The following is a 57,671-nucleotide window of genomic DNA, read 5'->3' on the forward strand; positions in this document are numbered from 1 at the left end:
TCCCGAAACGTTAACAATTGATCCAGCAATTCCTGTTGCTTGATTGGCGTGACATTAGTATTGAACTTGAATACAACGAGATGTTCGTACATCGCTAAATTGCTCCTTTTTTAAGCTTTATGTTGTGGTGCTATAGTAACCCGTTAGAGTTTAATAGTGGGTTAACCAGACCCCCGATATACTTAATTTATTTTACCTAGAATCTTGTACGCAAAAACTCTTGTCCGCGATATGGGCGCCAAAGTTTTTGCTTTCGGCAGTTGCGGGTTACCAGGCGTAAACACCCTTCTCATCCAAGAATTCGCCGTTATGACGTTTGCCATCTGTCGCATAACCCACTATAATCGCAGCGGCGGCTTCTTTCGATTTACCGCCTGCGGCATTGCCGTTAAGATCTGTTGAGGTGAATCCAGGCGTTACCGCGAATACTTGAGCGCTGCTGTTTTTGACTTCATAAGCCATTGAAAGTGTCATGGCATTGTTGGCCGTTTTAGATGAGTTATAATCGAATGCGTTTAAAGTAAATTCAGCATTTTGCATATGGTCCAGAGAAGCCATGTCGGTCGATACATTGACGATTGTGCCTTCGTTATCTTTGATTAACGGGAACAAACGCTGGTTCAAACGGAAGGTCCCGAAAAAGTTAACTTCGAAGGCATTTCGCAGATCTTCCTCTTTGGTATCCGTAAAAGAACGGGAGAAAGCGCCAGGCATACCAGCGTTATTGATCAGAAGCTTAAAGTCTGGATAATTCTTGTTGATCGTATCGGCTGCCTGTTCGATGGTTTTCAAGTCACCCATGTCGATTTGTACAAATTCTACGTCTAACCCCTTGGAAGTTAACTCGGAAACGGCTACTTCACCCCGTTCGGCACTGCGTGCGCCAAGGATGACTTTCCAGCCTGCTTCTCCTAACTGCTTAACGATTTCAATTCCGATTCCTTTATTTGCTCCGGTTACAAAGGCGGTCTTTTTCATGCGAATCCTTCTTTCCCTAATTTGATTTTTCTTTAACTATTTATAAGTTACTATGCTACACTAAGTGTAGGTCAATAATTAATTTTTTATAAAAGAGGGTTAGTATGTTAACGATTGGAGAAGTGGCGAAGGAAGTCGGGATCAATATTGGAGCGATCCGCTTTTACGAAAGAAAGGGACTGTTGAAACCTGCTGCCCGAAGCGAGCAGAATAACCGTCTTTATACGGATGATGATCTGAGATGGCTGGTTTTTATCAAATGTCTTCGCGAAACCGGGATGAGTGTGGAAGACATCAAAAAGTATTATGATAAGGTGAACGAAGGAACCTCAACCCTGCCGGAGAGAATCAAACTGATTGAAGATCAAAAGCAAAAGCTGATGAAAGATATTGAGGAGAAGGAGGCGCAGCTCGTTCATTTGGAAGAAAAACTGAAGCGCTATTATCGCGGGGAAAATTATTAATATAAGCTAGGTCATATAGACAAATTTTGAATCTCATGTAAGAGCAAATACCCTATTAATGTTATCCGCATAGGAATGCCGAAACGTTATCTTCCGAAACCCATCCGTTCGCCGCCAACAGCGTTGCATCGATTTCTTCGTCCGTATGCGCAGTGGGACAGAAACCATGGATAGGCGATTGAAAAGATGCTGTCACTCAGTCGATTCACCGCAGCGTTCACGACTCGAACGGGATTTTAATCGATGCCTTCTTCCTCAAAGTCCATTGGTAAGTTTTTATTATTTTAGTATGAAATTTATACCAGTGATTGTAATCGAAATCAATATCTGATTATGGTTCATTGACGTAATCTGCCGTTGTATTGTGTTGAACTATAGTTCTTCGCTTTAGCTTAACAATGCAAGTGAGTAATATTAGCAAAATCAACAAATTTAAATCCCTCTGCACCACATCTTATTTTAGTTATAGAGCATTCTGGAACCAAATTGCTTTGTTCAATTATAAAATTAGGGTGTCTATAATTAAGCTCTTCTTGTGGAAATTCATTTAACAAAAAGTCGGTAATTAATCCACCATGAGTCACTATTACAGTACTTTCCTGAGGATATTGAACTGATATTTCTAATAAGAATGAAGATAATCGCTCACCTGCTCTTCTTGCAATCTCCGATGGGAGGCGAATAATCTCTTTCCTTTGTGCATCGATTCCACATTTGAACAAATTCCTGAAAGGGTTGTCCTGGTAGGTCTCCCCAATTAGCACGCTCTCGTAATCGAATGTCCTCAAGAATCGGTATTCTTGTTGCATTCCCGATAATCTGAGCGGTCTGTTTTGCTCTTTTAAGTGGACTGCTGAATATTCTAGATATGGGCATTTGTTTAAAATGGCTTGCTGTCGCATGCGCTTGCTCTAAACCATCGGCTGTAATGGAGACATCACCAACATTTCTTTCTTTTATAGCATGTCTAACAAGGTAAAAATCTGCACTCATTTTCACCACTCCGCTTATGAAATTTTACATCAGACTAATTAGATATACATCTAATTAAATGATACAATAATATTAAGTATTTAGAAATACGATTTTAAATATGTTCCTGTTACTTCAACAAAGAAAGGCAGCCGATCGCGGCTGCCTTCATGTCGTGATTAAACTATAGTTCTGCGTTAGCTTAACACGGGGTGGGCGCTACTTCCCCGAAGCAATAGCAGTAATAATTCGAATAACTTGGTATATCATAAATGAGGCGAATACAAGGACAGAAATAGTAGCAAATATTCTCTGAGGATTTTTATACCACTTTGGAAAATGGTCAATCCTTTTGGGTACTTGGAAACCCGAAACAATATCGACATGTTTGATTACATCGTTAAAGGGAGCCCTATCTTCAAGGGAACTCGTTTCGGTTTTATTCTCAGTAAGATGAAGCGTCTTGTCATTAAATGGATTATAGGAAGTATTTTTCATTTTAGACCTCCTCAAATTTCACTATCCATATTATAACATTTTTTATATGTGACAGGAAGGAACTAATAAACTAATCTGCCCGTTAGGAAAGCGAAAGGCTGCCGATCGTGCTGGCAGCCTCCCGTTACAGTGTATTGAACAAACGTTCTGCGTTAGCGTAATGATTCACTGTGATACTGTTCACCGCAACAGGGCTATCAGTTGATACTGGTTAATCGGTTTTGACATTCAAACTCTTTGTGTAGCCTTATAAAATACGTCACCATGCATATGTTGAATTCTGTCCCAATTGACGGGATTGGTTGTATCTGGGGTGCGGTGCTCTAGTATGGCTTGATATAGGACTGTTTTCTCTTCCAAATGAGCAACGTGCAGTTTGGCCTCTTCGAGCTTAGCGAGCGCCGCTTCCTTATGTTCCATCATGAGTGTGTAACGTTGCGGAATGGTGGAATCCCCCTCGAGACATAAATCGATATACATTTTAATGACCCCAATTGGCATCCCGGATTGCTTGAGGCATTTGATGCCATGCAGCCAGTTGATCGATTCTTCGTCGAATAATCGAATATTATTCTCATTGCGCTGTACGCTTGGCACCAGACCTTTATCCGTGTAAAAGCGCACAGCGTGCTCGGTGAGTCCCGTGACTTGTGCGACTTCTTTGACTGTATACATGAGGAATCCTCCTTTGAAAAATAAAATAACAACCTCTTGCCTTCGTGTAACACGAAGGTACTAAGCTTATTGTAATGCAACTGAGCCGTAATCGGAATCCCCTCTCCAGTCCCCGATTTCTGGATACGCACCGGTTGCTGTTATACATTTGATTCATAGGAGGAATTTCGATGCAAACTGTAACTTTGAACAACGGTGTGAAAATGCCGATCCTAGGTTTCGGCGTCTACCAGATTCCCGATGCTGTAGAGTGCGAGTACGCGGTGTACGAAGCACTGTCGGCCGGTTACCGCTTGATCGACACCGCCGCCGGTTACCTTAACGAGGAAGCGGTCGGACACGCGATCAAGCGTAGTGGTGTACCGCGTGAAGAGCTGTTCATTACGACCAAGATTTGGGTTCAGGATGCCGGCTACGAGAGTGCCAAGCTTGCGTTTGCAAAGTCCCTGAAGAAGCTGCAGCTCGACTATCTCGATCTGTACCTGATTCACCAGCCGTTCGGTGATTACTACGGCACTTGGCGCGCGATGGAAGAGCTTTACCGTGAAGGCAAAATCAAGGCCATCGGGGTCAGCAACTTCATGCCGGATCGTCTGATGGACCTCATTGTGCATAACGAAATCGTGCCCGCTGTCAATCAAATTGAAACGCACCCGTTTTACCAGCAGACAGAGAGCGGTGCTTTCTTGAAAGAGCATGGCGTACAACACCAGTCGTGGGCACCGTTCGCTGAAGGACGCAATAACCTGTTTAGCAACGAAGTTCTGACCTCGATCGCGGAAAAACACAACAAATCCGTCGCCCAGATCGTATTGCGCTGGCTTGTTCAGCGAGAAGTTGTTGTCATTCCAAAATCGATACACAAAGAGAGAATCGTCGAAAACTTCGACATTTTCGATTTTACGTTGAGCGCAGATGATATGGAACACATTTCCGCCCTCGATACACGGCAGAGTCTATTCTTATCGTACCGAGATCCGGGAGTCGCCAAGATGATGGGCAACTGGAGAGTCGAACTGTAAACCTTTTGGCCTGGTTTCACCAACAAGAAAGGACAGGGCGGGTGCCTCTGTCCTTTCTTGTTGTCTCATACTTATGGGCAGAAGTTTCGGCCCTCCGCCTTACCACTATTCGCTTCCCCATAACGGGTTTAGCGGCCAGAGCCGGATGTATTGAACAATATTTCCCCCTTAGCATTTTAACGGTGGGTATTTTACCCATGTTGCTATTAAACTATGCTGCCCGTTACTTAAATGGGCAAAAAGAGGAGCTGCAGGCTCCTCTTTTATAATTTCTTGTTTGTTCTATGCTGAGAATTTAGAGACAACACGAACAATATAAGTCCAGCGATACAGAGAATTATACTTATGATAAGTGTGTAGTTCACTAAGTTCCAAATATTAGGGGGAGTAGTATACTTCAATTGATTCATATCTGCAGACTTAAATGAAATAGCTCCAGCAACGTAGATCAATACTTTTTCTAATCCACTTATACCAAACAGGAAAATCCCACAAATAAACAAGGTAACTCCACCAATCCTCATGAATTTCAATCCTCCGTTCCTCACTGTTGTCGTAAACTTAATCCAACAATACCATAAAAAGGGTATTGTTTCTTGATAAATTATCGATACCTTCATTAAACAAATCTGCCCGTTAGCGTAACGAGCACTCCTCGATTAATACTTTTTTCCTCAGTCCGGAAAATAAAAGGATCTACATATTAGTTATGCATAATATATAAATCCCTTTATTTTATTGAATTTTCTCGACCAAGGTCTTGATAATTTTCAGTCCAACACTTTATTTTGTTTGGACACCTCAATCAATGAGATTCTCCTTCCTTAATCTCGAAAACTCCGTTGCATAATATGCCATGGCGATGGCCGGTAAGGCGATTCCGATCAGCAGTGCAGCCTCCCAGCCCCCCGTTGCGTAAGCCCATCCCCCTGCCGCTGAGCCGATAGCGCCCCCTAAAAAGAAAATGGCCATATACAAACCGTTAAGCCTACTGCGAAATTCCGCTCCTAAAGAGAAAATCACCCGCTGCCCGAGAACCATGTTGGCGGAAACCCCCATGTCAAGTAAAATCGCCGCAACTACGAGGATGGGGACTGCGAGTGCAGAACTTGATGGAACCAGCAAGGGAAGCAGCCCGGAAAAGATGACGATGGCCAACGCCCATCCCGTAGCCGGGCGAACCCATCCACGGTCTGCCATACGGCCCGCCGCTGGCGCCACAATTGCCCCCATTACCCCGACTAATGCGAACAGAGCGACCTCCTTCTGAGTGAAATGGAACGGCGGACTTATCAATACCAACGGAACTGTAGTCCAAAACAAACTGAACGTTCCGAATACACAAGCATGATAAATTGCCCTCCGGCGCAATGCCGGTGTCGCCTTCAGCAGATGCAGCATGGAGTGCAGCAGCGCCGGGTAAGCTGTAGCGGTCGAAGGCTTCCTTGAGGGTAGTGTCTTTGCCAATACAAGAGCCAGCGCGAAAATCAATGCTGCGGAGATGAAATATATGGCGCGCCAGCCCATATACTCCGCCACCAAGCTTGAAATGGGACGCGCGAGCATAATCCCCAGAAGTAGCCCGCTCATGACGTTGCCCACATTGCGACCGCGCACGGCTTCAGGCGAAAGATGAGCCGCATACGGTACAAGGATTTGTGCTGCTACGGAACCTACTCCGATCACGAGTGAAGCGGTGAGGAACAGGATGGCGCTTTTGATTACAGCGGCAATTGTCAAAACGGCTGCTGTAAGGATCAATGATGAAAGGATCAACTTACGATTTTCCAGGATGTCTCCCAACGGTACGATAAATAACAAGCCAATCCCGTAGCCGACTTGAGTCAACGTAACGATGAGTGCAGCCCCGGAGGAGAGCCCGATCGTCGAACCGATCGAGCCTATCAATGGTTGAGCATAATAAAGATTTGCCGCTATGATACCGCAAGCGGCCGCCAGGATAAAAATCAGCGATGGCGAAACCGATTTTTCCGTTGGAATGGAAGCTGAATGCATAGAAAGTCCCCTTTGCTCACCAGAAATTTTCTGGAACAATCGTTCCGAAATGTGCAAAAAAAATTGTTTATAGCATTTCCATCACCATGTCTATCATCTGCTGCATCTTGCTTCGGTCACCCTGCACCTTCGCAACGATATTTATACTATGATTCAGGTTTGAGAGCAGATAAGTTAAAGTCTTGATATCTTTCTCAGGCATGATTTCTCCCGTCTCCTGACCTTTGCGGAGCAGCTCGTAGAAGGATTTCTCCAACTCGTCAAACCTCTCCCTGATCAACGCATTCAGTTGCTCATCTGGCGAATCCATGCCGACTGCTGCATTAGTAATGAGACAGCCCTTCGGCGACTCGCCGCCCAAGGCGGAATCGATGTGTATCTCGAAGTACTGCCGGATTCCCGATTTTGCGGATGTCGCATTGACGAGGATGTCCCGTTTGGCTTGCTTCCACTTCTTGTACCAGTTGATCGCCTCGATATAAATCGTTTGTTTGTCCCCGAACGTTTCGTAAAGACTTGATCTGCTAAGATCCATAGCTTCCAGCAAATCGGGAATGCTTGCCGCTTCGTAGCCTTTCTTCCAAAAAACGAGCATCGCTTTATGAAGCACCGCTTCTTTATCAAACTCCTTATAGCGTCCCATGGTTCTCCCTCCGTTTCCGTAGGTACAGTATATATTTTTTCGGAACGATAAGTCCAGTATTTTCAGCTGATATGAAAGTTAGCACAGGCTGGGATAAGATGGATTACAGACTTTTAAGTGAAATTAGTGGACATCTGCTTTTCGATCGCCACTTTCTAAAGAATAACATTTGCTAGGTATTAGAGTAATCTGCCCGTTACTTGAATGAACTAAAAAGAGCTATCGCGAGGCAGCAAGCTCCTCAACTGTCGCTCGCCGTAAGTTCAACTTTTTTGCATTATTACAACGTAGATTTAAGGGAATTAATGGAAGGTCTCGTCTTATTGAACAGCATACTTTGTGATAAAATTGAAATAGTTCGTTTTTTTTCAAAAGATGATAGCAATTACACGTCCTTTGGCATCAAACATTGTAGAGGGATTAGGAAAGGATGGCAAGTCTTTGGAAAAGGTTCCGTTAAGAAGTCAAGAACCCTTACTCTTTATCGAATCTCAGAAGTCAATAAGCTTGCATAAGGAGACAAATATTAGGTTAGATGAGCAACAGGAACTCGTACATCGTGCACGCTCTGGTGATCGAGAGGCATTTGGTGAATTAGTACGTTATCATCGAAGTAAAGCTCTCGGATGGGCGAATACAATAACGCAAGACAAATATATTGCCGAGGATATCGTGCAGGAAGCACTCATAAGGGCATTTATACACATTGGTACCTTAATGAACGCGGAGCGCTTTGTACCCTGGCTGCAACGTATCGTAAGAAATCAGGCATATATGAAAATGCGGCGCGGTGGACCTTACAGTAAGGAACGCCCGTTCTCCCACTTCAGTCAAAAATCAGGAGACACGTCGGTTGTCGATACCGATTGGACCGACGTCGGTGAAATCATATTACGCCTATCTCGCTCTGCTACTGATGAAGCGCAGTTTCGTGATGATCCGGCGGTTTCATTAGTAAGAGCGGATATGTTGCAGTGTTTACGAGATTTGCTTTCATGCCTTGGCAAGCGTGAAAGAGCTATGTTTGAAGCTCATTTTTTCGACGAACTGACGCCCGCTGAGATCGCCTCACTGTTCCAAACAACTACTGCCAACGTTTACAACACCTTGTCCAGATCCAAATCCAAGGTCTATAGAGAGCGGATCCGTATTTCCCTTAATGGATATGTGCAGAAGCGAGCAAAACTTGGTCTCCCGAAACGTGTCATCTTGGCCTCTCCCCCAATCTAATATTACCATGAAGGTGGTTATCTGATTATGATCTCTGATCAACTTATCAATCGTGATTGGACAAAGACAATGACTTCTGCTGCTAGTGCCATTTATGGTTCAGTCAGTTACACCGACAAAAAAAATCTCTCACTTATAGACGTTATGGGGCTCACCGGACATGCCTTCCGACTTAATATCGATCCAACCGAAGTTAACGTAGCAGGTCCAACCTCTTTTCCCGGCGGTTATATTCTTCGCAGGAATTTATGCAACTTAGGTTATACCAGCAATATGGGAGAAGCCTCTACTCCTGTTTCTCCTGATAAGTTGGAGCAAACGATTGCACTTATCCAGCGATCTGTTGAAAAAGGCTTTCCAGCTATTGCTTTTGATCTATTTATTCCGGAATTCGGACTGATTTACGGTTACGACGACGAGACGCAAATGTTAAATGCAAAGGATGTCTCCCAGGAAGGTACAATTTCATACGCAGATTTCGGTCGACCCAAAATTCCAGTATTATTCTTAGTCACAATCGAAGATAGCCTTCCCCACTCCAAGTACGAGATGCTCCGAATGGCATTGGATATGATTGTGGATCACGCTCGAGGGCGGGAGTGGACATATAATTTCAAAGATCGTTATGCTCAGGGTCTAAAAGGGTACGATGCATGGATCCAAGTCATGGAGAATCGAACCGCAGACGAGTTCGGTAATGCTTACAACATAGCGGTTGCAGCCGATGCGAGAGAATTTGCAGTTCAGTTCCTTCGGGAAATGAGCATCAAATGGGACGGCAGCAATGTCGTTGAACGGACTGTACGAAGCAAAGCAGCAGAAGCAGCCACTCATTATGAATCAGTGGCGGAAGCTTTAAGCGGTTTACGCGAAATGTTCCCTTTCCCAGAAGGTGGTAAACCAAAGGATACAATTATTGCAAATACGGCCATTGAACTATTAATAAGTGCCAGAGAAGCGGAGACTAAAGGTGTAGAGGTGTTAGAAAAGCTTCTACATTTTATGAAGGCATATCACTCCGATATTTGGATTAAACCGACGTCTAATTGATTATGAAGGAATGGTTGATATGGAAATTACAGAGAAGAAAGTAATAGATTCTAAGAATGGATTAGAATTACAAGATTTAAGAGATCAGAGAATACATATGGCTACATTTAAGGGATCAGTTTTCAATGGCATAGATATGAGGGAAACTACATTTGCTGAAACTAACTTCGTAAGTTCTAAATGGGAACATATTTATTTTTCAAATTTGCATATAAACATGATTCAGATGGGTGGAACGATATTTGAGAATATTATTCGGCCAAAAGATCAAATAAGTCGATTGGATGGAGAATATGGAACAGATGGATGGGTCAATGTAGAGCCAGTGAGGTTTAAGAACAGTGACTTATCTACAGCGGTTTTTGAGTCATGTAAGCTTCAAAACGTTGAAATTAATAATTGTGATATAGAAGGACTAAGAATTAATGGAATTTTGATTAAAGACCTGTTAGAACAGTACGAGAATAAGAAGTAATTGAAGTGCGAGACATACGTAAACCTCCCATTAGTTGAGAAAACGGCAGCCGATCAGTTCATGTGCCGGCTGCCTTCATGTCGATATTGAACTATAGTTCGTCGTTAGCGCAATGATCTACTCGCGTATAAATCGACGTAAGCAAATCATTGTATGCGAGCTTTTCAGACGGTAAAGTTATCGCTTTCGATTCGATAGAAACTCTTAGTTTGATCATCGTCTTCTTTCATAAAAATAGGTCATTCCAATCTTCTCCATGACTCTGCTTGATGCCTTATGTTTCGATTTGGCGAAACCCATAAAAGCAGGAAAGTTTTCTTGAATACCATATATAAGCATCGCACGCCCAATTTTAGTAGCGTATCCTTTTCCCCAGTAGTTCGGGGTCAATCTGGAGACGTCCAATGGAACACACCGAGCATTCACACCCGATTTGATTAAAACTAGCAAAGCCCATAACCACGGAAGCAATCGAGCTCGCTTGTTTGCCTTCTGCGGTGATTTTCGCAGCATCCTCCAATGTAGTTACCACAATCATTCTCGCGCCTATAACCGTGACGACGCAAGCTGCAACAAACAGTAAATAGCCAGGAAAAACGAATGACAGTACATTCTCAATTTCCCCGAAGACTGGAATACTCACTGTATCTGTGATCTTAGACGAATACGTTCAGGTTAAGGACGGCTGCGTCCAGCCAGCAGCAGCGCCAACGGCAGCATGACTGCGGCGGCAGCGGCCAGCACAAGCAAGGATAGGCTGTAAGCACCGGAATAAGCGGTGTGCATGCCTGCACGGGATTGCAGGGCGTTCAGCCAGACGATGCCGATGAGGGCGATGCCGATCGCGTTGGCGACCTGCGTGCTGGTCGTCAGGATACCGGAAGCCGAACCGATGTCAGCCTTGCGGATCTTGGCCAGCACGATGTGGGTCAGCGGCGCCGCCACGAAGCCTTGCCCGATCCCGAGGATCGCCAACCCCGGGAACCAGACCTCGATGTCGGAGGACATGCCGGTCGAGCGGACCGCCCAAGCGAGCAGCAGGTAGCCCGCGATCGACAGGATGGAACCAACGGTCAGGATATGGGGGCCGAGCCTCGCGGCAATGCGGGAAGAAAACAGCGACCCGAGGAAGTAACCGACGCCCATCAAGCTGATCACCAGTCCCGATAGTAAGGCAGAGAACTGAAGCCCGATCTGCAGCATATACGCGGTGACAAGGAAGAAGGCGGCCATCGATGACATGAGCACCAAGATGATGAAGATGCCGAACGTGAATACCGGCTGCCCGAATAGGGTCACGTTCATGAACGGGATTCGGCCGCGGCGAAGCAGGCGCCGTTCATACCAAGCGAATAAGATCAGCAAGGGGGCGGCTAGGATCAAGCTTGCCACGAGACTGACCGGCCATCCGTCACGCTGCCCTTGCACCAGCGGATACACGAGCATCAACAAGCCGGCTGCGACGAGCAGAGCGCCGACCCAATCCAGCTTGGTGCGATCCGGAGAGCTGGATTCGGGAATGAACGGAATCATGATGAGAATCAGCACCCCGATCAGCACGCTGAGGAAGAACACCGCCCTCCACTCCAGCCCCCCTGGATTCAAGCGGAGAAGCAGTCCGCCGATGACCTGCCCCAACGCAGCTGCGATCCCCTGTGTAGCCCCGTACATGCCGAAGATCGCACCCCGGCGTTCCGGAAGATAATTAGCCTGAATGAGAGACAACACCTGCGGAGTGAACAAGGCGGCGCTCATCCCTTGCAGCACGCGCGCCGTGATCAGGAAGCCGACCCCGGTCGACAGTCCGCATAACAGCGAAGCCAGCGTGAAGCCGGCCACGCCGACGAACAGGATTCTTCGACGTCCGAATCGATCGCCCAAGCGGCCGCCGATAATCAGCAGCACAGCGTAGGTTAAGGTGTAGGCGGTAAGCACGAACTGAACGTCGGCGAAGCTGGCCGAGAGCCCCTTCTGGATGGAGGGCGTGGCGACATTCACAATGAATACGTTAGCGACGGCCATGAACACGGGCAGCAGCAAGGCTGCTAGCATTAGGAGCGGCCTGCGTCCGCCTTCCGCAGGGACAGAGTGCTGCGGCAAGTCGGTAACGTTCGGTACAGCGTTGGACATGGGAGATTCCCCTTTCGTATTGTTCCCCCTTCATTTGACAAGAGGCGGGGGAATTTTATATAATAAGAGACAGATCTGTCTCACTAATGATAAATGATACAGACAGATCTGTATCATGTCAACAGCTATTTTCCAAAAACTCGTCAAATGGGTGGGTTGTTATGAAGAAGGAAACGGTGAAGGAGCGGATCTTGCGTGTCGCCTCCGACTTGTTCTACAGGGAAGGGATTCGGTCGGTCGGCATCGACCGCATCATCGAGGAGTCCGGCGCGGCCAAGGCAAGCTTCTATCGCAGCTTCAAGACGAAGGACGATCTGATCGTTGCCTACTTGGAGGCAAGACAGGAGCTCAAGCTGGAGCTGCTGGAGAAGGTTCGGCGCTTACATCCTCATTCGCTCAAGGATCAACTGGGCGAGGTCGTTCAAGAGGTGGTCAATCGCATGAGGAACTCGGATTGCCGGGGATGCCCGTTCTTGAATGCAGTGGTGGAGTTCCCCGACCCGGAGCATCCCTCGCATGTCAAAGCATTGAACGTTCATCAGAACTACTGGTCCAAGGTTCAAGAGCTGGCGAAGGAGGGCGGAGCACGGAATCCCGAAGAGCTGGCCGTCCAGCTGCAGATGCTGTATTGCGGTTTTGCGATGAAGGGAGCCATGGACAAGTCGATCGACCCGGACGCTTTCCGAAACGCCGCCGTCGCGCTCATCGACTATCATACCCAGTAACTCGGGCACGCTTTAGAGACACCTCCAAGATCAGCAGTCTCTTCGCAGTTGGAAGGACTGCTCTTCTTGTTTTGTGGGGACAATAGGCGAATAGACCGGTATCATAGAGACAGGCGATTTTTAATAGAGAGCAGGATTGAAATCATAGCGATGGATATCCATTTGTTTAAGATTTTACTACTTTTGTTGAAGTAAAAGAATTTTTATATATTTATAGACTTTTTCAACAAAAAGAATGAGGAGACTATGATATTAGATCTTAAGTTTCCTCAGCTTGCCGAGAATACCGTACATTTTTCAAGTGGTTCTTCATCTTCAGCTGCTCCAATTTCTTCTCTTATTAATGTAATTACTTCACCTTAATACAATTAAAGCTACAACCTTATCGGCAGCTTCAATTATCATTTTTTTGAACAACTAATTTTTGTGACTATCGAATTATCCTGGAACCAGGGAGCATATCACCCCCTTATACAACGCTTTTCGGCGTATCCTCCGTAATTGGGTAAAGAGTTAAATTGTAGAGGTTTTTTAGTGGCCAAGTATCCCTCTTGAAAACTCCAACGGTGCGCCTTTGACCAGTAAGTGACAGGCATATGCATATTGCGCAAATCTGCCCGTTAGTTGAGCAACAGGCTCGATTTCTTCTTAACTAAGTACGCCATATCCTCATTAATTAACCCCCTAAAAAAGTGATTGTTCACAAAAGTGAACAACCACTAACGAACTCTATTTTCCACTAACACACTTTATTTTCCACTAACGATCTTTATTTTCCTTGATCACCACCACTAACGAACTTTATTTTCCTTGACCACTTATATCACTCGGTTTTCCCCTGATTTCTTTGCAAGATACATATTTCCATTATTGCACTTATACTAAGTTCGTTATCAACCCACTCTCTATTCTATCTAGGTAATTCTAGGCTACTGTCACAAATGAAGATTTCTTATTCGAACTAAGTCATCCTATCCTTCTCACCAATATAAAGCTTCCCTCACTGAATAGTGAAAGAATAACACCAGTTTTCCGGCAAAAAAAGAACCCCACATATTCCCATGGAGTCCTGGTCTTAACCATCTTATTCTAAACACTCTCCAACAACCGACCATCTCGAAACTTCACAACCCGCTTCGCCTGCTGCGCAATCTGATGGTCATGCGTAATCACTATTATCGTCCTACCCTGATCATTCAGCCTCGTGAATATATCCATAATCTCAATGCCCGTCTTCGAATCAAGTGCTCCAGTAGGCTCATCTGCCAAAATAATTGCCGGACCCCCAGCCAGTGTTCGCGCGATCGCAACCCGCTGCTGCTGCCCTCCGGACAATTCCGAAGGCAGATGCTTTCTGCGATCTACCAAATCCACGGCTTCCAAAGCTTTCAATACAAGCGGCTCTCGTTCCTTTCGTGCCATCCCCCGATAAATCAAAGGCAATTCTACATTCTCATATGCACTCAATCGGGGGAGCAGGTTAAAGCTCTGAAAGACGAATCCGATCTTCCGATTGCGAATTTCAGCCAGCTGCCAATCCTTCATCAGATTTATCGCCTTGCCATCTAGAACGTATGTTCCCGTGTCAGACATATCCAAACACCCGATGATGTTCATCAGTGTAGACTTCCCTGACCCAGACGGTCCCATGATCGCGACAAATTCCCCTTGCTCAATCTCCAAAGACACATCATCCAACGCGCGAATGGTTTCCCCACCCATCACATATTGCTTACAGACACGCTCAATCTGAATTAAGCTCATACTGTTCGCCTCCATTTTGCGATCCCAAGATCCCTAACAATGAAGAATGCGACTATACAAAATGTGTTGAAAATGGTACTCCTAACTTATCTATGTTACCGCTTCGCCTTATAAAACTCATGATATAGCTTCATGAGTGCCCGCTTCTCAATCCGCGATACATACGAACGTGAAATCCCCAGCTCCTTCGCAATCTCCCGCTGCGTCCGCTCTTCGCCACCTAGTTCCAACCCGAACCTTCCGACTACGACCTCTTTCTCACGGTCGTCCAATATCTCCAGATTGCGATATATCTTACTCTTCTCNCCGCTCTTCGCCACCTAGTTCCAACCCGAACCTTCCGACTACGACCTCTTTCTCACGGTCGTCCAATATCTCCAGATTGCGATATATCTTACTCTTCTCGATCTTCAGCTGCACCGCATCCACCACATCGTCTGCCTCGCTGCCGAGGATGTCGATAAGCGTAATTTCATTCCCCTCTTTATCCGTTCCGATCGGGTCATGCAAGGATACATCTTTCCGCGTTTTCTTCAATGAGCGCAGATGCATCAGAATCTCATTTTCAATACAACGCGCCGCAAAAGTCGCCAACTTCGTGCCCTTATTCGGNATAAAGCACACAGAACATGAGCGTTGACACGAGTGTCATCACGGGTCATGCAAGGATACATCTTTCCGCGTTTTCTTCAATGAGCGCAGATGCATCAGAATCTCATTTTCAATACAACGCGCCGCAAAAGTCGCCAACTTCGTGCCCTTATTCGGCGAGAAAGATTCGATAGCTTTGATCAATCCGATCGTCCCGATAGAGATCAAATCCTCCAAATCTTCCCCCGTATTGTCGAATTTTTTGAGGTTGTGTACACGAAGCAACGTAATCATACGTATAAAACATTGACTATGATAATTCCCCAGGAATAAGAATCAAGTAGATTTAACGAATGGTCTCTTTTATGGCTCTACGTCTTTCGCTGAGAGTTGCTTTCTGATGTGGTAAGAAAAAGTCCTATGTGACTTTTTCTTTTTTATTGATATACATTCGATGATCCGCTTGGATAATTAATTCGCCTAAAGTTACGGGTATAGCCGGATTGTAATGAAATAATCCAAGACTAATCGAAAGGCGATAGATTCGGCCAGCGCTCAAATTAAAACTGTGTAACCTTTGATGGATTTTCAAGATGATTTCCTGTTCAAATGCATCTAAACTCCATGAATGTCCCTGAGTCTCCGGTAAAACCACGGTGAATTCATCTCCACCCATACGAGATATAATATCGGAATCGCGGAAAACTTCTTTCAAAATATTCGCCGTATCCATTAAGGCCAAGTCCCCCATATGATGACCATAGGAATCATTGATTTGTTTCATACCATCCAGATCGGCAACAACCACATAAAAGCCTTTGCCTTCCTGAGCATTCGCATTCATAAACTGCTGAGCTTGATTAAAAAATCCTCGACGATTATAGAGACTCGTCAGCTCATCGATAATCGATAAGTTATAAAGCTCATCCTGAAGACGATGACGTTCTATAGCATAACGCATTGAACGCATAATCACCGAACTGTTGACTTGACCTTTAATTAAATAATCCTGAGCCCCATGTTGTACGGCGTTTAACGCAACCTCCTCATCGTCAAGTCCGGTCAGTACGACGATTGGGATTGCGGGCGCTTGTTCCCGAAAGTCGATGATAGTTTCCATACCATGACTATCTGGAAGTGAGAGATCGAGCAAAACAACATCAAATGCATCTTTAGTAATTAGTTCAATACCTGTTTCCAACTGATCGACCCACTTCAACTCAACATTCAAATGATCGGTATCCGACAAAACTTCTCGAATCAATCGTGCATCTCCAGGATTATCTTCAATTAATAAAACCTTAATCAATCGTTTTACCTCCTAGGTAGCTTCACAATCGTTAGCCAAAAATTTTCAATTGATCGCACAACTGTTAGAAACTGCTCTAGGTTGACAGGCTTGGTGATATAACAATTCGCATGTAGATCATATGCTCTTAAGATGTCTTGTTCGGCTTCGGAAGTTGTTAAAATAATGACTGGAATATATTTCAACAATGGATCCTTTTTGATTTCGGCAAGAACTTCGGTGCCATTGATTTTAGGAAGATTTAAATCTAATAATATAATGTCCGGCACAATCGCATCTCGATAGCTGCCTTCGCGCCTGAGATAAGCCAAAGCCTCCTCGCCATCTTCAACAACACTTAAATTATTGTGTATTTTCCCTTCCTTCAACACTTCGACAATCAAACGAATATCTCCGGGGTTATCTTCCACTAATAAAATTTCTACATTTTGACTCATCTTATTATCGATCATGTTACATATTCTCCCTGTCTTGTAGCTTGAAGTAGAAGGTTGTTGATTGACCCGCTTCCGACTCAACCCATATTTTCCCACCATGGCGTTCAACAATTTTTTTACAAATAGATAACCCTATACCCGTGCCCTGGTATTTTGTTTTATTATGGAGCCTTTGAAAAATGAGGAAAATGCGGTCCCGATACTTCAGGTCAAAACCAATCCCGTTATCACGAACTGAAAATAACCGCTCTTTGCCCTGTTGTTTAATTCCGATATGAATGACGGGCGAGCGATTGGCATCACGAAACTTAATGGCATTACCAATTAAGTTTTGCAATAATTGCACCATTTGTGTAGAATCCGCAAGCAAAGTAGGCATAGGATCATGAGTGACCAACGCATCACTTTCTTGAATCGCGTGCTGTAGATTCGTCAATACATGTTGCAGCACCACTTCAAAATCAACAGACTTAAGCTCCTTCCCCTTCGTACCTACTCTGGAAAAAGCCAATAAATCGTTGATCAAATTCTGCATGCGCTGCGCACCATCCACTGCGTAATGAATAAAATCATCCGCATCCTGATCTAATTTACCTTGGTAACGCTTCGCCAATAACTGCACATAACTGGCTACCATTCGTAAAGGCTCTTGTAAATCATGCGAAGCGACATAAGCAAATTGCTCCAATTCCGCATTGGAACCCGCCAAGTCTTCCTTTTGCTGCTTTAGCTCAATCTCATTGTCTTGAATATTTTGCGACATTTGGTTAAATGCCTCACATAACTGCAACAACTCGACGGGTGCGGACTTCATACTGGTGTAATCGATTTTATACTTATAATCTCCTTGCTTCAGTCGCTGAACCCCTTTCAATAAATGCTGAACGGGATGTTCAATGTGATGTGATATTCGCAACATCGCGATAAATCCAAATGTAAGCACGATACAAATGATTATAATCATAACAATTAATTGCCTGTTAAAGGTTCGATACACTTCATTCCGCTCAATTTCGTTAACAGCAATCCATTTTCCGTTATTCACCAATTGATACGTACCAAAAACTTGCATGTCACGGTAATTCTCATAAGTCGAGGTTGCTTCTATCCCCTGCTTCGCGCGTTCCAGAATATCGCTATTCAACTGAAACTCCAATGGTTTCCAATTCCCCTGGAACCGCGATTCAGTGATTAAATAGCCGTTTCGATCAATTAAATACGATTCACCGCTGTCTCCATAGCGAAATTGCGCCATAAGCTGCTCGATTGTCTTTAGCGTAACCGTTCCATAGATGACTCCCTCAAATTGGTTCTTAATATTCATAACAGGAGCAGAAAATAAAATCATAGGTTGGTTGGTAACCTTACCCAAAAGCACATTAGAGATATATTCGTGCCCTTTTGCGGCTTCTTCCAAATAGGTTCGTTCGGTGATATAGACACCAATTTGGTTCATTGTGCTAAATTCCACAATACCTTCTTTATTGGCAAAAGAAACCGCTTCAAACTCCTGTTGATGAGAAGCAAAAAATTTAAGGTTATTTTGAATATTATCGAGATCAAGCTCTGTGGTCGATTGCAAATTTGCTAGATTTCGAATTTCAGAAGCTCTGGTAGCTACCCAGCTATCTATGGCTGTTTGCTGGATCGCACTATCCTTTCGCATTGAACTCATCTGATTGTTCTCAGTTTGGCGATACTGTAGAAAGGAATAAGATGAAATCGTTAACAGTCCAACCATAAGCACCAAGGATATTCCAAAAAAACGCAATCGTGTTTTTAAGCTTTGGAGTCGAAGTAATCGCAATAAGGAGTTCATTGATCCTTCACCATCAATCTAGAATAAGGGTCGCCTTATCCTTTATATAATTCACATCGGCCTCTTTCAATTCATTTTGCAGCTCTTTCCCCGATAAAATATGAGTTAAAGCTGCATTAATAGCATTATTCGCTGAATCTGTAAATAAATGTCCCGGGTTGATTGACGTTGGATAAAGCTGCAGTGCTTTCTGAACATCCTTCATCGCTGGATTTGAGTAATCGGCAATCACATCTTTAAAAGCAGATAAAGCAACATTTTTGCTGTAAATCGCCAGCATGTCTTTATCGAGCAGAAGGGACAATAGATATTTAGCTTTTACAGGGTATACTGTCTTCGCATTAATGGATACTTGCTTGTCCGGCGCCGCTGGCATAACTGTTTTTCCATTCTGATCCGGCAAGGCGAAAAAACCCATTTTGAAATCAGTCGTCTTACTATCTACTACCCCGGGCGTCCAACTCCCCATCAACTGCATGGCGCCTTTTCCATCAATAAATTGCTGAGTAGATTCCTCATAGCCTATATGTAAAGCATCCGGATTAAAAAAGCCTTTGTGTGCAAGATCAGAAAATTTCTGCATAGCGTTATTGACTTCAGGACCGTCAATTTTGACTTTCCCCGCATATAAATCCAATTCAAAATTAGGGTTTTGGAGAAACTCTGACGTTGCGGCAATGGGCAGGTAAACGCCCTGAATCGTCCATACATCTTTAAACCCGCCTATGATTGGCGATAACCCAGCCTGCTTAATCTTGCCGTTCAACGCCATAAATTGATCCCATGTTTTTGGCGGCTCCAATTGCAGACGTTCAAAAATTGTTTTATTGTAATACACGCCGAAGGTACTTACATCCAGCGCTGCGCCGTAGGTTTTCCCTTTGTAGGCTACAGTTTGCTTCGCAGAATCAATCATACGCTGGACCCATGGTTGATCCGATAAATCCAACAGGTAGCCGGCTTTGGCATAATCTTTAATTTTTTGATTAAATAGGATATCAGCGGCTTGATCTGTTTTTAACTCGTTATCCGTAACCTCTGCAAACGTTTTTGGATCCAATCTATCCCACTTGATTGTAGCGTTCGGATATTTCGCTTTGAACTTCTTTTCTACCTCATCAAAGTATCCGTTTTTATCTTCCGCCCAATAGGATACGCGCAGCGTAAACACTTCATCTGTCCGATCATTCTGTATCTGATCTTGTTCTTTGGATAGACTTGTTTGCTTCGGTGCTTTGCTGCATCCTGCTGTTGTTATAACAGCGCATACTACGGTCAAAACAATGATCCATTTACGCATCCGCTCACTCCTAATTAGTTATAAACTTCAAACTCATAAATTCTGGCGTAGCCGTCAAACCCTGTCTGAGTGCCTTGTGTTATGTACAATCTGACGTATCTTCCGGTTGCGTTTACATTACGATCCGTTGAATTGGCTGTGTTCCCCGTCACGGTATCGACATCGGTGAAATTAGTACCATCATTGCTCACCTGCAATTTGTAATCCTTCGTATTCAAATTAGCAGACTCTCCATTCACTGCAGCATGTTTGACGACCCAGCGGCTAATGTTAGTCATATATCCAAGATCAATCTTTAACCAATTTGGCGATGCCGCGATCGATGCCCATTTAGTTCCAGTTGAACCGTCCACAGCATATTGCGGCGCTTCATTCGACAAATTATACGCGTTTGATGTAGCCGTCATGTTCAGCGCGGCATTTCCGCTGGCTGTACCATATACTTCAATTTCTTGAATTCTTGCATATCCATCATAACCAAGTTGTGTGCCTTGTGTTATATATAGTCTAACATATCTTGCGTTTGTATTGATGACACGATCTGTTATATTTGTCGAATTTCCTGTTACCGTGTCGACATCTGTAAAATTGATGCCATCATTGCTTACCTGCAGCTTAAAATCCCTTGTGTTATAAATCGTAGATTCTCCACTTGCTCCTGCGTGTTTAACGACCCAACGTTTCAAATGGTAGGATTGACCTAAATCGATTTTCAGCCAGTTGGGTGAAGCCGCAACAGACGCCCATTTCGTATTCAACGCGCCATCGTTTACATATTGCGGGGCTTCATTCGCTAAATTATAGGCATTCGCTGTAGCTGTTCGATTCATAGCAACGTTAGTCAAGCCATAGACTTCAAAATCAACAATTCGTGTTGTGCTAGCCCCATCCTGCTGACCCGCTGTTACATAAAGGCGAACATATCTGCCGTTCGTGGATACATTGCGATCCGTGAGATTGGTCGTATTGCCTGCTACCCAGTCAACATCGTTAAAATTCGTACCGTCGCTGCTAATTTGCAGCTTATAATCTTTTGTATTATAAGAACTGGATTCTCCGTTATAACCTGCATGTTTGACGACCCAACGGCTTATATCATAGGAGGCTCCCAAATCAACTTGCAGCCAATTAGGCGCTGCCGCAGTCGAAACCCATTTCGATGTGCCCATGCCATCTACAGCGTGATTAGGCGTATCTCCACCCAAAGAGCTATTGCTGGTTGCCGTTTTATTTTGCGAAATTGGGAGGGAGTATACGCTCATGTCCTTGTCGTACACGTTGATAGTGCCGCCGCCAATACTAACGCTTTTGACAATATTCCCCCAAAGTAAAGAATCATAGATGTTTAAAGTACCGCTAAAAGATGATGTCGTTCGCACATAGTTTTGCGTTGTACTGCTTCCGGCCTGAAGCCCAATCATCTGGATTGTTCCCCCACCTTCAACGGAAACATTCGGGCCGGAAGAAGTGTCGACAGAAGGTAAATAAAATGTTGCATTTTGCGGTCCTGCGCCCGCACCTTCTTTGATGGTGCGAATGCCAGATTTCACACCGAAGGAATCAACAGCGAATGTTTCGAGGTCATTGCCATTGCCGATCGTCAGTGTATCCGTGTTAGCCAGTGTGTAGTTCATTGCATGTGTAAAGCCATATGTATGCGGACTATTATTATGTTTCGATTGAAAATGAATGCCGAACGTGGATACTGTCTGCTCCACCCAGCCGCGCTGTGTTCCGCCGCCCACATAAACTGCTTTTTTGGCAGCATTAATCCAATTGCCGGAAACGACAAAATCATTCGATGCCGTCGTGGCGAAATCAGCACCGTTATAGCTATTTTCAAGCTCGACATATTTCATCCAGGAGCCTGAGCCTGCACTGCGAACAGCATACGGATATGTATGAATCGGATATAGTGTTCTCAAATCGGAAGGAACATTCGTGTCACTGCCATTCACAAAGCCTTGCTCAGGATGAAAGATTGTTAAACCGCGAACACCCGCGTTCGCATTCAACGTAATGAAAGCTGTCGCCGTATCAGGCGTAGCTGTATCCTTGCCGTCATATGCAAGAAGTACAGTTGTATCTAAATTTTCATGTGCATGCAAGAAGTCGTAGCTGCCTCGCAGTTCAACACCGCTTGGAACATTCAATGTTGTTGAGATTTTGTACGAACCGGGAGGCAGAAATACGGTTCCTCCTCCGGCACTTCCTGCGTCGGTTAGTGCAGTCTGGATTGCTGTGCGGTCATCGGTAATCCCGTTCCCCGCAGCATTGTACGGCGCATTTTTTACATTATAAAAATTCGTATCGCTTGTGGGCTTTTTTGCGGGAGCAAACGTATAATACTGTCCGCGAGCTTGCCACACCTGGTCGAGATTAAGAAATTCACCAACTTCTGGACGCAAATAATCCTGTTGCACAGACGCATTTATTTTCGACATTGCTCCATAAGAACCGTTAGAGGTTGGTGGACCCTGCTCCATCAAAATCCCCATTTTGGCATCGTTAACGCTAATATCGTACATCGTTAAACCATCGTTTTTCCACAGCTTCATCCCATACAAGTATGAATTTGTGTACGTTTTAATATACCCGGTTTGTGAGCTGTCCGGTTTATTTGTTATCGCTGAAGGCGCATTTTTCCATATTCCCGTATCCATAAACACATTCGTCACATACGAATATTCATAATTGCCATCCAACGTAATGCCTTGAAACAAAAAGGTTCCGTAGACATTACTAATATTCGTGCCGCTAGCTGATGAAAAATTGATGCCTTTAAAAGAATTATAGAACGTCACATTCGCCACATTCGCCGCAAAAGAATTCGAATCAATAGTGTACGGATAAGTGGTAGGCGTAAACACGCCGCCCGTATAGCTGCCTTGATTCGGATACCAAATACTAAGATTGCGAACGGTCGTATTCGGCGCGTTCAAAGAAATCGCCGATGTCGTCGTGCTGTAAGCAGCCAGTACCGTACCTGCTGCAGGCGTGCCATCGAGAGGACTTTTCCAATCCCCGCGCAATGTTACATTGGTTGGAATCGACAAGCCGCCGTTCAATCGATAAGTCCCGGCTGGCAGGAAAACGACACCTCCGCCCATTTCCCGCGCTTGGTTAAGAGCCGTCTGAATCGTTGCTGTTGCATCATTCGTCCCTGTTGTATCTGCGCTTACCGTCACATTGGCTACAACCACCTCGTCTGAGGTCAGTAAGCCGGTTTTAATCGTTGGAGAAGGATACGTAGGTGCAGTCCCTCTCTTCGTAAACGTAATACTGTCCAAGTACGTCGCCGGATCCGGACCGCTAAATTCAATGGTCAACACATGTGTCCCCGTGCTCAAATTAACGGGCATCGGCACTGTATAGTCTTGGAAAGTTGTGCCTGTTATCGCAGGCGTCGAGCCTAGCTGAATCCCGTCTATAAGAGCAGTAATCGTCGATTTCGTTGTCGTACTGCCCATTTTGGCACGGAATTTGATATCATGCCAGCCGGCATTCGCGCTGCTGACATTCACCGTATATTTCAGATATTCGCTTACGTACCCCGCTGTTGGCGATCCGCTGACCTGATCATTGGAACTTACTATGTAGCGATAGGTTACCGAATTAATCACTTCTTTAAAGATATCAAGATTCTGCACATCCCGATAAGTCGTATCGCGAGAAATTTGCGAGGACGGATGCGCATAATAAACATCATTTATTGCGCCACTATTAAAATCCTCCGCCTCGAACGTCCCAGGTACATTGATCGTCGACAAAGGTGTTCCATCCGAAGCATACGCGACTTGCGGCATCATCCATGGAAACAAACTCGAAACCAAAAAGAAACTCAAAACAACAAGACAAACTTTATATTTCTGACTAAACATGTTATCAATTCCTTTCGACATTTTATGGTTCAGTATTCATGTATTAAGTTGCAGCAAGAAGAGCCGAGTTAACCCCAAGATAAATTTAGGTCTAATTACCTATGAATATATTACCACAAACAAACTGGATGTTTAATAAAAAACAACAAATTTCGCATTGCTCCACTGATTTTTGCCATCTTAACTATTAAGGAAGCCTTTCATTTAGAGTACGTAGCAAGAATTAAAATATATGGAATATCCTTCCACACTATATAGGACGGTTCCCATGCATTTATTAAGTATACCACCTCATGAATCCGCCATTATTAATTAAAATATTGACAAGCTATTAGCTGGAATAGCGGGGAAGGTTGCCAAATTCAGGATAAGCCATTTGAGAACTTTAATAACCCTACGATTTCTCGTAGGGCTCTGTATCAATTTTCGTTTACTTAAAATCTCATTTTAATGAACCAACCTACCATCCCTAAACCGCACAACCCGCTTCGCCTGCTCCGCAACGTTGCCGGTCATGCGTAATCACAATAATCGTGCGACCCTGCTCATTCAACTGCCTGAAAATATCCATGATCTCCGCGCCCGTCTTCGAATCCAGCGCCCCCGTTGGCTCATCCGCCAGAATGATCGGCGGATCGCCTGCCAACGTGCGTGCAATCGCAACGCGCTGCTGCTGTCCTCCGGATAGCTCCGAAGGATAGTGCTTTCTGCGATCTAACAAATCGACGGCTTCCAGCGCTTGTAAAACTAACAGCTCTCGTTGTTTTCTCGATAATCCCCGATAAATCAAAGGTAACTCCACATTCTCATAAGCACTCAACCTCGGAAGTAAGTTGAAGTTCTGGAAAACGAACCCTATTTTTCGATTCCTGATTTCTGCCAGCTGCGAATCCTTCATGGCGTGAATTTGCTTCACATCGAGGGTGTAGATACCTTCTTCAGAGAAGTCCAAGCAGCCGATAATATTCATCAGCGTGGACTTCCCGTACCCCGACGGCCCTATAACGGCAACAAACTCGCCTTGCATGATGTCTAACATTATGTCATCCAATGCTCGAATCGTCTCGCCGCCCATATGATAAAATTTACTAACATGCTCAATTTGGATTAAGGCTGTGCTCCTTCGCAATCTCCCGCTGTGTCCGCTCTTCGCCACCTAGTTCCAACCCGAACCTTCCGACTACGACCTCTTTCTCACGGTCGTCCAATATCTCCAGATTGCGATATATCTTACTCTTCGCATCCACGACATCGTCTGCCTCGCTGCCGAGGATGTCAATCAGCGTAATCTCGTTCCCCTCTTTATCCGTTCCGATTGGGTCATGCAGAGATACATCTTTCCGTGTTTTCTTCAATGAGCGCAGATGCATCAAGATCTCATTCTCGATACAACGTGCAGCAAAAGTCGCCAGCTTTGTCCCTTTGTTTGGGGAGAAAGATTCGATAGCTTTGATCAATCCAATCGTCCCAATCGAGATCAAATCCTCCAAATCTTCCCCCGTATTGTCGAATTTTTTAAGGTTGTGAACACGAAGCAACGTAAATTTCCGCACTAATCACATCAATTATAAAAAAAATCGCCCCTCAGTGAAGTTACACTAGGAGCGAATCTTAATTCACCACTAAAACGATCAACAATTATTCAAATTCGATCGTTTTACCTGTTCTAGCCGATTCATAGATAGCTTCCAAAATCTGGGTAACAACAAAAGCTTGCTCAGGTTTGACAAGAGGCTCTGTGTCATTGAGAATGCTTTCCAGCCATTGTCTAGCCTCTTTCACGCCTGGATCTTCGGCACCTGCGTCAAAATAAGCGATGCCTCCGCCTGTCGTAGCCTTGGTTTCGACTAGCTTTCCATACTTTGCGCTGTTGAAAACCAATTCACCTTTACCGATAGCAGGACTGCCTTTCATTTCCGCTCCACCCTCTGTTCCGCACAGGGTCGTCATGGCTTCTCTTGTATCCGTTATATTCAGCGCCCAAGCACATTCCAGGAATATCGTTGCACCATTTTCCATCTTAATAAATCCGAAGGCAGAATCTTCTACTTCATAGGCTTTAGGATCCCATGGACCGAACATGTTGCCTTCAAACTTATCAGCTAATTTATGGAATACAGATCCTGTCACTGATTTCGGCTTGTAGTTGTCCATGAACCAAAGAGATAAATCTAGCGCATGCGTGCCAATGTCGATCAACGGTCCGCCTCCTTGCTGCTCTTTGTCTGTAAATACACCCCAGGTTGGAACTCCGCGTCTACGAAGGGCATGGGCTTTGGCAAGATAAATATCGCCGAACTCACCTTGGCGGCATGCTGTGTACAATACCTGTGAATCGTCTCTGAACCTATTTTGGTAACCGATAGTCAATTTTCTTCCTGTCTTCTTGCTTGCCTCTAACATCTTTTTAGCTTCAACAGAATTGATGGCCATAGGCTTCTCACACATGACATGCTTACCTGCCTCCAGCGCAGCCACCGTTATGAAGGAATGCTGAAGATTGGGGGTCAACACATGAATAACGTCAATAGACTCATCTTGCAATAATTCCCAATAGTCAACATAAACTCTCGCCTGCTCCGTTCCAAATTCCTTTGCTGCTTTCACAGCCCGCTCTTCCACGATGTCACAGAAAGCTACCATTTCGCCCAGATGGGTAAGCTTCGCTAATGAAGGCAGATGCTTCTGGTTGGCAATACCGCCGCAGCCTATAATTCCGATTTTCAATTTAGCTGTTGACATGATCGAACCACACTCCTTAAAAGCTAATTTGTCATTTGGTGGCTCTAAACAACCTTTTGCAAAATTTTTAAATCATTCGCTATACTTCTAAATTTATCATCGCTAATACCTTCATTTTCTATAAAGGTGTACTTGATGGTACCCATTTCTTTTAATTTATCGTAGGTGCCTTTAAAATCGATTACACCGGTTCCAAGATCCACAAAGTCACCTGCTTGTATGTATCCCTTTCCGCGATATAGCTGCATCATATCCAAATCTTCATCACCTGGCTGAAGCGCGTCAAATACGTTTAAATGAAGGACCTCTTTATTTAAATCTTTCTGATGGACGAAATCGCATCGGCTGCCTAAATTCTCAAGAACAGCCATAGGATCAAGACCCGCACGCATAACCCAGACCAGATCCAACTCAAATTTGACATATGCTGGGTCCGTATTCTCAACTAATATGTCGTATAAGGTCGTGTCCCCCCATCTTTTGAATTCATGGAAGTGATTATGAAAGTAAAATTGCAAACCGCTTTCCTTGCATTTTTTCCCGATTGCATTCAACTGTTCTGCGGTTTTCATTGTATCTTCACGATTTTTGATCCAAGCAGATGGTAATACAATCGCTTTACATCCAAGTTCAGCATTTTCTTGAATCAACTGATTCCAATTCTCCGCATCTTGATCCAGTCTTTCATGGGCTGATATGGGATTAATACCCAATTCTTCCAGTTTTCTTTTTATGGATTGAAGAGGAAATGAATCACTGTATCGGACGCCTGTCATAAAATTGGTGGTGATTAACTCCACATTGGTATAGCCTGCTGAAGCTACCTTTTCAAGGGTGCCGAAATAGTCGTTGTTTAGTGCTTGGAATACTGAAAATAAATTAACGCCAATTGAAATGCTCATTTTAACTGCTCCTTTTGTGTTAAATTTTGGACGTGCCGAAGCTTATAGTTCGCCAACTTTTTATTCCTAGGTTTGCCTCTAAACAACGTCCATACGAGAGGAAGACCGACTAACACGATCATCGTCGCCACAATGTACACGTCATTGGAGCTCATCGTGAAGGCTTCCGCCTTCAGCAACTTTCGCTGGGCTTCCGCAGCTCCTTCTAAACCAAGTGCCAGGTTGTGTACGGTCAACCGTGATGCGATAAGTGAAGTAAACAACGCGATGGAAAAGGAACCGAAAACTTGGCGGATCCAGTTATTCACCGATGAGGCGTGACCGGACAGCTCACGCGGGATGGCCTCCATACCGACATTAGTAAGCGGCATGATCGTTAACGAAAGCCCAATATAGCGGATAGTGAGCCACATAACGATGTACCCGTGCGAAACGTTCACATCCAGACGTCCTATTGCTAGCGTTCCAATCGCGATCAAGAGAAGCCCGGAAACGATCAGCCACTGCGGAGCAACCTTCATATACAGCTTGCCGACGAGCGGCATCACTCCTGCCATCGCAAGTGTTGCTGGAAGCAAGATCAAACCAGCCTCCAGTGCGGATGCCCCCTGAATGTTCTGCAGGAACACCGGTATCAAGTAGGCACCAGAATACATGTTGAGCGTAATAACGGCCAGTATGGCAAGACTAAAGGTATATTTCTTGTTGACAAATACCTTCAAATTCAAGAGCGGTTCGGGGATCATCAATTCTCTCCGAATAAAGCACCCGAGCATCAGGAAGCCGAAAACGAGCAGCGACAGCGTTCTCCACGAGCTCCATCCCCATGCATGCGCTTCACTGAAAGCGATCAGGATTGAACCGCTGCTCAAAATTACGGTAACCAACCCGGGCAAATCGAACGTTTTCGGTGAATTCAGTTTATAATAGGGAATAAGCCGCCAAGCGACTGCAACTGCCGCAATGCCAAACGGAATGTCCATGAGAAACAGCCATTTCCATTCGAACTTTCCAATTAGCCAGCCAGCCAACAGAGGTCCGAACGCGGGCGAAAGCATCGTCGACAAGGTCCACATGCTGAGCGCAAACGCCTGTTTTTCGCGGGGAATCACCTGATAAAGGATCGTCATTGTAGCTGGCAGGATCATCCCGCCAAATATCCCCTGCACAATTTGAAACGCAATTAACGATTCAATATTCCATGCGAAAGCGCTAAGCCCTGAAATCAGCGTATAGCCAATAAGCGCACCGATATAGAGGTACTTGGTGCTGATTTTTTCCCCAAGATAACCAGTGACAGGAGCTACCACTCCAGTTGCCAGTAAGTAGCCCGTCATCGTCCATTGCATAGTCGTCAAATCGGTATGGAACTGTTCCATCAAAACAGGAAACGCAACGCTAATCGAACTCATTCCTAGTGTCGCAAGAACGGATCCGAAAAAAATCGCAATCATTACAGATACAAACGGTATGTTTCTCTCCAGTATTTCTGTATGGGACATGCAGCTTCTCCTCGCAAAAACTACTTATTGGTTTTCGCCCATTCATCAAGCTGCTTTTGCTTCTCAGCAATAATTTTGTCCATGCCTGAAGCCTTCAGTTTGTTTATAAATTCCGGCAAGTTTTTATCCGGATCCAGCGTACCGGTTTCCAAACCTATTTTAAACTGGTCCTTCACGCTTTGAACAGCAGCCACTTCCGTTTTAACCGGATCAACTGTGAAACTGAAGCCAAGCGCTTTCGATTTTTTGGACGATTTGTTGAATTCAGCCTGATCTTTCCAAAGACTAACAGGATCCGTTTCCCAAATGTAGGAAAGAAATTGATTGCCCCACTCCCATCCATGATTCGGGCTATAGGTAGCATTCTGCGTATCCACGCCATTCGGGAAGCCGATCAACTCCCCCTTCTTGACGTAGTGCTTTCCTTCAATGCCAAAGTCGATCAAGTTAATCAAATCTTTATCAGAGTAGAGCAGGTTAAGGAACATCATTGCTCTCTCTGGATCCTTCGAGTTTTTGGCGATACTGAACATGATATTTGCAATCGACGACGTAGAAGTGACAGGTGGGATAATGCGTGCTGCTACCATCGGTGTGCCTGTCAAAATGGCTTCCTTCGTTTCATATCCAGGCTTCATATGCACTGTAAAGGAAAAAGCTTTACCGGCCTTCACAAGGTCTTCAGGGCGGATTTTGTTTGTAGCGATATCCTTAGGGATATAGCCGTCCAAATACCATCTTCTGACCATTTTCAATAAATCCGCATATTGCTTCGATTCAAACCAATTGACTACCTTCAGGTTATTATCATGGTCCGGCAGCACACCGTTATCATCATTTAAAGGGTCCATAAAGCCAGGTGCAATGGACGCGATAAAGGACGTACCCCCACCTTCCGGAACAATAGCCGCCATATTCGGCTCGTTATCTTTGACAACCTTGAATACGGCATCCAAATCATCAAAGGTCTTGATTTTGCTCAGATCAATCTTGTATTTATCAACAATATCTTTGCGCATCAGGATGCCGTAGTCGGATGCCCAGTCGCGTACGCTAGGTATGCCATAAAGTTTACCGCTGGCCATCGTCGCTTTTTGAATCTCCGGTGTGACAACCTTGGCAATATCCTGTCCATATTTCTTAAGCAGATCCTCTAAGGGAACAAGCTGCCCTTTGGCCGCTTGCGTACCGTAGCCGAGTGCTGTCAAGGTTACAAGCAAGTCCAGATTTTCATTGCTCGCAAGCATCAGATTGATTTGTTGCTGATACGCAGCAGGGTCAATAGGCACAAATTTGACGGTTGCATTAATCTTCTCTTTAGTCAGTTTGTTAACGGCATCCTGAATCTCCTGCAGATCTTTAATGTTACCGATTTTATAATAGGCCACTGTTAGTTCATAAGGCTTTAAGTCCGTCTTCGCTTTTGCTGTTTCCCCTGACGCGGTTGGCGAATTTGTCGACGTAGAGCCTCCGCTACTACCGCCGCAAGCCGTTAATAGCAACGTAATCGCCATTATTCCTGCTAATACTGATTGGATGCCCTTTATATTCCTTCTCATTTCATAGCCTCCCTAGTTTTATCTAGCATTTATGCTAACCGACTGATGCCGAGTATAGCCTAGCCTTTTACTGCTCCAATAACGAGACCTTTGACAAAGTATTTTTGAAAAAAAGGATACGCGATCAGCAAAGGAACAGTCCCAATAACTGCCATAGCCATCCGGACCGATTCCATCGGAATGTTACTGCTTGCAGCAAGTTCCGTTGTGGTGCTGCTCGCATTGCTTGACAAAAATTGCGCGTTTAATAAAATCCGGTTTAACAAATTTTGCAAACTGAACAGCTTGCTGTCGGTCACATAGATTAATCCGTTGAACCAATCGTTCCAATAGCCGATCGTTTGCATCAATCCGACTGTAGCTAGAATGGGAAGAGAGAGCGGAAGCACGATCTGGAAAAAGATTTTAAACTCCCCCGCCCCGTCAATGGATGCTGATTCAATAACCGGGGTTGGGATTGAAGTCATAAAAAAGGTGCGCATAATCAGCACGTAAAATCCGTTGGATAACAAACCGGGAATGATTAAGGCCAGCAGTGTGTTTTTCATATCGAAAACTTGTGTATATACCAGGTAGGTGGGGACCAGGCCTCCGTTAAACAGCAGTGTGAAAAACACGATAAACGAGAGTTGCTTGCGAATCAGCATATCCTTTCTAGATAATGGATAGGCGCATAGGGCAGTGATTGATAACCCCACAAACGTACCAACTAAAGTTACCAGAATGGTAATACCGTAAGCCCGAAATATGTTGGAGGAATCATTCCACAAAAATTCGTAAGCTGCCAAGCTGAATTTACTCGGTAGGAAGGAATACCCTTCTGACACAATGGTCATTTCATCGGTAAAAGAAGTAATCACGAGCAGAAAAAACGGAAGAAGACAGAGACAAACAATGCCAATAAAGAAAACATGAATGATCGCTTGGTACAGTTGGCTTTTTACTTTCAATTGTATTCCCCCCTTATTAAAACAAAGCGTTATCGCTGTTTCGCTTGCTCACCACGTAATTCGAGATGAGTACGAGAATGAATCCCACAACGGATTGATATAGGCCCGCCGCCGAAGACATGCCGATGTCGCCTAATCTTAGTAAAGCCCGATAAACATACGTATCGATAACGTTTGTTGTCGGGAAAAGCGCGCCCGTATCAAGCGGTACTTGATAGAACAATCCGAACTCTGAGTAAAAAATACGGCCAATTTGCAGCAGCGTCATAATCACGATAACCGGAGCAATTAAAGGGATTGTAATGTTTGTGATCTGCTGCCATTTACTCGCTCCGTCAATCCTGGCCGCCTCGTAATATTCCGGGTCGATTCCAATAATCGCCGCTAAATAGATAACGCATAAGTATCCAACATGCTTCCAAATGTTCACTAAGGTCAAAATATAAGGCCAATACTTGGCTTCGCTATACCATGAAATCGGATCCATTCCAAGCATAGGCAGGATCTGCTTATTAATGTAACCGGTTTCTCCGCTTAGCATGGCAAGCACCAAATAACCGACAATAACCATGGAAATCAAGTAGGGGATGAGAATGATGCTTTGGTAAAACCGGGCAAATAATTTCTTCTTCACTTCATTCAGCAAAATAGCTACGCCGACGGCGATGATCAGATTAATGATAATAAAAGCTGTATTATATAGAATCGTATTTCGGGTAATCAGCATGGCGTCAGAGGTTTTGAACAGGTACTCGAAATTTTTAAATCCGACCCAATCGCTGGCCCAAATTCCTTTCGTAAAGTTGACATCCTTGAACGCGATAATCAAGCCAAACATCGGTAAATAGTTGTTGATGATCAGATAAATGATTTCGGGTATAACCATCACAAACAGTGGGGCATACCTCCATATTTTTCTCATTTTTTTGCTGGTTATTGATTTCGTTGACGTTATCTTAGCAGTTGTCGTGGTCGCTGAAGTTGATCTTGTTGTTGTCGTTGACCCCATATCGTTTCCCCCTCATCGGTTATACTATCATCATATATAACTGTCACTTTGCACTCTACCTGTTTCCCGACTTCCTGTTATAGCATTTCCGACTTCTTATTAAACAAAAAAGATCGCGCCCGAGAAGGGAACGATCTCATTGTATTAGGAACCCTAGGTTACTAAATTTCATATAATTTGCGGTAATCCTGTGGATTGGTTGAAGTTGCTTTCTTGAACATTTTTGAGAAATGGGAAAAATTATTATAGCCCACCGAAGCGGCAATGCTGCCAACTGGAAGATCCGTCTTTACCAGCATCTCTTTGGCCAAGGAGACCCGTTCCTGTAGAACATAATCAGAAACCGTCAAGCCGGTTTCTTTCTTGAAAATTCTTGTCAGGTAGTCTGGATTCATATTCACATAGCTTGCAATGTCCTCCCGCGAAACATCTTCGTTGATGCGCTGAGCGATATATTGTTTCGCTTTTTCAATAACAGTCTGGCTTTCAGCCACAGTGTTAATTCGACACGTAGCTTCTTCGATCATCGTGATTATCCATTGTCTAAGATTAGCTATGGAACGAGAAACGTACGATGCTTGCATATTCAGAAGTTCTTCCGAAAAAACCTGATGCGCCCTCAAGCCTTTATAATGCAATACGTGATGAATCATTTGGAGAAAGTCCTCATAAAATCCACGCAATAATTTGGAATCGAGTTTCTCCATTTGCTGCATTGCATCCAAACTTTGATCAATTTCTTTGAGCAGTTTCCCTTTGCATCCACACTTGAGCAATTCCGCCCAACCGTTCATTTTAGGGACTTGATATGTTTCGTAGCAGCTGCATCGTTGCTCACTTAAGAAGAAAATTTTATTCGTTTGTGTAACATTGCGGGATTCCATCGTGACTAAGGATTCGAACATCTCGAGCATTCCCTCCGTATATACGGGAGCACCGACATAACAACAAAGATCACAGAAAAAGTACTGGTTACAAGCATCGATAAAGCCCTGTAATTCGTTAGTTAGCTTCGCTTTATCGATCTTGCTTCCCAGGCCGACTGAGAGGATGGCCAGTAACCCACCGCTTTTGACCTGAACGATTTGGCCGTTTGTCTCTTTCCGTACAGCCAATTCTTCCAAAGAGTTGCGCAAGGCGTATTCCATTATTTTTTCTTCACGAAGAGTCAGCTTTTTATGCCAACGCTGTACACTGATCCAAATCGGCACAAATAAGTCTGTAACGCTATAAGGTATATTTTGCTTCGCCATTATTTCTTTGATTTGATCTCGATTGGAAGGGATAGACCTTTGAATTAAATCCTGCCAGAAGCGCTCTACAACCATGGGTTGGTACGATTCCCATAACTGATAGTAATGTTTATAGGTTTCATTAAATTGAACTAATCCTCTTTTCTTTTCCAATTGGTCGATGGCTTTTCGAACGGCTTTCTCCAATTCCTGAAAACGGACGGGTTTGAGCATATAATCCAGACTTCCCAATTGAATTGCTTTTTGTGCGAATTCGAAATCAGCATGACAGGTTAAGAAGAGCGATTCCGTATCAGGAGAGTGTTCTTTAACCCAAGTTAACAGTTGAAATCCGTCACCTTCCGGCATCTCAATGTCGCAAAGCAGAATATCAATTTTTTGGGTCTCAAAGATTTCCTTCGCCTGGCGTATGTTAAAAGCTTCATGAACCATTGAAAACCCAAGTAGGTCCCACTGTACTCCTGCTTTTATCCCTCGAACAGCATGAATTTCATCATCCACGACCAGCAATTGAAGCATAGACTTCTCCTCTTTCCTTCTCATGAAATGGGATGAGAATTTCAATTAATGCGCCATGGCCATCCCCATTCGAAAATGTGATCCGTGCTTGATCTTGATACAGCAGGCGCAATCGTCGCTGCACATTCCATATCCCGATATGATGACCTTCTCCGTTACCGATATCCATTTCCATCTGCAGCCGAGCCAAAATGTCTTCAGGAAATCCTTTTCCAGTATCCTGCACCCGTATACGGATTCTATTAACTTCTATGGCTTCAATGGTTATACCAATATGAACCTGTTTATCCATGCTAACTGCGTGTTTGATCGTATTTTCCACAAAGGTTTGAATAACAAGCGGAGGAACCAATTCGTCCATCAGGTTATCTAGAACAGATAGATGATAAGTCAAATTATGAGGAAACCGCATCTCCTGGATGCGAAAGTAATTAATCGTATGCTGGACCTCATCCCTCAAAGCGACGAATGCCATGTTGCTCCGAAACATAAAGCGGAAATATTCTACGAGACTAAGCGCCATTTCCTGAATTAATGAAAACTCTTTCACCTGCGCCAAATTATAAATAATGTTCAACGAATTTAGAAAAAAGTGCGGATTAATCTGAAGCTGTAAATGCTTGAGCTCGGCCTTCTGATGATTTAATTTTTCTTTCAAAACATTAATTTTCAATTCCTGTATTTGCGATATCATGCGATTGAAGGATTGGTTCATCTTGTCGAATTCAATGACAGAAGGGCTGTAGGTTATACGGACGTCCAAATTCCCGTCTTCGATTCTCCTCATAGCCATCATGATGCGGTTAATCGGAATCAAGATGATTTTCCTCAGAAGAAACAAAATGAAAGGAAGCAAAATAAGTGATCCAATCAAAATGAATGATACCATTCGGCGAAGGAAAGGAAGATTCTCCAGAATGATGCTGTCTGGTATGACAGCGATTAATCTGAAACGGCCTTTCACGGATTTTTCGCCAACGACTAGAAATTTTTCATCTTTTCCAGTAAGTTTGTAATCGTTTCCAACATTGTTCAAATTAATTTGATTTTCTTGTACAAAAGCTTGGTTTGACATAGTCTCGAACTGGTCCGTAACCAGCAGCGCCCTGCCGTTATTGCCCAAATCGACTAGGTTCAGCGGCACCATTAATTTGCTCGCATCCGTCCATGCACCGATATAGACATTCCCATATTTGATCACACGAGTTAAAAAATATTGTTCTCCGAGTTTTAGCATGAACCATTCTTTCAGACTTGTCTGATTTGAACCATCTCGTTGATCTTGAAAAATGGTCTTAATGCTATTTTCAACTGCTTGCTGTCTGGTGTAAGTGACTTGGTCACTCATAACTGTCAATAAATCTTGATTCGGCTCAGAGTAAACAAAGAACATATCCATTGATTTATAATTAGGGAGGTCTTTTAATAACTTATTATTTAATTGAATTTTCGTATAAGAATACCGATCGGCATTTTGATCTCGCTGTGTGTCAAGTACAAGCAGTCCCGTGTCTTGCGCAGCGAAGTTGAATAAATACTTGTCTACCTCATCCAAATTACGGTCGATCTGTCCCATATATAGGCTGATTAAATTTTTATTGGATTGTGCCACTTGATTTCGAACAACTTTGATGGCATACAAATTGTTGTAGATCATAAAAGCCACAATGGGTATGACAATAATTAGCAAACCAAATATCAACTTAAAGCGCAGTGATTTGAACAGAGGCAGCGTACGTAATAGCACGGCTGATAGACCTCCCTTCCTGAAAGTTAACTCGATCAGATTGAATGCGCTTCCGATTTCAGATAGGCCATGATCATGTCAATTAACTGCCGCATCATTTCGCCTGGATCGATCTCTTGTTCAACACGAAGAATATTCCCCCTTGATGCCATTCGCTGCGTCATGCTCATCATCGTGTTTGCAATCATGGCTGAAGATTTGACTGGATCAAGATCAGGACGAATCGAGCCATCTTGAATGCCTTCCAGAATAAGTTGAACAGGCGATGGAAAGACATTTCCGATGAATTTTTTGTACTTCTCCTCCAATTCACGGGTTGGATACATTTCACGATAATAGTGATCAAACATTCCAATAAAACGCAAATGACTAGGACTAATCTGGGTGAAATCCTGCCAGGCCAATAACAAGTTCCGCATTTTTTCTTCGGCTCGTTCACCGATTTTGTGAGAATCGACAAATCGAAATAAATCGTCTAAAACCTTCATCTGAACCTCAAACGCAAGCTCATCAATTGAGTTGTAATATTTGTAAAGTGTAACACGGCTGATCCCCAATTGATGCCCGATGTCTGTCATCGTTACAACCGCCAAATCTTTTGCCAAAAAAAGCTCTTGAGCCGCTAGAATAATTTCCTGCCGCCGTTTATTTCTTTGCTCCTCTAATTCCTGTTTCCATCTGCTTGTCATGCAAACACTCCTCGATACAGAAACTCCCCACAGTAAATCACCTCTATTTACACTGTGTAAACACTTTTTTTCACCAATTATATCCAAAAGCTGATATTGATGCAAGACGAATCGATTGAAGGTTTACCGAAGTTAATACTCACCTTATCATTACCAATAGCCTTCCCATAGCTAGTATTCGAACTCATAACATAATGAGGTCCAGTATATGTTAAATATTTATTTATACTGACTAATAGTTAATTTTGATTATCTTTCACCATCGTAGAGAAAATAAAAAGCCCTACGATTAATCTCGTAAGGCCAATCTTTGTTAACCGAATGGTTTCGCCACCTATATAGAAAAATTTACTAACATGCTCAATCTGAATTAAGGCTGTCATACTCTTGAAATCGAATATACGTTAAGATTAGCGTATTCCGCTATTAGCGGAGCCATCTGGCGAAATCCGATCTTTCCGCCGTACAGGGGCTTCCCAAACGTTAACCTTCTCTAGTGAGAAGATTTCATTCCAATTCATGATCTACATGCCTCCTCCCAATAAGCGGATAAGCTTGCTCCAATCCCCGCCCAGTTCTTTCCAAAACCATGAGCGCTGCTGTTCGGGAAGCAACGATGGCGGAATTCTGGAATCCCATGGCATTCGCGAGAAAGGCCTCGGATTCAATTTGGCTGCTTGAGGCTGAAATGGTATCACCTTCAACTTATGCCCTGTTTCATCGAGTGCAACTTCAGGATTACCATAGTCGATAACCCAACGAACAGCTTCCTCTTGATGCTCTTTTTTTACATGCTGGAAGTCGGGATCCTCCGCCAAATCAACAAGTTCATGCGGATCGCTTAGGAGATGATACAGTTCCTCATAGCCGCCGTTCTGATAAAAAAGATATTTCCACTCTTTGCTGCGGACATGGAGCATATAGTTGGGTGCCACATAGAATTCGGAACAGACTACATTTCGCCGAACCGAGGAAGGTTCCGTGAGCATTTCCAATAGATCCAAACCAGACCTGCCATCGTACTTGCCCTTTTCACTTGTCCGATTGACGAGAGTAGGAAAAATATCAAGCAGGGTAGTCAATTCTTCACAGCGGGTACCCGGATGAATAACACCGGGCCACCATGCTAACATCGGGATATGCATACTTCCTTCGTACCCTAAGTTTTTATACCATAACCGATGGTCGCCAAGAAGTTCACCGTGATCGGATGTGAAAATAACGAGCGTATTTCCCGCCAATCCTTCTTCCTCCAACGTTTGCATAATCCGACCAATTTGTTCATCAATAAACGTAATATTAGCATAGTAATAAGCTCTGTTTGTAAGAATAACTTGTTCCGAATATAGATCAGCTTCCATCGCTTGACGATGCGACTCCATATATGGATTTTTCGATGTTCCATCCTTTTCAGACACCCAGGGCCTAGGCATTTCTTCCGGCGCATACAAATCCGTCAAGTGCGAAGGACAATCGAACGGAGCATGCGGTTTGACGAATGATGTCCATAAGAAAAAGGGCTTGTTAGAAGGTCTTTCCGTTTTAAGCCATTCTACTGTTCGATCCCCGCACCATTGTGTAATATGAAGCTCTTTGGGCAGGCAGTTCACGAGCGGCTTCAGCTCGTTGTAACCAATTTCGGGAGGTTTCTCCCATCCCCACGCATCATGCTCCATCAGGTAGCGGTCATAATCATCAAACCGAATATCCTTCAAGCTTTCAGCCGTACGTACGCCTCTCATTTCTTCCGATAAAATAAGATGATCCATCCCATATGTTTGCTCATCCGGTGTAAAATGCATTTTCCCGATCGCCTGATTGTGATACCCGGCTTTGGACAAATAAGCGGCAATCGATTCATCTGTAGCAGTAGCAGGTGCTGATTCGTTATTGTACACATTCGTCTTTCCGGCAGCAAACCCCGTCATCGTACAGGCTCTGGCAGGAGCGCATAGCGGACAAGGGGTAATCGCGTTTTCGAAAACGGCTCCTTCCTGCGCCAACCGATCCAAATGCGGCGTTTGAATCGTTTCGTTTCCGTAAACCCCTAACGTATCCCATCGCTGCTGGTCCGTAAAGATGAGAAGTAGATTTGGTTGTGTCTTCATGTAACTGGCATCTCAGGTAAAGATTCGAATGCTGGCACGTCAACCATGTACAAGTTACCATATCCCGACATATCACTCGTAAACAGCACATGCTTACCGTCAGGGCTTAGTCTCGGATGAACATGAAGATTTTGCGAATGGAAACTTCCCCGGTGCTTGCATAATATACGCGGACCTTTAAATCCGGCCCCATCATTGCGCCATACCTGAATTGTATCTTGAAATTGCTGCCCATGATAGGCGCTCGTTTGCTGACCGTCACCGATAACAAGGGATAGATCATTGGAATGAACATGCATATTTTGAAAAGGAAACTCATACTGTTCGACATGACTGTTATCAAACAGGACAGCCCCGATAATTTTCCCGGTATGATCCTCAAGGGAATTCGTAAAACCGTGATAACCGATATGAATGCCGTCTGACAGCCAATATTCGTGGCCAACATATTCATTCGGCATCTTGTCCTTAACCTTCCAAACTTGCCCGGTAGAGATATCCAGCACCCAAATTCGATGATCAATCTGTTCCCAAGGCCCTTCATGGCAAAATGTTAACAGATGTGCTTGCGTTGGAGACGTATTGACGTGGCCAATCCACAGCTGGTCTTCATGAAACTTTTTCACTTTCCCGTCGAAAGGGGAAACTCCCATAATCATACAGTGCGGCTTCGCACGGAAATACTCCTCAAAACCCAAGTAACCATTCTTGGTATCCATTGCGATACTTTGTGTTAGATCCTTGTTCAGACCAAAGCATAACCACTGCCCATCTGCGGTGCAGCTCAAGCTGCCGAATTTATAGTTCTTAGGAATCGTATAGAGAATCCGTTCTTCCAACGTTCCCAAGTTGATTGCCATGATGGCATTGTCATAATAGAAATAGGCCTCATGTCCGTCTGGATGAAGAAAGGTCCCTTGAATCCGAGATTCACGGCCACGTTCCAAATCCGTTAATTGGGTTATTACACCATCGCGCAGATCCATGCTGTACAGATTGGTAACATTCTCACGATCTGATCCAAAGATCAACTTCCCATCTCCGTAGAATCCATTATTTGTAAAATAAATATGATGACTATGCGAATAATGATTTGTTAACTGAGTTACGGTTACTCCTGTTATCCTATCTGTATAACTGCGCCGTTCCGAAGGCCAAACCGTTCCTTTACCGCCTTTAGATCTTGCCATTGTCATCGCAATCGCTCCCTTAGTTATAACGTTATACATTCCATCCGGAATCCTTGAGAGAAAAAGCCCAGTCCTATGGAGCGACTGGACCTTATCCTCTAAAAAGCAGGTTACTCCCTTACCTATTTAGCCTTGTTCGCAGCGAAAGCTTCGCTTATTTCTTTCGTATAGTCATCGCCACCGCTCTTTTTCCACAAATCCATTTCGGCTTTATAGCCCGCTTCATCTATTTTGCCAACAATAAATTTAATTCTTGCATCTTCCACCATTTGATCCAATTGCGCACCTTTTTGCGTATAGGTTGCGGTTGTAAATGGTTCTCCAGGATTGGTAACAATGATTTTCTCATTGGCTTTTTGCACTTCAACAGATTTCGTTCGAAGCGGTGTAGATGGTTTGAACATCTCAGGTATAATGTACGGAATCGAAGATAAGAGCTGGGTCATATTCTTGTTATTAATATCAGGAGCCATGGGGTCAGTCGGAACGATTAGATTAATCTGCTTGCCATCTTCGACTTTATAATGAACACCTTCAAGGCCAAAGTTGAGTAATGCTTGCATTTCTTTATCATTTGTCTTATCCAAGAAAGTAAGCACTTTCTTCAGATCAGCTTCTGTTTTAACACTAGATTTCGAGATAAGGAACATGCCGTTGTGTCCAGCTGTCGGTTGATTATGAAGACCAGTAGGGCCGCTTACAGCTCCAATTAAATCTATACTGCCCTTCGGATTGACTTGTTTCATTTTCTCTTCAATTTGATAGGAACGTTCTGTCACGTCAACCGCCACACCCGCTTGTCCGTTAATAATCGGATCATTCCATTTCGCCGAATCATATACCGCGAAATCTTGATTGATTAACTTCTCATCATACAGTTTTTTGAAAAATTTGAGTGCCTCCATATATTCGGGAGTCAAATGGGCGGGTATCAGCTTGCCGTCTTTCTCAGCCCACTTATTCGGAGCTCCGAACCAAGTTTGCATAATATCAAAAGGGCCCGCATATTTGGTTACGACCATGCCATACGTATCGTTTTTGCCGTTTTTATCAGGATCATTGGTGGCGAATGCCTTTAACATCGCATAAAATTCATCGATCGTCTTCGGTTCCTTCATGCCTAAATTATCAAGCCAATCCTTACGGTAGCTGATCCCCATCCGTCCGATCGGGCGGGATACATAGAGGCCATAGAATTTACCGTTTACTGACGTATTGTTAAGAACAGTTGGGTTCGCTTGTTTAAGATTCGGATAATCTTTGAGATAAGGACCTATTTCCCAGAATGCACCTCCTTTGATGGCGTTGGCAACAGCAGGCAATTTCGCATTATTGACAAATAGAAGAGATGGAATCGAACCGGAAGCAAGCGTTATATTCAGTTTATCGTTATAGCTTGCATCAGGAACAAATTGAAAATCCAGCTTCGTGTTTGTATATTCTTCCACTTTTTTCCACACTTTACTTTCCGGGGTAGCCGTATCATTGTAGTAGCTCTTCAGCATAATACTGATTGGTAATGGTTTCTCTACAACTGCCTTCGTCGCTCCTGCGGTGGCCTTAACTGAGTCTGTCGCTTTGGTCCCGTCAGTACTCGAACTGCACCCTGCAATCACTGTAACTGCTAATAACGCGCTAGTTGTTGCATACAATGGCTTTTTCTTTTTGTCCCAATTCATATTCTTTTGCCTCCCTTTGTCAAATCAACCATGGTTTTGTATATGATGAAGCAAGCACCTGTCTTCACTACCTTACCGGCCTTGAACCGATGCTGCGACAATCCGAAAATAATCACGTCACCTCGAAAACGATTAACCTTTTACAGCACCAATTAAAACGCCTTTAGCGAAATACTTTTGAATAAATGGGTAAACCATCAAAATCGGTAATGTACCCACGACGATGATTGCCATTTTAATCGATTGATCCGGAGGTTTTACGTAAGTAGGATCGTAAGTTCCCATTTCTAGCGAGCCCGTTGCCATTAGTACAATTTGCCGCAATAGCACCTGCATCGGCCACTTCTTGGCGTCTGATAAATAGATCAGCGCATTAAAGAAATCGTTCCAGTGTGCAACCGCGTAGAAAAGAGCGAATGTTGCTATAACTGGTTTAGAAAGCGGCAGAACAATTCGCCACAGCACACCAATATCATTACACCCATCAATTCGGGCCGATTCTATCAGTTCATTAGGAATTTCTTGAAAAAATGATTTTATAACAATCAAATTAAAGGCGTTGATCGCAACAGGCAGCATAACAGCCCAGTAGGTGTTCAACAGTCCTAAGCTTTTAACAACCAGGTAAGTAGGAATAATGCCACCGCTAAACACCATCGTGAAGATGATCAGGTTCATGAAGACATTTCGGCCAATCATATGGCGTCGCGATAAAGCATAGGCCATCGTAAAGGTAAAGAAAAGATTTACAAGAGTACCCCCAATGGTTATAAGTACGGATACGCCCAAACTTCGCGGTAACGTATTATCTTTAAAAACAAATTTATAAGCATCCCATGTGATGTCTTTGGGAATGAGGAAAAAGGATCTGCTTCCAATCTCGAGATCGCTTGCGAACGAACCCGCCACGATATACATAACCGGAAGGATCATGGCAATGGCAACGATAGCAAGAAACAAGTAATTGGCGATATCAAACAATTTTTCACCTATAGACGAATGACGTGTGTTCATCGTACTCTCCTCCTAAGCGTTTCGCGATAGCAAAACTGACTTCGTAAGCATGTGCAAAGATCAGAATATGCCGGAATGCCCAGCTCTTTTGGCTAAGTAATTCGTTGTAAAAACGAGAATGACCCCGATAACGGCTTTAAATAGCCCTACTGCCGCGCTGTAGCTGAAAGCGCCCTGAATGATCCCCGCTGTGTAAACATACGTGTCAAACACCTCAGCAACCGATCTGTTTAATGGATTAATCATCAATAATACTTGTTCAAATCCACGGTCCATAAAGTGACCCATTCGCAAAATCAGCACGACAATGATTGTTCCTTGAATAGCTGGCAGCGTAATATGCCAGAGCTGGCGAAATCGATTTGCTCCATCGACAATGGCAGCTTCATATTGCTCTTGATCAACGCCTGCAAGCGCTGCGAGGAAGATGATCGTTCCCCAACCCATCTCTTTCCAAATACTCTGTGTGATAATCATGGGACGAAACCAGTTTTCACTTGTTAGAAAGTCTATTTTATGCCCGAATACCTTCAGCATCAATTCATTGATGACACCACCTTCTGTCGTCAAAAGAAGATAGGAAATACTTGCAACGATAACCATCGAAATAAAATGCGGGATATAAATTAGCGATTGAATAAACCGTTTGTAAAAAGATTTGCGAACTTCGTTTAGTAAGATCGCCAGAATGATTGGCGCCGGGAAGAAAAACAGCATATCGTACAAGCCAAGCAAAAGCGTATTGCGTATCAATTTGAAGAAGACAGGATCTTGAAAAAATTGTTTGAAATTATCTAGTCCGACCCACTCGCTTTTCATAAAACCGACATAAGGTTGATAATTTTTGAAGGCAAGAAGGACCCCCCACATCGGAACATATTTAAAAATAATAAAGTAGGCTAATCCCGGCAGCACCAGCAGCAGCAAATATTTATCTCTTACCACTTTAGCTATTAATGTGCTTCGCTTGGAAGTTCTAACGGTTGGGACAGGCACGACGTGCTGTTCAGCATCTGAAGTTTGGATCATGTTCTCACTCCTTCGCAATTAAAATTTTAACTTGTGACTTTGTAAGTCCCACACTATAAGATTCATAAATTTCTGACAATAACACTTTTTTAACAATCACTTTCTTCCAAATAGTATGAATCAAGAAAAAAAGTATTAGCAACAAAATAAGGCCCCGCACAAAGGTAATTTCCTTCAACACCACTTTTAAATTTCATCGATGACGGGAGCTTTCTCTTTTTCACAGGAATAAGACTTTTTTTCAATCGCAAAAAAACACAAACCGCCATTGTTGGCGGTTTGTCAGTATAATGCTATTAATTTCGGTATAAATCCCGATATTGGCTTGGTGTAATACTTTCTTGTTTCTTAAAGATCCGGTTAAAATAACTCGGCTGATAGCCAACCTTCTCGGCAATGTCATTGATTTTCAAATCCGTGTCACGCAAGAGATCCTTCGCTTTTTCAATACGCAGCTCGGTTAAATAGTCGATGAAATTTTTACCACTGACCTGTTTGAACGCTTTGCTTAAAGCAACCGTATTCGTGCCTGCGTGATCGGCACAGCTGTCCAGAGATATTTCCTTCATATAATTGTTCTGCAAATAAATCATTGCAGTTTCTACGGTCTTTTTCACTTGCGAGTCGGATCGCGATTCCAATTCTATCATGCAGGGACTTACTACTTTGTCGTGAAACCAGGTGATCATTTTTTGTTGATCTCCGATTTGCATGAGTTGTTCATACAAATTGGCCGAATTGAACATACGGTTTAGATCCAGACCCGCAAGTCGAATCGCATGCAAGATACTGCCAAGCAGTTGGAGTGCTCCCTGGTGTATGTCAATCACTTTAGCACCGCGTTCAATCAGCTCTTCCAAGAAAGTCTGAATGAGTTGTTTCGCCTCATCTTTCTGGGCTGTACGAAGCGCTTGAATAATCTCTCTTTCGAGTGCGAAAGGATAATGAATCTCCTGGTTCTCTTTGTCATGTTCTTCCAGAGACTCCAGATCGATAATCTGATTCCGGCTCTCGAAGCGGCGCCTGCTAGACGCCTGCATCGCTTCTTCAAATCGGGAGGGCACATGAACAATAGAAACAGCGAGACTGCCGATCGTAACCGAGACGTACACGTTAAGCACATGATGAATAGCTTGGGTCAGTTCTTGACTAAAGGTTCTGAATGCTTCCTTCTGTTCGTTTTCGGTTTCGTCCGGAACGATAAGGAGGAGACCCACAGATAAATCGTGGAAATTCATCACTTCCGCTTGCTCGAAACAACTTGATGCGAGCTCCTTCGTAATATTCGCAGCAACGAAAGTGACGAGACCTTCATCGCCAGACGAGAAGCGTCCTTCCAAGTTTTCAAATCCGCTCAAATGGATGTACAGCACGACGTAATGCCGATTATCCACCGTCCAGCCGAAATTGCGCATCCTCTCAAAAAGAGCCTGCTCGGAGTATGAATAGAGATACCCTTGGACAAGTTGAAGCAGGAAGCCCTCCTTGAGATGTGGAAGTTGCTGTTCCAGCTTGTTCTGAAGCGTCATACTCTCTCTCGTCAGGTGCAGCCATTCTTTCTCAATTATTTTAAAATCATCATGATGTTCGTTCCCTAACCCCGTTAAAGCTGTATTTCCTGTCAGCATTCGAACTAACTGGGCGATAGGCGAATAGATGCGTCGTGAAGCCAGCCAAGATAAAACGAATGCGAGCAGCAGCATCCCGATACTTAACGTCAATACCAGTTGAGAAATAAAAACGACCGGTTTTGTAATCACACTAATCGGAGATGCAGTAACGTACTTCCAATCGGTACCAATGCGAGACATCGTCCCAAAGGATACCGTGTAGGTCGACTGGTTCCAATCAAACAGGAATGAGCCTGATCTATTATTGCTGGTAAGAACCTCTTTCTTAATGGCTTCATCAAGCTGTGACACTGACTCTTGTCCTGAGCTAGATAGCAGCTGCTCGCCATTCTCGTCCAACAGGAACGTACCCCCGTCGTCATAAGGGGCCAATGTTTGCAGCAGCTTGGCGACCTTCTTCGTTTCGATTGTGACCGCAATGATGCCGAAAGGCTTCTCATCGGTTTCAGGTATTTTTATCATTAAAGATAATGGGTTATCACTTGTAGAATCCGATTCGGACGTAATCTGTGACCAGAACACGTTCTTATCATGCGCGAGCAATTGCCTATATCCGTCGATCTGCGCAGCATCCGTTAATGCCTCGTATTGCGGATGAAACCGCACGGGGGCTGACCCTTCCAAGAACAACTCTGCTTCAATAGCCAGTGGATTGGCACCTTTCATATTGACTAAAGTCTGTGTAATGTTGCGAGCAATCTCAAAATCGCGCGATAGACTTAAACTCGCCAATGAGTAATTGAAATTTGGATCGAATGCCCAATGCATTGCTGACGTTTCCAAGTAAGAGAACTGCTCGTCGATATTGGCTGCTCTCAGTTGAATCTGCTTATTGTGCATCTGAAGGAGCTCGTTTTCCACGCGTCCTCCTGCCAGCCAATTCATTAAACCTCCAAAGATAAGTCCAGGAATACTGGAAATGAGCAGAACAATAATCCAATTATTTCGAAAGCGCTTACTTTTAAACACAAAACTCCCCCGATTCTTTAGTATCTTTTTTCTATAGTTAATCAATTGAGTTGTTTATTAACTTAATTCTATTCTCGATATTCATGAGATCTCCTGCTTTGACTTAAGCCTCAACACTCATAGATGCAGTTTACTGTATGCTTATAGGTTCTATAGCAAACTTAGTAGACAAGCTCCCCCCCAATATTCATTACTAACTAAATAACCCCGTAGAAATTAAAAAGTGAATGTTCACAAAAGTAAACATCCACTAACGAATTCTATTTTCCAGTCCGTAATTTTCAAAGCCGGACTTACCGGTAAGGAGTGCGTACTGATGGACATGATGGGATTATAATGCTGGTAGCCCAGCGATTCCATAGCATTGCGGAGCTGTTCCACTTCCTTGGCTACCTACATTTTTACTCGCCTAACGAAATGTGTTTCTAGTGAAAAAGATTCTATAGACATAGTAATAAACTTGAAAAAAATCGTAAAAAGCCCGGGAGCGCTCCCGGGCTTCTACTCTTCATTCGTTACTCACGCTCCAACCGATGTTCCAACTTGCTACCATCGTAGCTCAGCATGAGTCGCCCCGCCGGCAGCGTCAGCTGCAGCTCGAATGGCTTAAGGCCAGACGGTAGCTTCCGTTCGCAAACATATGATTTGCATTCCTCCGATACAAGAGTAAGTCCGAAAATCTCCTCGATCAACACCGGAATCGGCGAGCTCGCCCATGCATGACAGAGGCTCGTATTCCACTTCTGCTCTTTACCCCAAGCCTCATCGGTTGTCGCGCCTTCCCTCAGCATGTTTTGCCAGGACCTTTCATCGTCTGACATGATTAGCTCGTAGATCAATTCGTACTCCCCGGCTTTTGCCAAACTTTTCAGCACAAAATAAGACATATACACGCCGCAGCTAAACCGTTTGTGACGGATCAACGCAACGATAGCAGGAACAGCCTCTTCCGGAGCGAGCCCGAACAACAACGATAGCACATTCGCATGCAGGGAAGCATGCTTAGTGAGTTTGGAATCAGCGAATACGTGTGCTTCTGGACAGTAAAAAGCATGGCGGAACGCCTGCTTCAAAGCTGGAAGGACATCGTCATACGCGATCGCCAAGATGTCCTTGATGTCTTGAACCGCGCGGATCGCGCCAACATACCAAGCGTTCATGACCGCATGGCAGCCGTCGCTGACAGGCCTAGTGAGCGGAAAGTCGTAGCCGTCCCGGAGATTGTCTGGCCAGTCGACCAGATTCCATTTCTCTTTGACATGCTCAATCAATCCGTCCTCCCGCTGATAGCAGTTAAAATACGCAACGACTCCTTCGGCATACGGCAGCATGTCAAGGAGAAACGCCCGATCGCCCGTAAGCTTGTAGTACGTCAGCAGCTGCATCGGCCATTGGCAGGAAAAGTCCGCAATCTCCTGCATGAGATTCCCCGGCACGACCGCCATCAGGCCCGGGCATACGGCAGAGCTTAAGGCGAACTCATGAAGCGCCTTCTTCCACATGCGCGAATCACCGCTCAGGTACAGATGGGCATGTCCAATCACCGTGTTATCGCCGAGGTACTGTCCCTTCTCCCTGCTGGGACAATCGAGGTACGACTCTTGCGTGCAATTGCGCAGCGCCCGATCGCAAATATCCCAGATGCCCTGCAGGATCGGATCCTGACTTTTAAAGACGGCATAGCTGCTCAGCAATTGCGGGTAATGACGAACAACGGCTGAGACAGCACGGATGTCCACGACTGCTTTGGGCGAAATGACCTCAACATATCGGAACGTTTTATAAATATTGCGTGTCGTAACCGACCGTCGCTGCCTGCCCATCGCCATACTTCCACAACCGCCTGCAGGTCCAGCTCTCGTCGCTCAGACACACTACCTCGTCCCCCGCCTTCAGTTCAGCAATAAGCCCCTGTCTTAAATCTCCGCTGCTGTAGGCACCTGATTCGTACTATTGCTAACGCTATCCGTCAGCTTTTGATAGCTTGAGTAATTCTATTTCGCTAGGCGCTGCTTGACGCGCTGAATCGCTTGAGACCGATTATGTACCTCTAACTTACGATAAATGTTCTTCATATGAAACTTTACCGTGTCCAGTGTAATATTCATTTGAACGGCAATCTCCTTATAAATCAATCCCTCTGTGAGCAAAAGCAGCACCTGCTCCTCCTTCTCGGTCAGAGTCTCATCCAACAAAGACGTGTGAGACTGGCCGCTGCCTGCGGCTTCAAGAAGCAGCTGGATATAAGTCAAGGGCACCAATGGCATCGCAACTTTGTGCTGTTCGTTCATAAGCTCGGCTAACATCTCAACCATCAGCGGTCCTTCATCAAGGAAGCTGCGAATATAACCCGTCGGTTCCGACAGCCTTAAGGCGATACTCAAGGAAGCAAATGCCTCTTTGGGAAACTCGGAGTGCCAAAGCACCATACTTTGCACGATCTTCAGTTTAATCCGTTCTCGCAAACGATCTTCCTTCTCCGCCAGACGTTCCAGTTTTTCGAGCAAATGCTGGGCATCCTCAATCCGACTGTTCGCTGCGAGTACTCTTACCAAAACCAGATACTCTTCGAAATGACGGTTCGAAACGTCATCCAAATGTGACATCCCGCTTTGCTCAAACCAATCGTATGCCTTGTTGCGATGCCCCTGAATCAGGAGTAGTTGAGCTTGCTCCGCCTTGATCCTCTTACAAATGACATGTTTATCGGGTGAATCAACGTTAGCACCGAGCCCGCTAAGCAATTCGATTGCTTGACTTTCTCTCCCCAGAGCATGTTGAAGCCAGGATGAAGCGAGTCCAAGGTGAATCCAAATCCATACGTTAGTCCGCATATCCTCTCGACTCATCGCCTTTTCTAAATACAACTCCGCTTCCTCCAGCCGATTCCGCTCATAGAGAAGCAAGCAATAAGTTAAATAATGATATCCGATAAACGGATAGTTTTTCTTCTTCTCCCAAGTTTTAATCCACTTCAATAGAAACTGTTCTACCTCATAAAGGTCGTTGGTTAACGATAAAAGATCCATAAATCCTTCGTGCCCAAGATATCGTTTGCTTGAAGACTTCTGGAAGCTACTGCCTTCCGGTAAATAGTGTTCCAACAACTCGTAATATTGTGAAGTCAGCGGCAGGTTATGTTGCAGGTAAGAGAGTATCCCGCATAAATAGTAGAGATTTCCCATCAATTGATTCCATTCCGGTTCAGGGATGAACGCCCTTATAGCTTCGAATCGCATCTCTGCTTGCTTAGCACGCTGCAACCCTCGATCCCATTCTCCATCCATCAATGATTGGGAGATATAATACAATATAAACATTGGTTTGTGCTCATAGCTGTTCTCCGGCAGGGAATTAATCCACCTCAAAAGCACATTCCCTTTCAATTGCATAAGGTCTAGCATGATGTGGTCAATGAGCCGTACAGCATCTTCTGCCTGCTGCGCTTTGATGTAATGCTCCACCGCTTCTTCATAAAGCCCCTCATTCTCATGCCAAGCTGCAGCTCGTTGATGGGATTGTCTCCACAATTCCTGATGTTGTCTAGCGCCCAGCTGCTGCAAAAAATCGGACAGCAATTGGTGGTACCGAAACCAATTCCGCTGATCGTCCAACGGAATAATAAACAAATTCAGCTTCTCCAGTTGTTCCAATTGAGCCTGACTGTCTTCTTGTCCCGTTACCGCCATGCATAATTCCCGGTTCATGCGGCTTAGAACGGAGGTTGCCAACAAGAATTCCCGCAAGGATTCCGATAAATGCCCAAAAACTTCTTCCAATAAATAATCGGAGATATGGCGCTGTTGACCATTGAACTGGCGAATCGTATCGGCAATATTGACACTTCGTTTCAGTGTGATAGCCGCAAGCTGCAGCCCACTCACCCAACCTTCTGTCTGACGGAACAACTCGATTACTTGATTCTTCGTTAGCGATAAGTCCGTCGTGTCCCGGAAGAACACAACCCCCTCTTCCAGCCCAAATTGCATATCTTCGATTCGAATGACATTGATTTCTCCTTTTGCAAGCAGTCTGGCTGTAGGGAAGGGTAATTCGGTACGACTTGCTATATAGAGATGGATGTGTAGAGGCAAATGTTCCAGCATATAGCGTATCGATTCATTTATAGACGCATTCTCAATGACATGATAGTCGTCCAGAATAAGAACGAAATCGCCACTAATTAAGCTTAGCTCATGTAAGAACGCAGCAACAGCGGAATCAATGGACGCTTCCGACTCCTGCTCAAGCAGAAATCCAATCGATTCTCCGAACCGCGGAAGACTTTTTCGTATGGAAGCCAAGATACAGTTCCAGAACGCACTCCAATCGTTATCATACTTATCCAACGAGATCCAGGCAATCGGATGACCGCATTGCCTAGCCCATTCGCTTAACACTGTCGTTTTGCCGTAACCAGCTTGGGCAGATAGTAAAGTTAACTTGGTCTCCATGCCTTCCTCTAGCTTGCGCGTCAATCGCGGCCTTGACACCAATAATTTTCGCGCTGGGGGAATAAGCAGTTTTGTACTCCAATTCATGAACATGGCCTCCGAATGCTGAGTATATCAATATACATTCGATTATATCCGATTATAGTTTAAGCACAAGAGTTCGGTGAAGTTGATAGTAATTGGCCTAACCAGTCATCAAGCTCAACGAAACTAGCTTTGGGATATGCCGTCAAGAACACAAAGGACAGTACCCCGCGGGTACTGTCCTGGAATACCTATTTACTTACATTGCCTAGAGTGGTCAAAATTGTAACAGCCTCTGCTCTCGTCGTATAACTGGCGGGATTAAATCGATTCCCTCCTACACCTTGCATAAGACCTTGCGATTTCAGTTCCGCCACTGCGCCTCGAGCCCATGCAGGAATGCTCTCGTCGTCCGTGAACCCGGTCGAATCCAATTCGCCCTTCAGCCCAATCGCCTTGGCGACCATCACCGCCATCTCAACTCGCGTGATCTCGGCATTCGGGCGGAATGTACTGTCGTCATATCCGGTAATAATGCCCGCCTGCACGGCTTTCGCCACCGCATTACTAGCCCAGTCAGGAATCTGCGCCGCATCCTCGAAAGTCGATTGCTCCGCCGCTCCCGAATGCTCGACCGCGTTCATTAACATCACTGCGAACTGAGCTCTGGTGACCCTGAGGTCCGGCCTGAACGTTCCGTCCGAATAGCCAGTCACGATGCCGCCGAGGGCGCCTTGGCGAATCGCTTTCGCCGCCCAGTGTCCGGATATGTCGCTAAATTCAACTTCCGGCGTTGACGACCCATTCACCGCCAACACGGCAAATTTCGTGAAGTGATCGACCTCTTCGGTAATGAAACCGCCACTTACTACACCGCCAACCTCCACCCACTCCTGCTTCACTTCGTCATAATAAAAGATGGAAGCCCGCTGGTCGCCGCTCAGTTTCGCTGAATCGAAGGCAAACGTCAGCTTGATGCTTCTTTTGAATTTACCTGGGACATTCTTCATGACTTCGAATACTTGACTTAACAGCACTTCGTCATTCGCAAGCAAATCCTCCGTGTCCAACAAGGTTTCAATCGTCAATCGTAAATTCTCGTCCATCGCATCAGCAGGTATCTCGATGGTGATCTCATCGTCGTTCAGACTAACTTCTCCCGGCCGGCCGACGGGAAGCGACAGCTCACCATTGTCGGAGACAACTTCGCTGTTGTCAGATTCAACTTCGCTATTATCTGGTACGACCGGACCGCCGGCGTTTCCACTCGATACGATCATCCACTTGGCATACAGCGTTATATCTCCGCTTATCGTATCCGTCGCGAAGTCCCATGACGTTACCTGGCCCACATCGCGATACCAGCCCGTGAACGTGTAGCCCGCTCGCGTCGGGTCAGTCGGCTTCGTGATTGTCGCTCCGGCGCTTACGTCGGTCGCACTGTCCACGGCGCTGCCTTCCTGCGAGTCGAACGTTACAGTATAGGTCATGACCCCAGAAACCCATGAAGCTAGTAACAAGGTAGAGTCTGTCACCGTATCCGTCGCGAAGTCCCACGGCATCCCATTCGCCATATTAATCCAACCAAGAAAGGTGTAGCCTAGCCTAGTTGGCAACGGCGGTTCACTGATCTTATCCCCCCAACTGAGGTCAGTAATAAATGTCGGTTCGCTTCCGTCGTTCTTATCGAACGCCACCATATACGTCTCGGTCTCCCACTTCGCATACAGCGTGAGATTCGTACTCACCGCATCGATCTCGAAATTCCACTCCGTGGCATAACCCGTTTCCCTATACCAGCCCCCAAACGTATAGCCCACTCGCACCGGATCAGCCGGTTTAGCAACGATAGCCCCAGAGCTTACACCAGTCGCGTTGTCCACCGTGCTGCCTCCCTGCGAATCGAACGTTACTGTGTAAGCGACGACCCATTTCGCATACAGCGTAAGATTCGCGCTAACCTTATCGGTCGAGAAGTTCCACGCTGTCGTACCGTTCGCATCCTTGTACCAACCCGCGAACGCGTATCCTGCTCTAGTCGGATCGGTCGGCTTCGATACAGTCGTCCCAGTGATGACGTTGATCGCGCTAGCCACGACGCTGCCCCCTTGCGAATCGAACATCACCGTACGCATCGCGCTAGAATCCGCCGTCCACTTCGCGTACAACGTCGTATTCGCGTTAACCGCGTCCACCAGGAAGTTCCATGGCGTCGAATAGCTTGTATCCTTATACCAGCCTGCGAACGTATAGCCTGTTCTCGTCGGATCGACAGGCTTCGCAAGAGTGTTCCCGGCTCGAATGGACGGTGCGTTCGCTACCATGCTTCCTCCCTGCGAATCGAAGAATACCGTGTAAGTGACTTCCTTCCATAGCCCATAAAGCATCACATTGCCGTTCACCGTATCTGTCGCGAAGTCCCAAAACTTATTATTCTCTACGTCATACCAACCAAGGAACTCATAACCCTTTCTCGTCGTCTCTTCCGGTTCGTCTATCTTTTCTCCTTGGTTAATACCGATTATACTTGCCACTGGGCTTCCCCCCAACGAATCAAACGTTACAGTGAACGTATTCGGCGGAATAAGCTCCCAATTCGCGTATAACACGAGGCTTTCGCCTATTGAATCGGACGTGAAATCAAAAGGAATGAAGGAGCTGCTTCGGGTTGACCATCCCTCGAACGTAAAGCCCTCTCTCGTCGGATCAACAGGCCTTGGGACGCTTCCGCCAGCGATGATTCCTGTTGCGCTCGCCACAGCGCTGCCTCCCTGCGAATCGAACGTCACCGTGTAGGCGACATTCCATCTCGCGTACAGCGTCATATTTTCCGTCACCTTTTCCTTGAAGCTCCAGAGCGTCCACAGTTCCGCTTCTCTGTACCAACCCGCGAACGCGTAGCCCTCTCTCGTCGGTTCGGCCGGTTGCACGGCGGTCGTTCCGGAGATGATGTCGGTCTCACTGGATACGGCGCTTCCTCCTTGCGGATCGTACATCAATGTGTACGTGATTATGGAGACGAGCTCCCACCTTGCATATAAGGTAAGATCTCCGTTCACCTTATCGGACTCGAAGCTCCATGGCGTCGTATGGCCTGTATCCATATACCAACCTGCGAACGAATAGCCATCTCTCGTTGGATTAGCCGGCTTCATGACGGTAGTGCCGTCGATGACTCCGGTCACGCCAGCCACCGCGCTGCCTCCCTGCGAGTCGAACGTCACCTGATAGAGTGCCGTCCATTTTGCGTAAAGAGTCATTGCCGTCTTCACCTTATCGATCACGAAGTTCCACAGCGTCGCGTAGCTCTCATCCTTGTACCAGCCCGCGAATAGGTAGTTCACTCTCGTCGGATCGGCAGGCTTCGCGAGTTTCGTGCCGACGCTCACGCCGATCACGTTAGCCACCGTACTGCCTCCCTGCGAGTCGAACGTTACGTTGACGGGAGGATCGACCTCGCGAATGACGTTCAGCCTATAGGTCTGTTTGGTGCCGTCCAGCGCGGTTACGACCACATCGACATCGTTGCTTCCCAAGTTCAATGAGATAGGAGCCGATTCAACCCCACTAGCCGTCGCCAGGCCATTGATCTGCAGCCCCGCTCCGGGAACCGCGGTTGCCGCCGTCACCGTCAAGTTGCTGATATCGTGCGCAGCATTGACGATATACCGGGTCTTCGCGTAAGTGAAGTCCGGTTGGAGCACGCCTCCCGTTACCTGCAAGGAGCTTAGATTCGCGATGCTGTATTGCGCAATCAAACCTCGAGAACCGACAGCGACATACATACCGTTTCCGTAGACCGCGTCCTCGAATGTGGCCGCAGGCCATTTGGCGGAAATCTCGGTATTCTTCGCACCCCTAATGTCTCGCCACGTCAAACCGTCATTGGAAGTATACATATAACCATAAATACCTACCGCTAAGAAAGTGTCGTTTACATATTCAACGGACTGCCATTTATAAACGTACGGTATAGCCTGCTTAACAGTCCAACTGGCACCGCCATCGCTCGAGGTCGCAATCTCCCCCGCTGAAGCTGTCACAACAAATTTGCCATTGCCGTAAGCAATCGAAGTCGGATATAGGTTATTGATCGGAGCTCGACTCGTCCAGCTTACACCGTCTGGAGATGTCCACACTCCGCCACTATTCCCAAGCGCAATGAACTGACCGCCTCCGTAAGCGACATCGACCAATCTTTGCGTCACGCCCGATGTCTGAATAGTCCAATGGGTCCCATCAGCAGAGGTCAGTACCCTTCCATCTAAGCCCACGGCTACGAACGTACCATTGCCGTATTCGACTCCGTATAATGCATCCTCCACGCCTGATGCGGCTGTGGTCCAGTCCGTGCCGTTCACCGAAGTCTTAATGACCCCGTTAAGCCCGACCATCACGAACCTTCCTTCTCCGTAGACGGAATCCAGATAAGCCTCGAACACTGCGGGGAGTTGATTCCAATGGGCCCCGTCAGTGGAGGTGAGGATTAGGCCGATATTCCCGCCGGCGACGAACAACCCATTCCCATAAGAAACGGTATAGATGTCAGTGGACGTGCCCGATACCGGATATGACCAGCTGTTACCGTCACCGAAAACAGAAAATCCTTTGGTGCCAACCATCACAAACTTACTTGCACCGTATGCCACTCCAGAAAAATCTTCGGACGCTCCCGATTGACGATTCTCCCATGTCACTCCATCGACGGATGTATAAGCCGCGTTTTTCATCCCGACAGCCACATAGCGGCCTTCGCCATGCGTGACGCTCAGCAGGTCAGCCAATCCTTCCGGCGTAAAATATCTTTGCCAGGTTACTCCGTCCGAGGAATGTAAAATGCTGCCGTAGTCACCGACCGCCACGAATCCATCGTCGCCGTAAACGACATCTTTCAACTTTCCGGACGTGATCGAGGCATTGGTCCACGTTACTCCATCATCCGAGGTAACGACGATCCCGTTAGTCCCGGCAGCGACATAAACACCGTTGCCGTATGCAATTCCGCTTAACGTGTTCGTTACTCCAGAATCTTGAGATATCCAGCTTATTCCATCATTAGAGGTTACAATCGCCCCCCCGATGCCCACAGCGACGAATTGCCCTTCCCCATAAGCAACGTCAAACAAATAATTATTCGTATTCGAGATTTGATTCGTCCAGGTGATTCCGTCTCGAGAGGTAACTATCCCTCCGCTTTTTCCGACAGCCACATAGAAGCCATCTCCATAGGCAACTCCGTATAGCTCAAATAGAGATTTCGTTTCGTAGTTCTCCCAACTTAATCCATCCTCGGAAGTCCAAATCTTCCCGCCGCTTCTTCCCAAGAAGTCTTTCCCCACGCCGACCGCCACAAACCTGCCATCCGCGTAGATCAGATTATTTACCGTTCCATCGGCCGCCACATCCGCCGAGACCGTATGTGCTGCAACAGGCCATATTCCTGCCATAAGAAGTAGGGTTAATAATAGTGATAGTAATCTTCTACACAAGAGCAGTCTCTCCCTTAAACTTTTATATATGATAACTATAAAGCAAGACGGAATGGAATTAACCTACCCTCGGGGGTAGGTTGAAGCTATAAATCGGGTAGGATTGATACAAACTGACTCTACGATGTAGTTTTGTCGTGTTTCTTTGTCTGAAAGCTAGTTCTCCAAGAAGTAAGAGGAGATGCAGGAAAGTATTTCAGTCGTATCAAACATAAAAACAGCGGCAGCAATGGACAAGTAAATAATGTCCTAGAGCTCCGCTGTTTTTATTTGGCTATCTAACTTTACAAATGAGAGCCCCCACTGGCATCAATCAATTGGCCGATTACCCAGCGACTATCGGAAGAAGCTAGAAAAGCAGCTATATCCGCGACATCTTCTGGTTGCGCCCACCTTCCATTAACGGATCAATGGCGTTAACAAAGACATGATTATTGGAAAAGGCATTCGTTTTCTTGAGAACTGGATTATTTTTGAGTTCTTTAAGTGCATATTCTGTACCTTTATTTTCGCTAGTTGAAAATTGTAAAAATAAATAATCCGGATTCATCGCTGCCAGCGACTCAACCGAAATGGCATCCTGTGCCTTCGCCTGCTCGACCTGCTTCGGTAGATCAAAGTAAATTAAGAAAGTAAGAAAACGCTTCCAACCCAAGGAGGAATGGTTTATGTAAGTACTTCGTCGTTCGTTTTTTATTGTTATGGTTGTCATTGCGTCCCTGTTCGGCAGCTTAACTGCCAGTGCTGCCGTGTACGGGAGCAGAACCGTCGACTTCACGCAATGGGCAGTATGGACGACTTATGGAACCTCGCAAGTTAATACCGATTTCGGTAATACGAAAACATTACAAGGAGGAAGCCGAATTAAAGTCAATGACCAAGGCGAATTGCGTTTGCGTCCTAAACTGCCGGTTTACATTAGGTACTCGGCATCCTTAGCAGCATTCTTGTCCTGGTTAAAGTCTCGCTTTCGATTGATAATCCAAATGCTTCCCCGTATACCATCTGTATACGCCGGTGCACATTGACTAAGCCAATTCCACCTTTGTGACCGGGTTCAAGATCAAGCAGTTTATTCAGCTTCAATTTCTCTGTCAGCTCATTCAATCTCGTATTTGTCATACCCACGCCGTTATCCTCTACGGTAACGATAAATTCACCATCCTCTATATAAGCGTCAATTCGGATGTAGTGATGAGGTTCAAGGCCGTCTGGGAAAGCATGTTGGAACAC

44 protein-coding genes and 6 pseudogenes (1 of these 50 cut by a window edge) are annotated in these 57,671 nt (G+C 45.1%); 6 read left to right on the top strand and 44 right to left on the bottom strand.

Annotation, left to right across the window (positions count from 1 at the left end; translation table 11 throughout):
* Nucleotides 1-267: 267 nt before the first annotated feature.
* Nucleotides 268-978, bottom strand: coding sequence for an SDR family NAD(P)-dependent oxidoreductase (locus ASG89_RS01370; protein ID WP_057308501.1), 711 nt, complete (start codon nucleotides 976-978; stop codon nucleotides 268-270).
* 104 nt (nucleotides 979-1,082) lie between these two features.
* Here ASG89_RS01370 and ASG89_RS01375 point away from each other — a divergent pair, with 104 nt between their 5' ends.
* Nucleotides 1,083-1,442 carry a MerR family transcriptional regulator gene (locus tag ASG89_RS01375; RefSeq protein ID WP_057308502.1) on the top strand — a complete coding sequence of 120 codons (360 nt, stop codon included), beginning with the start codon at nucleotides 1,083-1,085 and terminating at the stop codon, nucleotides 1,440-1,442.
* 61 nt (nucleotides 1,443-1,503) lie between these two features.
* Here the strand turns inward: ASG89_RS01375 and ASG89_RS38145 are convergent, their stop codons facing one another.
* The 4 genes from ASG89_RS38145 to ASG89_RS01390 all read right to left on the bottom strand — a co-directional run bounded on the left by ASG89_RS38145 (nucleotide 1,504) and on the right by ASG89_RS01390 (nucleotide 3,587).
* Nucleotides 1,504-1,638: a hypothetical protein gene (locus ASG89_RS38145; protein ID WP_268795568.1), complete on the bottom strand. Its 135-nt coding sequence runs from the start codon at nucleotides 1,636-1,638 to the stop codon at nucleotides 1,504-1,506.
* Nucleotides 1,639-2,087: 449 nt separating this feature from the next.
* On the bottom strand, nucleotides 2,088-2,435 hold the full coding sequence (locus tag ASG89_RS37335) for a histidine phosphatase family protein (RefSeq protein WP_235549542.1): 348 nt from the start codon (nucleotides 2,433-2,435) through the stop codon (nucleotides 2,088-2,090).
* 198 nt (nucleotides 2,436-2,633) lie between these two features.
* Entirely contained in the window at nucleotides 2,634-2,912 is a 279-nt protein-coding gene (locus ASG89_RS01385; protein WP_057308503.1) for a hypothetical protein, read from the bottom strand.
* Between the two features lie 228 nt (nucleotides 2,913-3,140).
* Nucleotides 3,141-3,587, bottom strand: a complete 447-nt coding sequence (locus tag ASG89_RS01390; RefSeq protein WP_057308504.1) for a MerR family transcriptional regulator — start codon at nucleotides 3,585-3,587, stop codon at nucleotides 3,141-3,143.
* Between the two features lie 170 nt (nucleotides 3,588-3,757).
* Between ASG89_RS01390 and ASG89_RS01395 the strand changes: the two genes are divergently transcribed.
* Complete coding sequence (locus ASG89_RS01395) at nucleotides 3,758-4,609, top strand: aldo/keto reductase (RefSeq protein ID WP_057308505.1); 852 nt, start codon at nucleotides 3,758-3,760, stop codon at nucleotides 4,607-4,609.
* 801 nt (nucleotides 4,610-5,410) lie between these two features.
* On the opposite strand, the gene ASG89_RS01410 is transcribed toward ASG89_RS01395, so the two are convergent.
* Together ASG89_RS01410 and ASG89_RS01415 are read right to left on the bottom strand one after the other, a co-directional pair.
* The gene (locus ASG89_RS01410; protein ID WP_057308508.1) at nucleotides 5,411-6,625 is read right to left on the bottom strand and encodes an MFS transporter; all 1,215 of its coding nucleotides are present in this window, start codon (nucleotides 6,623-6,625) and stop codon (nucleotides 5,411-5,413) included.
* Between the two features lie 67 nt (nucleotides 6,626-6,692).
* The gene (locus ASG89_RS01415; RefSeq protein ID WP_057308509.1) at nucleotides 6,693-7,268 is read right to left on the bottom strand and encodes a TetR/AcrR family transcriptional regulator; all 576 of its coding nucleotides are present in this window, start codon (nucleotides 7,266-7,268) and stop codon (nucleotides 6,693-6,695) included.
* A 375-nt stretch (nucleotides 7,269-7,643) separates the two neighbouring features.
* Between ASG89_RS01415 and ASG89_RS01420 the strand changes: the two genes are divergently transcribed.
* Genes ASG89_RS01420 through ASG89_RS01430 form a run of 3 tightly spaced genes read left to right on the top strand, consistent with a single transcriptional unit; the run spans nucleotide 7,644 to nucleotide 10,023 of the window.
* Complete coding sequence (locus tag ASG89_RS01420; RefSeq protein WP_082592554.1) at nucleotides 7,644-8,498, top strand: RNA polymerase sigma factor; 855 nt, start codon at nucleotides 7,644-7,646, stop codon at nucleotides 8,496-8,498.
* A gap of 27 nt (nucleotides 8,499-8,525) precedes the next feature.
* Entirely contained in the window at nucleotides 8,526-9,548 is a 1,023-nt protein-coding gene (locus ASG89_RS01425) for a hypothetical protein (RefSeq protein ID WP_057308511.1), read from the top strand.
* A gap of 19 nt (nucleotides 9,549-9,567) precedes the next feature.
* On the top strand, nucleotides 9,568-10,023 hold the full coding sequence (locus ASG89_RS01430) for a pentapeptide repeat-containing protein (protein WP_057308512.1): 456 nt from the start codon (nucleotides 9,568-9,570) through the stop codon (nucleotides 10,021-10,023).
* A 213-nt stretch (nucleotides 10,024-10,236) separates the two neighbouring features.
* Here ASG89_RS01430 and ASG89_RS38520 read toward each other — a convergent pair whose 3' ends face one another.
* Genes ASG89_RS38520 through ASG89_RS01440 form a run of 3 tightly spaced genes read right to left on the bottom strand, consistent with a single transcriptional unit; the run spans nucleotide 10,237 to nucleotide 12,075 of the window.
* A complete protein-coding gene (locus ASG89_RS38520; protein ID WP_414813231.1) occupies nucleotides 10,237-10,362 on the bottom strand; it encodes a hypothetical protein in 126 nt (41 codons plus the stop codon).
* Nucleotides 10,363-10,375: 13 nt separating this feature from the next.
* Nucleotides 10,376-10,666 (bottom strand): hypothetical protein, encoded by a 291-nt coding sequence (locus ASG89_RS37340; RefSeq protein WP_235549543.1) that lies wholly within the window; start codon nucleotides 10,664-10,666, stop codon nucleotides 10,376-10,378.
* 32 nt (nucleotides 10,667-10,698) lie between these two features.
* Entirely contained in the window at nucleotides 10,699-12,075 is a 1,377-nt protein-coding gene (locus ASG89_RS01440; RefSeq protein WP_235549544.1) for an MFS transporter, read from the bottom strand.
* A gap of 239 nt (nucleotides 12,076-12,314) precedes the next feature.
* Here ASG89_RS01440 and ASG89_RS01445 point away from each other — a divergent pair, with 239 nt between their 5' ends.
* A complete protein-coding gene (locus ASG89_RS01445) occupies nucleotides 12,315-12,878 on the top strand; it encodes a TetR/AcrR family transcriptional regulator (RefSeq protein ID WP_057308515.1) in 564 nt (187 codons plus the stop codon).
* A 1,089-nt stretch (nucleotides 12,879-13,967) separates the two neighbouring features.
* Here the strand turns inward: ASG89_RS01445 and ASG89_RS01450 are convergent.
* From ASG89_RS01450 to ASG89_RS01600, 34 genes and pseudogenes are all read right to left on the bottom strand, one after another.
* Entirely contained in the window at nucleotides 13,968-14,642 is a 675-nt protein-coding gene (locus ASG89_RS01450) for an ABC transporter ATP-binding protein (protein ID WP_157276479.1), read from the bottom strand.
* A 95-nt stretch (nucleotides 14,643-14,737) separates the two neighbouring features.
* Nucleotides 14,738-14,947: sigma-70 family RNA polymerase sigma factor (locus ASG89_RS37345; RefSeq protein ID WP_235549545.1), on the bottom strand; the 210-nt coding region annotated here is incomplete at its 5' end.
* 1 nt (nucleotide 14,948) lies between these two features.
* Nucleotides 14,949-15,254: pseudogene (locus tag ASG89_RS37350) on the bottom strand (RNA polymerase subunit sigma-70); the annotation flags it as partial.
* 65 nt (nucleotides 15,255-15,319) lie between these two features.
* Nucleotides 15,320-15,527: pseudogene (locus ASG89_RS01465) on the bottom strand (sigma factor); the annotation flags it as partial.
* A gap of 124 nt (nucleotides 15,528-15,651) precedes the next feature.
* The gene (locus ASG89_RS01470; protein WP_057308520.1) at nucleotides 15,652-16,542 is read right to left on the bottom strand and encodes a GGDEF domain-containing response regulator; all 891 of its coding nucleotides are present in this window, start codon (nucleotides 16,540-16,542) and stop codon (nucleotides 15,652-15,654) included.
* A 5-nt stretch (nucleotides 16,543-16,547) separates the two neighbouring features.
* A complete protein-coding gene (locus ASG89_RS01475) occupies nucleotides 16,548-16,994 on the bottom strand; it encodes a response regulator (RefSeq protein WP_235549546.1) in 447 nt (148 codons plus the stop codon).
* A gap of 1 nt (nucleotide 16,995) precedes the next feature.
* The gene (locus ASG89_RS37075) at nucleotides 16,996-18,654 is read right to left on the bottom strand and encodes an ATP-binding protein (RefSeq protein ID WP_200963402.1); all 1,659 of its coding nucleotides are present in this window, start codon (nucleotides 18,652-18,654) and stop codon (nucleotides 16,996-16,998) included.
* Nucleotides 18,655-18,811: 157 nt separating this feature from the next.
* Entirely contained in the window at nucleotides 18,812-20,098 is a 1,287-nt protein-coding gene (locus tag ASG89_RS01485) for an ABC transporter substrate-binding protein (protein WP_057308522.1), read from the bottom strand.
* 14 nt (nucleotides 20,099-20,112) lie between these two features.
* Entirely contained in the window at nucleotides 20,113-24,000 is a 3,888-nt protein-coding gene (locus tag ASG89_RS01490) for a discoidin domain-containing protein (protein WP_082592556.1), read from the bottom strand.
* Nucleotides 24,001-24,448: 448 nt separating this feature from the next.
* Nucleotides 24,449-25,054 carry an ABC transporter ATP-binding protein gene (locus ASG89_RS01495; RefSeq protein ID WP_321166463.1) on the bottom strand — a complete coding sequence of 202 codons (606 nt, stop codon included), beginning with the start codon at nucleotides 25,052-25,054 and terminating at the stop codon, nucleotides 24,449-24,451.
* Between the two features lie 43 nt (nucleotides 25,055-25,097).
* Nucleotides 25,098-25,532 (bottom strand): annotated as a pseudogene (locus tag ASG89_RS01500) (sigma-70 family RNA polymerase sigma factor); the annotation flags it as partial.
* Between the two features lie 85 nt (nucleotides 25,533-25,617).
* The gene (locus ASG89_RS01505; RefSeq protein WP_057308524.1) at nucleotides 25,618-26,721 is read right to left on the bottom strand and encodes a Gfo/Idh/MocA family protein; all 1,104 of its coding nucleotides are present in this window, start codon (nucleotides 26,719-26,721) and stop codon (nucleotides 25,618-25,620) included.
* A gap of 44 nt (nucleotides 26,722-26,765) precedes the next feature.
* On the bottom strand, nucleotides 26,766-27,623 hold the full coding sequence (locus tag ASG89_RS01510; RefSeq protein WP_057308525.1) for a sugar phosphate isomerase/epimerase family protein: 858 nt from the start codon (nucleotides 27,621-27,623) through the stop codon (nucleotides 26,766-26,768).
* Entirely contained in the window at nucleotides 27,620-29,125 is a 1,506-nt protein-coding gene (locus ASG89_RS01515; RefSeq protein WP_057308526.1) for a DHA2 family efflux MFS transporter permease subunit, read from the bottom strand. The genes ASG89_RS01510 and ASG89_RS01515 overlap by 4 nt, the downstream gene beginning before the upstream one ends.
* A 20-nt stretch (nucleotides 29,126-29,145) precedes the next feature.
* Nucleotides 29,146-30,684 carry an ABC transporter substrate-binding protein gene (locus ASG89_RS01520; protein ID WP_057308527.1) on the bottom strand — a complete coding sequence of 513 codons (1,539 nt, stop codon included), beginning with the start codon at nucleotides 30,682-30,684 and terminating at the stop codon, nucleotides 29,146-29,148.
* A 59-nt stretch (nucleotides 30,685-30,743) separates the two neighbouring features.
* Complete coding sequence (locus tag ASG89_RS01525) at nucleotides 30,744-31,634, bottom strand: carbohydrate ABC transporter permease (protein ID WP_057308528.1); 891 nt, start codon at nucleotides 31,632-31,634, stop codon at nucleotides 30,744-30,746.
* A 16-nt stretch (nucleotides 31,635-31,650) separates the two neighbouring features.
* On the bottom strand, nucleotides 31,651-32,556 hold the full coding sequence (locus ASG89_RS01530; RefSeq protein WP_057308609.1) for an ABC transporter permease: 906 nt from the start codon (nucleotides 32,554-32,556) through the stop codon (nucleotides 31,651-31,653).
* 248 nt (nucleotides 32,557-32,804) lie between these two features.
* Entirely contained in the window at nucleotides 32,805-34,415 is a 1,611-nt protein-coding gene (locus ASG89_RS01535; RefSeq protein ID WP_057308529.1) for a helix-turn-helix domain-containing protein, read from the bottom strand.
* Nucleotides 34,390-36,162: a sensor histidine kinase gene (locus tag ASG89_RS01540; RefSeq protein WP_057308530.1), complete on the bottom strand. Its 1,773-nt coding sequence runs from the start codon at nucleotides 36,160-36,162 to the stop codon at nucleotides 34,390-34,392. The genes ASG89_RS01535 and ASG89_RS01540 overlap by 26 nt, the downstream gene beginning before the upstream one ends.
* Nucleotides 36,163-36,197: 35 nt before the next feature.
* Nucleotides 36,198-36,851 carry a TetR/AcrR family transcriptional regulator gene (locus ASG89_RS01545; RefSeq protein ID WP_057308531.1) on the bottom strand — a complete coding sequence of 218 codons (654 nt, stop codon included), beginning with the start codon at nucleotides 36,849-36,851 and terminating at the stop codon, nucleotides 36,198-36,200.
* A 379-nt stretch (nucleotides 36,852-37,230) separates the two neighbouring features.
* Nucleotides 37,231-37,323 (bottom strand): annotated as a pseudogene (locus ASG89_RS38525) (DUF1961 family protein); the annotation flags it as partial.
* A gap of 52 nt (nucleotides 37,324-37,375) precedes the next feature.
* Nucleotides 37,376-38,959 carry a sulfatase gene (locus ASG89_RS01550; protein ID WP_057308532.1) on the bottom strand — a complete coding sequence of 528 codons (1,584 nt, stop codon included), beginning with the start codon at nucleotides 38,957-38,959 and terminating at the stop codon, nucleotides 37,376-37,378.
* Complete coding sequence (locus tag ASG89_RS01555) at nucleotides 38,956-40,155, bottom strand: oligogalacturonate lyase family protein (protein WP_057308533.1); 1,200 nt, start codon at nucleotides 40,153-40,155, stop codon at nucleotides 38,956-38,958. Before ASG89_RS01555 ends, ASG89_RS01550 begins: the two co-directional genes overlap by 4 nt.
* Before the next feature lie 116 nt (nucleotides 40,156-40,271).
* Complete coding sequence (locus ASG89_RS01560; protein ID WP_057308534.1) at nucleotides 40,272-41,828, bottom strand: extracellular solute-binding protein; 1,557 nt, start codon at nucleotides 41,826-41,828, stop codon at nucleotides 40,272-40,274.
* A 132-nt stretch (nucleotides 41,829-41,960) separates the two neighbouring features.
* The gene (locus ASG89_RS01565) at nucleotides 41,961-42,842 is read right to left on the bottom strand and encodes a carbohydrate ABC transporter permease (protein WP_057308535.1); all 882 of its coding nucleotides are present in this window, start codon (nucleotides 42,840-42,842) and stop codon (nucleotides 41,961-41,963) included.
* Nucleotides 42,843-42,902: 60 nt separating this feature from the next.
* Nucleotides 42,903-43,871, bottom strand: coding sequence for an ABC transporter permease (locus ASG89_RS01570; protein WP_057308536.1), 969 nt, complete (start codon nucleotides 43,869-43,871; stop codon nucleotides 42,903-42,905).
* 296 nt (nucleotides 43,872-44,167) lie between these two features.
* Nucleotides 44,168-46,471 (bottom strand): helix-turn-helix domain-containing protein, encoded by a 2,304-nt coding sequence (locus tag ASG89_RS01575; protein WP_057308537.1) that lies wholly within the window; start codon nucleotides 46,469-46,471, stop codon nucleotides 44,168-44,170.
* Nucleotides 46,472-46,702: 231 nt separating this feature from the next.
* Nucleotides 46,703-46,861, bottom strand: a pseudogene (locus tag ASG89_RS36065) (adenine deaminase C-terminal domain-containing protein); the annotation flags it as partial.
* A gap of 125 nt (nucleotides 46,862-46,986) precedes the next feature.
* The gene (locus tag ASG89_RS01580; RefSeq protein ID WP_057308538.1) at nucleotides 46,987-48,300 is read right to left on the bottom strand and encodes a family 78 glycoside hydrolase catalytic domain; all 1,314 of its coding nucleotides are present in this window, start codon (nucleotides 48,298-48,300) and stop codon (nucleotides 46,987-46,989) included.
* 165 nt (nucleotides 48,301-48,465) lie between these two features.
* Nucleotides 48,466-51,012 carry a LuxR C-terminal-related transcriptional regulator gene (locus tag ASG89_RS01585; protein ID WP_057308539.1) on the bottom strand — a complete coding sequence of 849 codons (2,547 nt, stop codon included), beginning with the start codon at nucleotides 51,010-51,012 and terminating at the stop codon, nucleotides 48,466-48,468.
* 188 nt (nucleotides 51,013-51,200) lie between these two features.
* On the bottom strand, nucleotides 51,201-56,396 hold the full coding sequence (locus ASG89_RS01590; RefSeq protein WP_057308540.1) for an InlB B-repeat-containing protein: 5,196 nt from the start codon (nucleotides 56,394-56,396) through the stop codon (nucleotides 51,201-51,203).
* Nucleotides 56,397-56,722: 326 nt separating this feature from the next.
* Nucleotides 56,723-56,833, bottom strand: a pseudogene (locus ASG89_RS35300) (SDR family oxidoreductase); the annotation flags it as partial.
* The gene (locus tag ASG89_RS01595) at nucleotides 56,800-57,150 is read right to left on the bottom strand and encodes an ABC transporter substrate-binding protein (RefSeq protein ID WP_082592601.1); all 351 of its coding nucleotides are present in this window, start codon (nucleotides 57,148-57,150) and stop codon (nucleotides 56,800-56,802) included. The gene ASG89_RS01595 and the pseudogene ASG89_RS35300, both read right to left, overlap by 34 nt.
* A 206-nt stretch (nucleotides 57,151-57,356) precedes the next feature.
* Nucleotides 57,357-57,671, bottom strand: the 3' portion of a protein-coding gene (locus ASG89_RS01600) for a sensor histidine kinase (protein ID WP_321166464.1). 255 nt of this gene lie beyond the right edge of the window; 315 of the gene's 570 nt are visible here — the last part of the coding sequence; its start codon lies beyond the right edge, outside the window; its stop codon occupies nucleotides 57,357-57,359.

The sequence above is a fragment of the Paenibacillus sp. Soil766 genome, assembly GCF_001428105.1.
Lineage (GTDB): Bacteria > Bacillota > Bacilli > Paenibacillales > NBRC-103111 > Paenibacillus_E.

Coding starts and splice junctions, on each gene's coding strand:
- ASG89_RS01370 (WP_057308501.1), bottom strand. CDS start 978: ATGAAAAAGACCGCCTTTGTAACCGGAGCAAATAAAGGAATCGGAATT.
- ASG89_RS01375 (WP_057308502.1), top strand. CDS start 1,083: ATGTTAACGATTGGAGAAGTGGCGAAGGAAGTCGGGATCAATATTGGA.
- ASG89_RS37335 (WP_235549542.1), bottom strand. CDS start 2,435: ATGAGTGCAGATTTTTACCTTGTTAGACATGCTATAAAAGAAAGAAAT.
- ASG89_RS01385 (WP_057308503.1), bottom strand. CDS start 2,912: ATGAAAAATACTTCCTATAATCCATTTAATGACAAGACGCTTCATCTT.
- ASG89_RS01390 (WP_057308504.1), bottom strand. CDS start 3,587: ATGTATACAGTCAAAGAAGTCGCACAAGTCACGGGACTCACCGAGCAC.
- ASG89_RS01395 (WP_057308505.1), top strand. CDS start 3,758: ATGCAAACTGTAACTTTGAACAACGGTGTGAAAATGCCGATCCTAGGT.
- ASG89_RS01410 (WP_057308508.1), bottom strand. CDS start 6,625: ATGCATTCAGCTTCCATTCCAACGGAAAAATCGGTTTCGCCATCGCTG.
- ASG89_RS01415 (WP_057308509.1), bottom strand. CDS start 7,268: ATGGGACGCTATAAGGAGTTTGATAAAGAAGCGGTGCTTCATAAAGCG.
- ASG89_RS01420 (WP_082592554.1), top strand. CDS start 7,644: ATGATAGCAATTACACGTCCTTTGGCATCAAACATTGTAGAGGGATTA.
- ASG89_RS01425 (WP_057308511.1), top strand. CDS start 8,526: ATGATCTCTGATCAACTTATCAATCGTGATTGGACAAAGACAATGACT.
- ASG89_RS01430 (WP_057308512.1), top strand. CDS start 9,568: ATGGAAATTACAGAGAAGAAAGTAATAGATTCTAAGAATGGATTAGAA.
- ASG89_RS38520 (WP_414813231.1), bottom strand. CDS start 10,362: ATGCTTATATATGGTATTCAAGAAAACTTTCCTGCTTTTATGGGTTTC.
- ASG89_RS01440 (WP_235549544.1), bottom strand. CDS start 12,075: ATGCTAGCAGCCTTGCTGCTGCCCGTGTTCATGGCCGTCGCTAACGTA.
- ASG89_RS01445 (WP_057308515.1), top strand. CDS start 12,315: ATGAAGAAGGAAACGGTGAAGGAGCGGATCTTGCGTGTCGCCTCCGAC.
- ASG89_RS01450 (WP_157276479.1), bottom strand. CDS start 14,642: ATGAGCTTAATTCAGATTGAGCGTGTCTGTAAGCAATATGTGATGGGT.
- ASG89_RS01475 (WP_235549546.1), bottom strand. CDS start 16,994: ATGATCGATAATAAGATGAGTCAAAATGTAGAAATTTTATTAGTGGAA.
- ASG89_RS37075 (WP_200963402.1), bottom strand. CDS start 18,654: ATGAGTTCAATGCGAAAGGATAGTGCGATCCAGCAAACAGCCATAGAT.
- ASG89_RS01485 (WP_057308522.1), bottom strand. CDS start 20,098: ATGCGTAAATGGATCATTGTTTTGACCGTAGTATGCGCTGTTATAACA.
- ASG89_RS01490 (WP_082592556.1), bottom strand. CDS start 24,000: ATGTCGAAAGGAATTGATAACATGTTTAGTCAGAAATATAAAGTTTGT.
- ASG89_RS01495 (WP_321166463.1), bottom strand. CDS start 25,054: ATGGGCGGCGAGACGATTCGAGCATTGGATGACATAATGTTAGACATC.
- ASG89_RS01505 (WP_057308524.1), bottom strand. CDS start 26,721: ATGTCAACAGCTAAATTGAAAATCGGAATTATAGGCTGCGGCGGTATT.
- ASG89_RS01510 (WP_057308525.1), bottom strand. CDS start 27,623: ATGAGCATTTCAATTGGCGTTAATTTATTTTCAGTATTCCAAGCACTA.
- ASG89_RS01515 (WP_057308526.1), bottom strand. CDS start 29,125: ATGTCCCATACAGAAATACTGGAGAGAAACATACCGTTTGTATCTGTA.
- ASG89_RS01520 (WP_057308527.1), bottom strand. CDS start 30,684: ATGAGAAGGAATATAAAGGGCATCCAATCAGTATTAGCAGGAATAATG.
- ASG89_RS01530 (WP_057308609.1), bottom strand. CDS start 32,556: ATGAGAAAAATATGGAGGTATGCCCCACTGTTTGTGATGGTTATACCC.
- ASG89_RS01535 (WP_057308529.1), bottom strand. CDS start 34,415: ATGCTTCAATTGCTGGTCGTGGATGATGAAATTCATGCTGTTCGAGGG.
- ASG89_RS01545 (WP_057308531.1), bottom strand. CDS start 36,851: ATGACAAGCAGATGGAAACAGGAATTAGAGGAGCAAAGAAATAAACGG.
- ASG89_RS01550 (WP_057308532.1), bottom strand. CDS start 38,959: ATGAAGACACAACCAAATCTACTTCTCATCTTTACGGACCAGCAGCGA.
- ASG89_RS01555 (WP_057308533.1), bottom strand. CDS start 40,155: ATGACAATGGCAAGATCTAAAGGCGGTAAAGGAACGGTTTGGCCTTCG.
- ASG89_RS01560 (WP_057308534.1), bottom strand. CDS start 41,828: ATGAATTGGGACAAAAAGAAAAAGCCATTGTATGCAACAACTAGCGCG.
- ASG89_RS01565 (WP_057308535.1), bottom strand. CDS start 42,842: ATGAACACACGTCATTCGTCTATAGGTGAAAAATTGTTTGATATCGCC.
- ASG89_RS01570 (WP_057308536.1), bottom strand. CDS start 43,871: ATGATCCAAACTTCAGATGCTGAACAGCACGTCGTGCCTGTCCCAACC.
- ASG89_RS01580 (WP_057308538.1), bottom strand. CDS start 48,300: ATGGCGATGGGCAGGCAGCGACGGTCGGTTACGACACGCAATATTTAT.
- ASG89_RS01585 (WP_057308539.1), bottom strand. CDS start 51,012: ATGAATTGGAGTACAAAACTGCTTATTCCCCCAGCGCGAAAATTATTG.
- ASG89_RS01590 (WP_057308540.1), bottom strand. CDS start 56,396: ATGGCAGGAATATGGCCTGTTGCAGCACATACGGTCTCGGCGGATGTG.
- ASG89_RS01595 (WP_082592601.1), bottom strand. CDS start 57,150: ATGACAACCATAACAATAAAAAACGAACGACGAAGTACTTACATAAAC.